We start from the raw sequence: 46,488 nt of genomic DNA on the forward strand, positions 1-46,488 counted from the left end.
AATGGAGAAAACCTCACCGCACTCGCGGTTGTTCGGCTCCTGGCCCTGACCGGCTTCCGGCGAGAGGAAGGCCAGGCAATGAAGCGTGCATGGGTCCATGCCGAAGGCGGCTTCATTGCATTTCCGGACACCAAGACCGATGCCCAGGTGCGTGCGATCGGGCCGGAAGCCCTGCGGGTGGTACTTGCGCAGGCCGAGATCGCCGGCAATCCGCATGTCTTTCCATCGCTGTCCGGTACTGGACCCTATCAGGCCTCCAGCGCATGCTTCATCCGCGTCTGCCGGTTGGCCGGGATAGAGGGCGCGACGCTGCACACCCTGCGCCACACCTTCGCCAGCATCGCTGGCGAACTGGGGTTCACCGAACTCACCATCCGCGCCATGCTCGGCCACGCCTCGCAGAATGTGACGCAGGACTACATCCATATCGACGAGGCGCTGAAACTCGCCGTGCGGCGCACCTCGGACGAGATTGCGCGCCTGCTCGATGAGGGGGCGAGCGGGCTGCGCCGCCCCGCCCTTGCTGCCTGATGATGGCGTCATCAAATCATTCGACGGAAGGTAACGAATATGTTACCCTTTACGGTGCAATGTGATTGTTGAGGAGTATGTTCGCGAGGATGGCAGCTCCCCGTTCCGGGGCTGGTTCGATGATCTCGATGTCTATGCCGCAGCCAAAGTGGCGACCGCCATCGTCCGGATGGAACTAGGCAACCTGTCGAACGTCAAATGGATCGGCGCCGGGCTTGGCGAGTATCGAATTGATTGGGGCCCGGGATACCGGCTCTATCTGACACAGGACGGCGACCAACTGATAATCCTCTTCGTGGGCGGGACCAAGAAGCGGCAACAGTCGGATGTCAGGCAGGCCGGTGCATTGCTCGAAGAGTACAGGGGCCGGAAGGCCAAGGTGAAGAAGGCAAGGAGTTAGGCAAGTTGGCACTGACACGCGATTTCAAGGAAACGGTGAAGGACCGCGCCGCGCGCGATCCCGCCTTCGCCAAGGCCATGCTCGATGAAGCCGCCACCGCCTTTCTCAACGGCGAGCCGCATGTGGCGCGTCTGATTCTGCGCGACCTGGTCAATGCCTCCGTAGGATTCGAGAGCCTTGCCGCTGAGACCAATCGGCCCAGCAAGAGCCTGCACCGGATGCTCTCGGAAAAGGGCAATCCGAGCATGGATAATCTTGCGGCCATTTTTGGCGTAGTGCGCAGGCGCCTTGGCGTCGCTTTAGAGGCTAACAGCGTCGAGCCGGCGTGAGCCAGGATTATCTGGCCGTCGAATTCGGACGCAAAGGCGGATAGATTGAGAGGCGCTCAAAACCTGCTATTGGAGCAATCGTCAGGAACGAAACCGCGCTCAAGCGGCTCGTCGGATACCCTTTTGCAGTTCCGACTTCCACTTCATCAACGCTCGGACCAGTTTTTCCGATGTAGGGATAAACTCGCCTTCAAGTCGCTCCTCTGCTTCGCGCTGGCGGCCGCCAAGCGCCGATGACATCACATGGCCAGCAGACCGGTGAAAATCGGCGTGAACACGTTTGACAACCTTGTACGGCACGTCTGCCTTGACCTCAGGAGAAAGCGCCGTGGAATCGAGCCATTGGCCGAACTTGCAGTTGCCATCGCAACTGGCGTCATGCGCCGAAATGTCAGACTTGCCCGTGCGCATTGCCGCACGTAGCCGCATCTTCCACATGCCGTGTGCGCCGATCGCTTCGTCGATCTGAGAAATGAGATTGGCGTTTGTCATGGGGCCGGCTCCGTTAGTTTGCGACAAGGCTTGAACTCGCCGGCACCTTAATATCAGAATATGATAATATATAATGGGCGCTCTACGGGTTAACGCTTAGTCCTGCCAATCTCCGGACGCTGAGCGCGAATTCTACCTGATAGACCGAACGCTACGCGGCGGCAGGCGTACTGCACGATGCAGGTTGAGTTTGACGAGGTCTCACCTGCCACCTGATAGGCCAATTCGCCAACCTCAACGTCTGTCAAAGTGGCTTTCCGTCACGATCCAACAGCTCAATCCGGTATGAGCAACCGTAGAGGGTCTTTCCCGGATGGCTGGAGACGTTGGAGATGGAGCGGGCGATGACGGTGTGTGTGCCAAATCCGCCTGGCTCGTTCGCGGGTTTGGTCACGTCGACGAGGATGCGCTGGCCGAGGAATTTGCGAAACGGCGACTCCGCTTCGACTTCGTCACGGGTGGCAACACCAGCAGCTTGCGCGGCCATGGCGATTTCCGCGATGGCGGCATCGCTGTCCAGTGCGTTGACGATGCCTTCCTCCCTGGCGATCCGTGCAGGATCGGCAAGATCCAATAGTGCCATGACCCCGCTGGAGCTGAACGCGATCCGACGCGTCGACCACGTGCCAGTAACCAATGCCGGCTGCGGCAACTCATATTCGGCGAGGAACGGATTGGGGCTCTCGATCTTTCGCCAGCCGAAGCGCTCAGCAAGCTTCTCCTCGCCGCTCAGGGCCCAGGCGAAGGCATTGTAGCTCGGGGCGTCGAGGTGGCAGTTGATGGCATCGGCAATATCGACCTTGGCCGGATCGAAGTCAGCCCCGTCCGAAGCGTGCGCAGGGGATGCTGTGAGCAATAACAAGACGAAGGCTTGGCGCAGCATTCCCGACGGCTAACCGATCACGACGTCCCTAACAAGCACTGGCGCTCATCCGCTGGTTGCGCGATGGCCGGTTTATGACACTATTCGCGCGCTTTAGTTTTCCTGTCCTCGTCATGATCGCGGGCAGCATGGTGGCACCTGTTGCCGTGGCTGCCGAGCTCTCGCCCACGCTGGAAAGTGGCGAGTTCGGTGACGAACGGCTGATCCTTGCCGCCGACCGGGAAACCGGCACCCTGTCAGGGTACTTGCATGACGGCGATTGCCGGGTGTTCTTCACCGGGGCGTCAAGGCCGGTCACCCAGTACCAGCGTCCTGAACTGGGCGAGAGCTATGAGCTCGAGTCCCGGGACCCGCAGCGCCCTGCCGCCACCTTCACCACCACGCTCTATTCGCGGGCGCGCGGCGGCTTCAACGATCAGATCACGCTGGAACCCGGCCCCGATGATGCGAATCGCCCGGCCGCTTGCCGCTGGCGGATCAGCCTCGACCGGGCCGGCCATGTCGGCAATAGCCTCATCGGTGTCGCCGTCGTCGCGCGGTCCCGCCCGCGGCTGTTCGAGCTGACAGAGACCAAGGAGGGGCTTCGCCTGGGGCCGGAGGGCCGGGCCGCGCTGTCCCGCAGTTCCGGCGTGTGGATCACCAAGACCTATGGCGCAGCCTGGTCGCTACCGGGCATGGTTCGGATCACCTGGTACGATCCGCCCGGCACCCCGCGTGGCGGCTATGTGCGCGCGCGCGACCTTTATCCCGTGCGCGCAGCCGAGAACGCCGAAAGCAAAGCCTTGCCCTGCACGATGCTCAAGGATGGTACTTTCGAGTCGCTGGGCGACTGCGCCACCCCGAACTCCGATGGCAGTTATGCCGTCGGGCCAGACGCGCTGCGGCAACTGCAATTCGACCGCCACGGACTCGCCACCTTTGCCATCCGCGCAGCAGGCTATGGCTATGTGCGGCGCGATGGCCACGCGCTGCTTGTTCCGACCTTCGACAATGCGCCAGATGAGTTTGCGAGCGGCCTGGTCCGGGCGCGCATGGGCGACAAGCTGGGTTATGCCGACCGCCGCCTTAACGTGGTTATCCCGGCGATATACGATGGGGCTCACCCGTTCATAAAGGGTCGCGCCTGGGCCTGCATTGGCTGTACTCTGGTCTCAGACGGCGAACACAGCTGGTATCGCGGCGGACAGGCCTCCTGCCTCAACCCGCGCGGCCACAAGCGACCGGAAGCGGAGTGCGGAACTGCGGGCTGGGTGCCCCCTCAATTGCGCGAGTAGCGCCCGCGTCCCATGTTTTCCGGGATGAGATCACGGCCCTGCACTTGAAGGCGCATCAAATCAAAGGGCAGCGCGACCAGTTGCTGCGTATCGACCGCGACTGTCTGGACGCCCTCGGTCAACGGCGGAATTGGCAAGCTTGCCGAGCGCCCGGAACCGTCCGGCAAGGTAAGGACAAGTTGCTCGACCGCCGCGCCGTTCCTTCGGGAAAGGAAGGCCCAGCCACCCCGGCTGGTTTCCGCTGTCTCGCGATGACCGTCGTTGAACACAAAGGTCACGCCGACACGCGACAGGCGCATTTCGCGGGCCGGATCGCCGACCACCACCGCCACGCCGCGCCGCCATTGCGAAGACGGGATCGGCGCATTGGCGGAGGCATCGTCGGGCACCGCCTGACATTCTCCCGGCACTACCGGGGCGCCAATATCCGGCAGCGGCACGTCGGCGGCGCGGTAGGCCTGCTCCATTTCATATTGCGCTTCGTACCAGGTCACCATCGCGGCTTCGGCGGCCGTGCGGTCGGCCTCGCTTGCGCCCGCAGCCGCGCCTTTCGCGGTCGCCCGGCTGGCATCGTCCCGGGCCGTTTCCGCGATCCGCCTCGCTTCTGCCGCCCGCGTCCGCTCGGCAAGGCCGGGAGCGGGGCGATCTTCGGGCAGCAGCAGCGGGGGAGAAGCCGCCACCCCAATGGTCCAGGGGCAGCGTTCGGCAATCGCTTCGGCTGCCCGCGCCCGCGTTGCATCGCGCAGACGTCGCTCGGCGGCTTCGTCCCACGGGAACGCCTGATCGACTCGAAACAACGGCGCATCTGCCGCGGGCAGATCGGCAGCAAGGATCACCGTCTGGTCAGCGCGGCCCCAGCGCCCCTTGGCCACCTGATCGACCGCGCCGTAGCTGATATACCACTCGAACCGGCCATCCGCCTTGAGCAGCAGTTCTGAGCCGGTCTCCATCACGCCCGACAGATAGTAATGACCCGCCAGTGCTCCATCAGGTTTGCCTATGTCGATCGGCGGTGCCGGCTGCACGCAGCGCATCCGGCGCCCTTCGCGCTCCAGCTGCTGCTCCATGTCATCGACAATCGGACCGACGTTCATGTCCCCTTCTGCCGATGGTGTTCGCCGGGCCTGATCAAGATAAGCCTTGCCCTTTGCCAGCGCAGCACAGGGATCACCTGTACCGGCAGCATTGGAGGCCCGGGCAATGTCGCGTTGCAGATCCGCCCTGACTACAAGCCCCATGCCGTCCTTCCCGGAAGGGTCCTCGGCCAGCAGGTCAGCCGTCTGATTATAGAATACGAGCGCCCCGGCATGATCGCCGACCGCTTTGGCTTCTGTCGCTTTTTCCAGCAGTTCCATCGCGGTTTGCGCCGGCTGTTGGGGTACCTGGGCGGAAAGCCGGGCACTGGCCAGCAATACTGAACCGGCGAGGATCAAGGACAGGCGACACACAGCTTTCATTGACCGCGCTTCCCGCTGGCGGTCGGAAGTGCGACATGATCCCCGTCCGCGCTCCGCCCATCCTCACAGCTTGCGGGCAACGCTTCGTCGATGTCGTCGAGCACGCGCAGCTCGACGTGGATGGGGCCATCGCTGGCCGTATAGGCGGTATCCCCGCTCGCATAGGTATAGCCCCGGAAGAAGCGCGGTGGGCTGGTGCAGGTGATCAGCGCATAAGGTGCGTTAAACAGGTCGTTGTCGTTATGGTCGGTCAGGTGAAACGTCTCGCCATAAGGACCGCTGCCAAAGCGTTCGCGCAGGTCGAAGGCGGCGTCGGGCAGGCGCACCGGCAGACGGAAGACGGGCGTTCGGCCTTCCCCGTCCGTCCGTCCCTGAAACACCTTCTTCTCGTCGGTCACGAAGGGCAATTCATAGTCCGTCGTCCGGCTGGCCGACAGGGCATAATCAGTATCAGCCGCCAGTTTGCCGGTTCGCGGGTGTCGCAGCACGAAGCGATAGGCATAGGCACCGCTGCCGATCACTTCCCCTCCGGCCGGGGCGGCAGCGCCGGCAGCGAGGGCGTCCCAGCGGTCTGCATCCGGGTTGTTCGCCTCCCCGGCCTCAGCCGCAGCAGCCGCAGCCTCCGGGCCAGCCTCGGCCGAAGCTTCAGCCTGCTCAAAGCTCTCGTCGATGGCGTCGAGCAGCTGACAGGTCTTGCCGAGCCGTACATTGTCGATCGCAGCCACGTCGAGAATATGCGCATCTCCGTCAGCCCGATAGCTGGCAATGACCTGCGCCTGTATCTTGCCAGTCTTGCCGCGCAGCTCGGCCAGCGGATCGCCTGCCCCCGCCGCCGGCAGCAGCCGATAACGCGTGCGCACGAGATTGCAGCGCTCCAGGACCAGGTTCTCGCCATCGGCGATGACCATGCCGATGAAGATGTCCAGCGGATTGGTCGCTGCTTTCTCTGCCTGGACCGCAGTGGATAGCAGCAGAAGACCGATCGCAGGCAGCAGCCAAAAGTTTCCCATGCGGTGATTGCAGGACGAAGCGGGCTTACTTAGGGCAGCAGTATGGATGTTCATATGTTCCGCAAAGTCTTGCAATTTCTTGCGCGCTATCAGGCACTCGCGCTGGTTGCCAGCCTCGTTCTGTTAACCGCTCCGCTGCGCGCCGCCAGCGATGACCGCCAAGTCAATACCGGGACGGTCGGGGCCGCGCGAGTCGTCTTGGAACTGGAGGGCAGCGACGAAGACGTGATGGGACGTTACTTCTATCGCAAGTATCGGCTCGATATCGGCCTAGGCGGCCGCTGGAGCGGCGACAGGCTCATCCTTGAGTCTCGCAGCAGTGGCGATCGACTGGTCCTGCGCCGTGAGGGTGCCCAGCTAGCTGGAGCGCTGACGACCAAGGCAGGGCGCACGCTGCCGGTTAGGCTGGCGCCAGCTCCGTTGGCGGCGGGTCTGTCTGCGGAAATGGGGGATCTTGCACCCTATGAGCGCCACCAGCTTGCCGAGCTGTCGCTGGTTCCAGGCACGATCCGTCACGACGGGGAGCGCACCTTGCGCGACTGGCGCGAACCCGTCAGCGGGATCACGCTGTTCCGCATCGAAAGCGGCTATCCGGCACCGGTTCTGGCTCGGATTAATGCCGCATTGGCACGCCAGCAGTGGGAGCGCGTGTCGCAATGGTTCGGCTGCGAAGGGTTTGACGGCCAATCGGGCATGGACGTCTCCGAAGCACGATCGCCATACTTGAGCGACGATTTCGTCAGCTATGCCTGGTTTTCCAGCTGGAGTTGCGCGGGCACGGCCCATCCCGATTTCGGGACACAAGGCGTGACCTTCGACGCCCGGACCGGCCGCGAACTCCAGCTGGAAGATCTGCTTTATTTCGGTAAGCCGCCAGCGCCCCAACCCGACACCTCCACCTTCTTTAACTATCGCGGTGACATCTTCGCGCCGCGTATCGTCTCCTTGCTCGGCCAGCTCTACCCGAACGAGATGCAGCCTGCCGATGGTGAGGCCGAAGAGGACCAATGCGACTATGCGGATACGTCCGTCTGGGATTTTCCAAGCTGGTACCTGACCGAGCACGGCCTCTATCTCGGCGCCTATTTCGCCCGGGCGCAGCGGCCGTGTGACGAACCGGACTGGTCCGTCATCCCTTGGCAACACCTGACCTGGCACAAGGGCGATGACACGCGGGCCCACCGTTCTGCAGTGCCGTCTGCCACCTTGCGTTTCGGACAGCGTGAATTCACCCGCGACGACATCGCGAATGTTGCTCTCGACTTCGATCACCGTAATTTCCCGGTTCTCGATATCGCCTTGCGTCCTGAGGCAGCAAAACATCTGGAAGCCGAAACAATCCGCCTGCTGAATACCGATGTCGCCATCACGGTGGGAGACAAGTCCCTCAGTTCCGCCCGGGTTATCGAGCCGATCGCGGAAGGACGCATACGGATCAGCGGCAGGTTCAGTCTGGTCGAGGTGCAAGGCATGGCCGGCCAGATCATCTGCGCCATGCATCTGAGCTCTGAACAATATGGCTCCCTAGCCCTCCTTGACAGACTGGCCTGCGAGCCGTCCGACCCACAAGGCGCGACACCATGACCCTCCCACGCATTTCCTTCGTGATCATGCTGTTGTCTCTGCTCGGGATAATGCCAGCCGCCGCACAGCAGGTTCGCACCCCGCCGCCTGGCACGAGCGAGCGCACCCAGATCCTTGATGCGCTGCGGCCATCCCCGGGTTCGAAAATCCGGTTCGTCGTTCACCAGATGAAGGTGATCAAAGGCAAGACAGCGACTTATGCCTATGCCGTGGTCGCGCCGTCGAAGCAGGAATACGACGGCGGCGAATACCTGTTGAAGCAGGATGGCGGATGGCGCGTGATCTGGTCGGTCACCGGAGGGGGCACCGATGATTGCCGCACGGCGGCCATATACTACCAGTCGGCCCTCCGCCTGTTCCAGGCTGAAGGGATCGACCCCGATGGGGTGAACCCCCAAATTCACGAGGAATATCTGCGCCTCGCCACCTTTTCGGCGGAAGACCCGGACTGCACCGCACTGGGCGATCTGGGCCCGGACCTCCCCGTCAGCGATGAGAAAGGGGATGATCGGGACGGTCCGCAACCCGGTAACCAGGCGCGCTCACGCATTGCCCCGCACCCACGGTTTCGCGCACCCGTCACGCAGGCGGACCTCGACGGCGATGGCAAGCCCGACGCGATCTCGGTCGTCCACATCCTGCCCGGCGGCGCGGGACGCGATTTGCCCCTTGGCATCGTCATCGCCAACCCCTGGGACAGCGACGCCTCAGCGCAGGGCCTGACCGACGAGGATCAGACAATGGCGCTGGTTGTCGAAAACTCCCGCACCAGCACCCGCTATCTCCTGCACAGCCCCTATGTGGAAATTTCCGCTAGGGTGGGCGCCGGTCCCCCGGTTGGAGTAGAGCGCGCGAATACGCGGCTGGCGCGGGGATTCCGCAAGGATTGCCCGGACTTGCGCCACGACTTCCTGCGGATGGCGACCGAGGCGGGCATCGACATTGCCCTGTTCTGGAACGCGGGAACTAGCCGCTATGACGTGTGCTGGCCCAACGAGATCCCGTGAAGACTTGCATGGCAACCTTTATACGGGGAATCGAAAGGCGATAAACCGACGGAAGCTGCCTTCCATCCGGCTGGTTCTGATTGGCGCCTGATCACTCCGTCGTCCGGCCGTCAAAATGCTCATGGTCTGCGGCCGCATCAGTGCAAGTCTTGTGAACGGTCCCGTCCAGATGTTCCGGCGGGCCATAGATGGTATAGAGGCGCAGCGGTTCCTTGCCGGTGCTGATCACATTGTGGCGTGCGCCCTGGGGCACGATGATTCCGTCGTCCGCCTTGACCTTGTTGCAGACACCATCGATCCAGATTTCGCCTTCGCCACCCTCGATGCGGAAGAACTGATCGCGGTCATCGTGGACTTCTTCGCCGATTTCGTCACCGGGCTGGATCGCCATCAAGACAAGCTGGAGGTTATGCCCGGTGTACAGCACGCGGCGGAAATCATTGTTTGCTTCCGTCAGTTCTTCGATGTTGTCGACGAAACCCTTCATCCTGCCTGCTCCTGTTATCTAACGCGGCCCTTATCTATCGTGAAGGGCAAGCGAATGTCACCCGGTTTGGGCTGACGATCCGCAGCGCCCAAGACCGTAAATCACACCCCCGAAAGTCGGGGCCGCAGCCAGAAGGGGGGCTTCCGGTGCGGCCCCTGTCCGCCAGCATGGGGGTGCCGGCAGAAACGCGATCAATTGGTAATCTCGATCCGGTAACTGTCGTGGCAAGCCACGCAGGCATTGAGCGCCTGGCCAAGCGCAGCGTTCGCAGCACTTCGATCACCTTTGGCAGCGGCAAGGTTCAGGGTATCGAATTGCTGGCGCATGCTGCTGCTCATCTGGCGAAAGCCGGGCGGCTGGCGTTCGCGCAGGCCTTCGGGCGGCCGTTTTCCGCGCCCGGTACCTTGCGCCTGCGCTGCGGCGCTGACGGCGTTCCAGTCGTCAGCAGCCATCGCCGTTTGGATGTCGCGGACCGAGGTCAAAATCCCCCGCATTTCCGTCAGGACATGATCAGCCTGTGCCGGACTGAGCGAGACGGCTTCACGTTGATCGGGCGGTGCGAACTGGACAGAACCGGAGGCACCTGCGCTGTTCTGCGTGCGCATGAGCAGGGCCAACAGGACGAAGACTGCCAGCAACAGGACAACGATCAGGCGGCCAGCAGTCTGGCCCATGCTATTTACCCTTCGCTGCGCCGACAGGCCAGGAAACCAGGATTGCCCCGCGCAGGTCGCCTGGCTTGAAACCGGTTGCCTTGTCGGCCGGATAGAGTTCGGCCAGCTTGTCCCTCACTTCTGTCCCAATCGACGTGCCGTGGCAGGCCGCGCACGGCTGCTCCTTCATCGGGATCGCGCGCATGTAATGCGCTCTCGCATCAGCGCCCGAACCGCTCGTCCATTGCATCACCGCGGGCTTGCCGGCTGATGTCAAGGGCGCGGCCGCCAATTGCTCAAGCCGTTCACGCAGATCGCCCTCTGGCGCTGCGGCGGGATTGCGCTCCCTGAGTGCGATTCGGCGCACCTCGGCCCCGCTTTCCTCAGACAGGCTGGCGGCGATGGCAGGGGCGGCCTGCTGGCAGACGCCAATGGCGCCGACCGGGCCGCCCGCTTTCATCGCCGCCTGAAGCTGGCCCTGAAGATCCGCCTGGAAGCGGTCCGCCAGCGCAGCTGACTTGGCCGAGACGTCAACCGGCTCAGGCGAGGGAGCGGCGCATCCAGCCACTGCCAGAATCACGCCAGCCAGCATCAGTCGCGTCACAGGTTGGGGTCCTCGTCCATGGGCGACTGGAATTCGTGCCACATGCCGTTGATGATGCCGAAGGCGAGCGCCAGCCCAAGCCCCAGGATCCATGCGAAATACCACATCGTTTTCGCTCCTTAATAGAAGTCGGGGTTGGTGCGCACGTCGCGCAGGGTCACCCGGCCGAACAGGACCTTCATCACCCAGGCGGTGTAGGTCAGGACCAGCGGCAGGAAGATCAGCGTCACCAGCAGCATGATCCACAGAGTCAGGTGGCTGGACGAGGCGTTCCACGCCGTCAGGCTCGATTGCGGATCGATCGAACTAGGCAGGATGAAGGGGAACATCGACAGGCCGACCGTGGCAATGATGCCCACGGTGGCCAGCGACGATCCGGCCAGGTGCAGAACATGGCTGTGGCGACGAATACCCAGCAGGGCAATCAGCGGCCCGGCCAACCCCAGCACCGGCGCAATCATCATCCAGGCATAGCGGCCGTAATTGTCGATCCAGGCGCCGGGTGCCGCCACCGTCTTCACGAAGAGCGGGTTCGAGGGGCCATTGGGATCGACCACGCCTTCCAGCCGGAAGCCCATGGCGCCATTGGCGACCCAAAATCCGCCGGCTGCGAACAGGACAAGACTGGCGATCGCCGCCACGCTGCCGATCCGGCGCGCGCGGTCCATCACCGCCCCACGCTCGATCTTGACCGCCAGGAAACCCGCCCCATGCATCACGACCATGGCGACCGAAAGCAGCCCTGTCATCAGCGCGAAAGGCGAAAACAGGCCGAGCAGCGAACCTTCGTAGAAGCTGCGCAGATCGCTATCGAGCCGGAAGGGTGCGCCTTGCAACACGTTACCCACCGCCACGCCGAACACCAGCGCGGGCACGAAGCCGCCGATGAACAGCGCCCAGTCCCAACGGCTGCGCCAGGCGGCGTCCGGGCGCTTGGAGCGATACTTGAAAGCAACGGGACGCAGGATCAGGGCCGACAGCACCAGGAACATGGCAAGGTAGAAGCCCGAAAAGCTCACCGCATAGACGAACGGCCAAGCGGCGAAGATCGCGCCGCCGCCAAGGATGAACCACACCTGGTGGCCTTCCCAGTGCGGCGCGATGGCGTTGATCGCCATGCGGCGTTCCTCGTCGGTCTTGCCGATGAAGGGCATCAGCGAGGCGACGCCCAGGTCATACCCATCGGTCAGGGCAAAGCCGATCAGGAGCGTGCCCATCAGGCCCCACCAGATGACCCGCAGGGTTTCATAATCGAGAGGGATTTCCATTGTCTCAGCCTCCCTTATTCCGCCGGCAGCGGAGCATAGCCCGCCTGGCCGCGTGACTGTTCGGGTTCATGGTGCTCCACCGGGCCTTTGCGGATCGTGGCGATCATCAGGCGCACCTCGATCACGGCCAGCGTGCCATACAGCAGCGTGAAACCGATGATCGTGGTCCAGATCTGGGTGACCGTCAGCGAGGATGCCGCGAGGAACGTGGGCAGCACGCCTTCAACTGCCCAGGGCTGGCGTCCGATCTCGGCCAGCATCCAGCCAAATTCGATGGCGATCCACGGCAGCGGCATGATGGCCACCGCAATCTTCAGGAACCAGCGCTTGCTGAACTTGCACGCCGAGGCGCAGTAGAAGGCCAGCGCGAAGAAACCGATGAAGAAGAAGCCCAGCCCCGCCATGATGCGGAACAGCCAGAACATCAGCGGCACGTTGGGGATCGTGTCCTTGGCGGCCAGCATGATCTGCTGGTCACTGGCGGCGCGCGGATCGGCCACATGCCGCTTCAGCAGCATGGCATAGCCAAGGTCGGCCTTGTGCCGCTCGAACTGCTCACGCGCGGCCATGTCGGTGCGGTTGACCTTCAGCTTTTCCACCGCGTCATAGGCGACAATGCCGCTGCGGATGCGTTCGTCCGCCTTGAGCACCAGTTCGTTGATACCCATGACCTCGCCCGTCAGGCTGCGGGTGGAGATGAGACCCAGGACGTAGGGCACCTTTACTTCGTAATGCGTTTCCTGCGCGTCCATGTCGGGGATACCGAACAGGGAAAGGCCAGCCGGCGCCTCCTCGGTGTGCCACATGGCTTCGATCGCGGCGAGCTTCATGCGCTGGTTGTCGGTCAGGGCGTAGCCGGATTCGTCCCCCAGCACGACCACCGACAGCGACGAAGCAAGGCCGAAAGCCGAGGCCACCATCATCGAGCGGCGCGCCACGTTGGTCCACTTGCCCTTGAGCAGGTAGTAGGCCGAGACCCCCATGACGAAGACCGATGCGGCGACATAGCCGGCGCTGACCGTGTGGACGAACTTGGCCTGCGCCACCGGGTTGAACAGCACCGAATAGAAATCGGTAACTTCCATGCGCATGGTTTCGGGATTGAACCGCGCGCCGACAGGGTTCTGCATCCAGCCATTGGCGATGAGGATCCACAGCGCCGAGAGGTTTGAGCCGAGCGCGACCAGAAATGTGACGGCAAGGTGGGCGATCTTCGACAGCTTGTCCCAGCCAAAGAACATCAGGCCGACGAAGGTCGCTTCGAGGAAGAAGGCCATCAGGCCCTCGATCGCCAGCGGCGCCCCGAAGATGTCGCCGACATAGTGCGAGTAATAGGCCCAGTTGGTGCCGAACTCGAACTCCATGGTGATGCCGGTTGCAACGCCGAGGACGAAGTTGATGCCGAACAGCTTGCCCCAGAAGCGCGTGATGGTCCGCCAGATTTCCCGGCCGGTCATCACATAGATGCTTTCCATGATGACCAGCAGGAACGACAGGCCAAGGGTCAGGGGAACAAACAGAAAGTGATACATCGCGGTAAGCGCGAACTGGAGCCGACTAAGCTCGACAACCGCCATATCCATATGCACGCTCCTTTACCGACCCCGATTGGCCGGATGGGACTCGACTCAGCGCATCCACTCACTTATTGAATTTGCGAATATGCTAATATGACTTGGCCGTCAATCGCGACCTGAAAGCAAAATGTCCTCTCATCAGTCCTCATCCGCCACCCCAAAGCTGCGTCGTCCGGCGAGCCATGCCGCTGCCCGAGCGACTGGATTTTGGTGGCTTGGCGACACGGCTGGCGCCATCCTCTTTGGCGGGTGCCTGGCAGCGTTCATCGCGTCGTGGACGGCTGAGGCGCTGCCCCCACAGGCATGGTGGCTGCTTGCAGGAATCGTCGTCAGCGGCCTGCTGCGTGCGGTCGCGCAAGCGATGGCGGGACTTAGCGGTCAACGGGCCACCACCCGGGCAAAGTCTGCGCTGCGGAACCGCGTGATGGCGGCGCTCCTGCCCAGCGGGCAGATGCGGGGGCGGTTGATCGGCGAAGATCTGCGCGTAGCCGTCGATGATGTGGAGGCGCACGAAGGACTGATCGCCCGATTCCAGCCGCTGCGGATGGCAGCCATGCTGTCCCCGCTGATCATCGCCGCGACAGTCACCTTCGCCAGCTGGTTTTCTGCCCTGATCCTGTTGGCGACGCTGATCCCCTTCGGTGCGGGCATGGCGCTCGCTGGCCTCGCCGGTAAGGCCGAGGCGGACCGGCAGTTCCTGGCCCTCTCGCGCTTGTCCGGCCTGTTTGTCGACCGGGTGGCCGCGCTGCCGGTAATCCTTGCTTTCGGCGCGGAGGATCGCATCACCCGCCAGATCGGTGGAGCCGCCCGCGAGGTCGCGGCTCGCACCATGCAAGTCCTCAAGATCGCGTTCGTGTCCAGCGCCATGCTGGAATTCTTCGCGGCCCTGTCCGTGGCACTGGTGGCGGTCTATTGCGGATTCTCGCTGCTGGGGTTGCTGCCGTTCCCGGCGCCGGAAGAGCTGAGCCTTGGCGAAGCCTTCTTCGCCCTGGCGCTCGCCCCGGAATTCTATCTCGGCATGCGGCGGCTCGCTGCGGCCTATCATGACAAGCAGCAAGGCCAGGCCGCTGAGCGCAGCGTGGCCGCCGCGTTGGCACAGGCGCAAACCACTCCCCGGCCGTCCGCAGCCGCCTTGCCCGATGACATCCGGCAGCTCTGCGTTGAAGACCTGACAATCCGCTATGATGACGGCAACTGCATCGGCCCGATCCCCGCGTGCTGGCGGGGGCCAGGCCTGCATGTCGTGACGGGACCAACCGGCACGGGCAAATCATCGCTGCTTCATGCCCTGATCGGGTTGGCACCGGTATCGACCGGCCGGATCATCCTGAACGATGCGCCAATTGCCGCTGGCGCGCTGATGGTCCTGACGGGATGGGCCGGGCAGCGCCCGTTGCTGCTACCGGGCACCCTGGCCGACAACCTCAAACTCGGCAGCAATGACCTCGCACCGCAGGATCTGGCGCATCTGATCGCAGCAAGCGGACTTTCCGATCTGATCGCCGCGCGGGGCGAAGACCTGACGATCGACCCGCGCGGCTCCGGCCTGTCCGGCGGCGAGCGTCGTCGGATCGGGCTGGTGCGCGCGATTGCCAGCGGGCGGCCGCTGCTGCTGCTCGACGAGCCGACCGCCGATCTCGACCCCGCAACCGCCGCTAAGATCATCGAGCTGCTACAGGACGTGGCCCGCACCCGTCTGGTGATCGCGGCGACGCATGATCCGGCGCTGATGGCCGGTGCCACAAGCCGCGTGGTGATGGCATGATCGAGCGCCTCCTTCGCGATGCGACGCGCCGACAGCGCCGCAGTACGGCGATTGCCATCGGCCTTGTCATGGTCGCGGCACTGGCGGGCGTGGCGCTGCTGGCGCTGTCGGGCTGGTTCCTGACGGGCGCGGCCATCGCGGGTGCGGGCGGCATGGCCAGCGTGCGCGCCTTCAATTACCTGCTGCCCAGCGCCGGAATCCGGGGCCTGGCCATCGCCCGCACGCTCAGCCGTTATGGTGAGCGCCTGTTCAGCCACCGGGCCGCGCTCCTTGCCCTAGCGGATTTGCGGCCCGCCCTGTTCGCACGGCTTGCAGCAACCGACCCGTCACGCTCTTTGACCCAGTCCAGCGGAGACATGGCAGCGCGGCTTGGCTCGGATGTCGATGCGCTGGAAGACAGCGTGGTGCGCAAGGTCACCGTCCCAGGCGCCCTGGCCGGAGCGGCAGCTGGCCTGATCGCGGCGAGCCTTGCCGGATGGCCGGCGGCGCTGGCGCTGCTGGCCGGACTTGCGGCCATGCGGCTATGCTCGCGAATGCTCGCGCCGCACCTGCTGACGCAGCCCCGACAGGACCATGCCGCGGCTCTCAATCGGCTCAAGGCCGATTATGCCAGCTACGCTGCCTGTTCCGGCGAGATCGCGGTCTATGGTCTAGGTGCACAGGTTATCGCGGCGCTCGATCCGCACGCCCGAGCGCTGGACGGGGCGCGTGCCGCCATTGTCCGGGGCGAAGTGCTTATCCAGGGCGCGCAGCTGGTGCTGGCCGCGCTCACCGTGATGGGCGTCCTGGCTTTGGCCGATGGAGGGGCAGCACTGGTTGCTCTGGCAGCTCTTGCGGCAGCGGCCACGGCAGATATCTGGTCGGCGCTGGCACGTACCGACATGGAACACTTGCGGGTTTGCGATGCCATCGAGCGCCTCGAAACCCTTGCCACACTGCCTGCGCGCCAGGCTGATGCCACTTTTGCCTCAGAGATAGAGGGCATAACGTTCATCATCGATGGCAGGCCTCATGTGCTGCAACGGGGCGAACGCCTGCTGATCGCCGGACCGTCCGGCTCCGGCAAGTCGCGCCTGCTGGGCACGCTCATCGGCCTGCGCCGGGACGCGCCGGAGGGCTTGGTAGCGGGCGGGCAGGACGTTGGCGCGCTGGGGCTGGAACGCTTGCGTCCGCTGTTCGCCTACGCTCCGCAGGATGCCGGGTTGATTGCTGGCACAGTGGCCGACAACCTGCGCCTCGCCCGTCCCGGCATCACTGAAGCCGAGATGTGGGAAGCGCTGGAAACCGCTTGCCTCGCCGAAACCGTCCGCAGTCTCCCCCAAGGCCTTGCCGAATGGCTGGGCGATAATGGAGCCCGGCTGTCTGGCGGTCAGCGCAAGCGGTTGGCGCTGGCCCGCGCCTTGCTGGCACAGAAACCCTGGCTGGTGCTCGATGAACCGAGCGAAGGACTGGATCCGGAAACGGAACGCGCGCTGTGTCAGCGCCTGTCAGCCTGGCTGGATAGGACCGGAACCGGACTGATGCTAGTCAGCCACCGCAATGGCCTCCACTCGCTCGCTCGTCAGATGGTTACGCTGGATCCTGTCAGCGCGTGATGCGGCTGACCCGGGCAAACATGGCCGCGCCCAGTCGAGAATCGGGAATGGGAGAACCAGCGGCGCGGGTATCCTGCATTGCACCGCTGCTATCGCCCTCGGGGACCAGCGCATCCAGGATGGACCGGGCCGCCTTCATCTGATCGGCGTCAATCGTGTAGAAGACCTGCTTGGCTTCGCGCCGCGAGGAGACCAGCGCAGCCTTGCGCAGGATCGCCAGCTGCTGGCTGAGCACTGACAGACCAAGGCCGGTGCGCTCAGCAACGTCACCCACCGATCGCTCACCTCCGGTCAATTCCTTGAGGATCGCAAGGCGCATTGGATGGCCGAGCACGCGCAGCAGTTCAGCCTGCTCCTCGGTGCTGGCCACGGGTTGGGCGGGTGCAGGCGCCATCATGCCTTCTTGTCCTTACCCGACTTATTCTTGACCGGCTCATCTTTGACCGGACGATAAAACCATTCCATCGCCTTGCCAGCTGCCAGGGCCTCCTGCTTGCTGAATCCCGGCTGAGCCAGCAGCGGATCGCCCGGCTGCCAGCCTTCAGGCGCCAGGCATTGTCCGTCTTCCGTGCGCTGGAGCGCGGTAACAATCCTAAGGATTTCATCAACCGAGCGCCCGACGGCGAGCGGATACCAGTTCATCGCGCGAACGATACCGGCCGGATCAATGAAATAGGCGGCGCGTACCGAGGCTGCGTTGTGAGCTTCCGCCGAAACCATGCCAAAGGCACGCGCAATCTCGAGGTTCGGATCCTCGACGATCGGAAAGGGCACCGTCACGCCCAGATCGTCATGCAAGCCTCGGATCCAGGCCAGATGGGAAAACAGGCTGTCGACCGAATGGCCCAGAAGGCTACAACCCAGCGCCTCGAAGCGGTCAAAGGCGCGGGCAAACGCCACGAATTCACTGGTGCAAACCGGGGTGAAGTCGCCAGGGTGCGAAAAGAACACCAGCCAGCGGCCGCGATAGTCTGACAGGCGGACCATGCCTTCGGTCGAGCGGGCCACGAAATCCGGTGCCGCTTCGCCAATGCGCACCGGTGCGTACTGGGCGTTGCCGTCACTATCGTCCATATGCCCCTCCTATTTAGCCCCGGTTTGATCGTTTTAAATAAATGTTGCATTCATGGCAATGTTCCCGCCCTGGATGATCGGGGAAGCTTTCCTGCTAGGCGCGGCATCATCGGCGTCATTGATATTGGTCATGATCGGCAAGGCACCTTGAACCCGGACGACATCATTCAGATTGGTCCACTGGCACTGGCGCTCGACCGGCTCGTCGCGGTTGGCTTGATCCTGGCCTTCCTGACTGCGCTCGACTGGATCATCCGCCGTTACCGGGTGACGGCATGGCAACCGGCCGTTCTTGCTGTCCTGGCAGGCCTCTTGGCGGCACGCGCTGGCCATGTCTGGCTTTACCGGGAAAGCTATGCGCTGGAACCTGTGGCTGGCCTGCAGGTCTGGCTGGGCGGATGGGACTGGCGCTTTGGGGTCGCTGCGGCAGGTCTCGTCTTGGCTCTCGCTTTGCGCCAGCCAAGGCCGGTCGCTGCCGGACTTGCCGCGCTGGGCGCGTTGTCCCTGATCTGGGCTGGCTTCCTAGGCCTGGGGGTAGACAGGCCAGCACTGCGTTTGCCGCAGGGCATGGTACTGGAGGGACTGGCGGCAGAAGCCGGGCCCGCCCCCACATGGCGCATCGGCCAATTGCGGGGACGCCCCGCAGTGATCAACCTCTGGGCCACCTGGTGCCCGCCTTGCCGGCGGGAGATGCCCATGCTGACGCAGGCCGCAAAAGCAGAGCGCCGGGCAACGATCCTGCTGGTGAACCAGAGTGAACGACCCGCGCAGATTTCAGCCTTCCTGCGCGCGCAAGGACTTGATCCCGCGCATGTTGCACTCGATCCTTCAGGTCTGCTTGGCGAAATGACCGGCGCTGCGGCACTGCCGACAACCCTGTTCATCGACAGCGATGGCACGGTCCGTCAGGTTCACACCGGCGAGATCACCCGGGTTCAGCTCGACATCGCCATTCGGGCACTGGAATAGCAGCGTTAACCAGCAGCCAGATTATGACCGGCAGCCTCTGCCTCTGCCCCGTCCATGCCCGCCCCGCCCAGTCTGGGCTACGCCACTTCTACCGCCGCTTTCCTCCCGTTCGAGGCAGCGGCGGAATGCCGGCAAGTGATTGTCGCGCGACGCATCCTGAAGGTTCTGCAGGACCTGCCGGACAACATCGTCTGGAATTGCGGGCAGCAGCCGATCGTACAGGGCAATGTTCTCAATCTCGGCTTCGATGGCTATTCGGCAAGCCTCAGCCAGCGTGGCGGGGGCTGAGCCCTTGCCTTCCCAGGGATTGGCCGGGATCGCGAAGCCCAGGCGTGTCATCTGCCGCTCGATCGCAGCCGAATGCCGCCGCTCGGCAGCGATGATGTTAATGAAGGGTCGAACTTCGCCAAATTTCCCGATCACAGTGGCATAGGTCGCCTCAGCCTTGCGCTCGTCGTCAAGGGCCTCCAGCAGGACAGCTTCCAGATCGATGTCAGTCATGCTGATCTCCTTGCAGGCCGGAGTGGGCAGTCCGTTCAACCTTGATCATGGTCTATCCTGCGCTTCGGCCTGGGACCATGCTGCGTCCAGAATTCCTGCATGACAAGATAAGTGAAGGACACCGACCAGCCAATCAGGCCAAAGCCAGTCAGGGATTCAAAGCCGACCACGATGCGATAGGCGCCATGCGGGAACAGGTCGCCAATCCCGAGCGTCGTGAAGCTTGTGATCGAGAAGTAGAAATAGTCGACTGCGCTACGGGAAAAGTGGCCCGCGATCTCACCCAATTGGGGGAAAGGCTGCATCAACCGGTACGTTACCGCAAATATGACGACTTCGAACAGGTGGGCAAGAAAGACTGCCGTGATCACCACGAGAACCTTGGGTCGCGGCGGGATGGTCAGCCTGGGAGTGAGCAGAGACGTGAGGCGCAGCGCCTCGTAGTGAACGATGACGCACAGACCTACGGTCGCAAAGGCAATGAGCAAGGCCCAGAACAGGATCATGGCAACACATGCCTTTCGTCAAAGGAACGATCAGGGGATCTGAATTTCGATCCGCCCCAATCCCGAACTTCCGGTGACCGTGTTTCGCGCGAACAGGACCAGCGTGTAGCGCCCGGCCGGCGGCTGCGGCAGGCTCCCAGCGAAGCCGCCGGGGGCAGACGCGAATGCAAGTCCCTCCTTCCGATCCTGGCGGCCGTCCTGCCACAGGCTTGCTTCCACCTGGTAATCGGCTGCATCCCAGAGACCGCCTGGGGTCAGTGGGCAGCCGCACATCGGTTCAACCTTCGCCGTAACATGCAAGCCTTCCGGCGTGATACGAATCGCAGGCGTCACAGCAAGGCCCGGCAATTCGATGCTCCAGCCATCGCCCGCAGTCACCGGCACGCCAGGCATCATCCAGCGCTGCGCGGTGACCCGGACGGCGGAACCCGGGCGGCCAAGCGCGCCCTTGACCTCCAGTTCCACCAAGGTTGGCTGGACAATGTCGAGCGTGGCGTGAAAGGCGGCGGCATCAGGCGTCGCGCGCAGCGGGCTTCGGCCGGCGGACTGCATGATCCGATCGGTGTTGCCGGTGCCGCCTTTCGTAATTCCTTCGGCAAGAATGCGCCCGCTTTCCGCATCGCGCAGGATGACTTGCGCACCGCCGGTGCTGTCGCCGACAAACTTGGCGTCCTGGCTGATGACGCGCACCGTAACCGGTGTGGGTTCGGCAAACGCCGGTGCGGCCAGCAGCGTGGCGGCCGAGAGGAACGCGCCTGCAAGGCGCAGGACAAAGCACCGATTATCAGGCATCGGCGCTGACCAGCCAGATGGCATAGCCCATCATCACCCCTTCGCCGGGGCGGTAGTGCCTGGCGTAGAGCGCCGTCAGTTCGGCCGCTGCTGCCTCCTGGACCTCCGGCGGATAATCGAGCAGCGCCTGCCCGAAGGCGAGGGCATGGCGGACGAAGGCCTGCGCCTGTTCCGCCGTGGAGCCCGGGCCACCCACGGGCAGTTCGCCCTTGGCAGCGACGATATTCACATTGCTGAAGCCTGCCGCGATGAGCGTTTCTTCCATGTATTCGCGCTCTTCGAAGGCAAACGGCCCCGGTGCGCGCGGCACGGGCGCGGGCATTTCGACATGGCGCCTGGCCACCGCCATGCCATCAAGCATCCACGGGTTCTGCTGCGGCGGCCCCCAGACGGCCAGATCGAGGCGCCCGCCCGGTTTGAGCAGACCGCGCAGGTTTGTGAAGGCTGCCACAGGCTCGGCAAAGAACATCGAGCCGAAGCGCGAACAGAGCCGGTCGAACGGTGCGTCGGGCACCGAAACCGTGGCCGCATCGGCGCAGATGAAGCGGGCATTGGCAATCCCGGCCGCCGCCGCGCGGCGCGTGGTTGCAGCGGCAAGATCAGGGGAAATGTCGATCCCGACAACTTCGCCATCCGGGGCTACGGCCTGAGCAATGGCAAGGCTGGTCGCCCCGCCGCCGAAACCGATATCCACGACACGTTCACCGGGCCGGTAGGCCGCATGCGCCAGCAGCGCCTCGCCTGCCGGGGCGATGGTGTTCTCAAAACCGGTGAGGTTGGCAAGCCAGCGCGCGCCCATCTCGCCCGCCCAGTCTTCATATTTGAGAGCATCGGCATGGTGGTGGTGGGCGTCAGTCATCGCGGGTCTCCTGTGGTGCTTGGCGCACCATAATCGCGCAGGCCAAAAAGAAAAGTGACCAGTCGCTTTCTTTATGGCAGGGTGTCTGCATGAACCGTCCTTATCTCTCCGCCGACTTGCGCCGGGCCGAGACCGTGGTGACCGTGATCGGACTGGCTGCCAGCCATGATCCGGCCGTGATGACCACCGGGCAGATAGCAGCGGCCATGGGCGTGTCACAGGGCGCGCTGTTCCGCCATTTTCCGGACAAGATGGCGATCTGGACCGCCGTGCTCGAATGGACCTGCGCTGAACTGAACCACCGCTTCGACACCTTGTCGGAAGGCCCGCCGCTCGCCCGGCTGGAGGCGATGCTGGCCGCGCATGTCGATTTCGTCATCGAGCGGCCGGGCGTGCCGCGCATCCTGTTCGGCGAACTGCAGCGCGCCGGCGACACCCCGACCAAGGCCATCGCCCGCCAGCTGATGGCCGGATACCGGGCGCGGGTGGCGCATAAACTGCTTGCTGCGCGCGAGATCGGCGAGATCGCCGACGCTACCGATGTGGAGGCCGCGACCGTCATGTTCCTTGCGATGGTGCAGGGCATGGTCATGCAGGGGCTGGCAATCGACGATTTCTCGGCCATGCCAGTGCTCGCCCGCCGGCTGTTCGGCCTGTTCCGGCAAAGCCTGGGAGCCGCGCCATGCGCATAGTCCTTCCGCAAAGCCGACGCGCCCTGCTGCTGTTGGCGGTGCTCGCCACCTTGGTGCTCCTGCTGGGCTTCGTAGCTGTTCGGTCCGGCCCGCTGGCCCCGGTGAAGGTCACGGTTGCCAGCATCGAGGAGCGCGCGATTACCCCAGCCCTGTTCGGGATCGGTACTGTCGAAGCACGCTACATTCACCGTATTGGCCCGACCGCGCCTGGTCGCGTCGCCAGCTTGGCCGTCGACGTGGGTGACCGGGTGGAAGCCGGGCAGGTGCTGGCTCTGATCGATCCGATCGATCTTGACCAGCGCATCGCCGCCGCAACCGGCAGTGCCGGTCGTTCTGCCGCGCTGGAGCAAGCGGCGGCCTCGCAGGTGGCGGATGCCAGCGCGCGTCTGGCCCTGGCCCGCAGCGAAGCGATCCGAGGCGAGGAACTGTTCAGGGGCGGCTGGCTGACGCGTACCGCACTCGACCAACGGCGCCAGGCGCTGGCGGCTGCCGAAGCCGGACTGGCTGCGGCGCAGGCGAATCGAACGGCGGCCACTCAGGATCGCGGCCGTACGGGGGCGGAACGTGCCGCCCTGCAGGAGCAGAAGGCCAACCTGCGCCTCGTCGCCCCTAAGGCCGGGCTGGTCGTGCGCCGCCTCGCTGAACCGGGGACGACCGTGGTGGCCGGCCAAGCCGTCGTTGAAATCGTCGACCCGGGAGAGCTGTGGATCAATGCCCGGTTCGACCAGACCCGCGCGGGCGGCATCGCGGCAGGCCTGTCAGCGCGCATCGTCCTGCGTTCGCGGATCGATGCGCCGCTGCGCGGCTCTGTATTAAGGGTGGAGCCGGTGGCCGATGCCGTGACCGAAGAGGTACTAGCCAAAGTGACCTTCGATGCCGGCGCGGGGCTTCCGCCGATCGGGGAACTCGCCGAAGTGACCATCGACCTTCCGGCACGAGGGCGCACGCTCGCAATGCCCAATGCCGCCATCCACCGCATCGGCAGCGACGTAGGTGCCTGGGTCTTGCGGGATGGCGATCTGGAGTTTGCGGTCCTGAAGCTCGGCACGGAAGATGCCGAGGGTTGGGTGCAGGTGCTGGATGGCCTTGGCAAGGGCGATCAGGTGATCCTGCACAGCGCCCGGCCGCTGACGGCATCGAGCCGCATCACGGTGGTCGACAAGCTGCCATGATCAGCCTTGCCGGCCGCGACATACTGCATGGCTGGGGCAAGTTCGTGCTCACCGGCGTGGGGCTCGGCCTGCTGATCGGCGTCACCTTGTCGATGGCCGGGGTCTATCGCGGCATGATCGATGATGCTGAGGCCCTGCTCGACAACAGTGGGGCCGACCTGTGGGTGGTGCAGAAGGATACGCTTGGCCCCTATGCTGAGCCATCGAGCCTCAACGAGGATACCGAGCGCCCCATTCGCGCCATGGCAGGCGTCGACCGTGCGGCGGGAGTTACCTATCTGACCATGCAGATCGCGCACCAGGGCAAGGATGTGCGGGTGATGGTGGTGGGCGCCGAAGTTGCCCAGCCGGGCGAACCAGGTCAGCCCCCACACCTGACTGCCGGGCGCCGGATCGTCCAGGGCCACTACGAGGCCGTGGCCGATGTGAAGACCGGCTTTGCAATTGGCGATCAGGTGAAGGTACGCCGCAACACCTACCGGATTGTCGGCCTGACCAGCCGCATGGTTTCCTCCGGCGGCGATCCCATGCTGTTTCTTTCGCTCAGGGATGCGCAGGAAGCCCAGTTCGAGAAGGACAGCGACGCGATCATCCGTCAGCGGGCGCGTACGGCTTCAAGTCCGGCACTGAACCCGCCTGGTAATCCGGCGGTGGCCGAAGCGGTCAATGCCGCGCAAGTCAGCAGCACCAATGTCAACGCGGTGCTGGTGACCGTGGCCGCAGGGGCCGATCCCGATACCGTCGCCGCCGCGATCCGGCGCTGGCAGCGCGTGACGGTCTATTCCCGCGCGCAGATGGAAGAGATCCTGGTCGACAAGATGATCGCCAATTCGGCGCGGCAGATCGGGATGTTCCTTGTCATCCTGGCCATCGTCAGCGCCGCGATCGTTGCTTTCATCATCTACACCATGACCATCGGCAAGATCCGTGAGATTGCTGTGCTCAAGCTGATCGGCACGCGCAACCGCACGATTGCGGGAATGATCCTGCAACAGGCGCTGGGACTGGGCCTCATCGGCTTTGCCGTGGGCAAGATTGCCGCCACCTTCTGGGCGCCGTTCTTTCCCAAATACGTGCTGCTGCTGCCGGCCGATTCCGTGCGCGGATTTTTCGCGGTCATGGCGATCTGTTCGCTGGCCAGCCTGCTGGCGATCCATGCGGCCCTAAAGGTCGATCCGGCGGAGGCGATCGGTGGCTGAAGGCATCCGCATCGAGAACCTGGTCAAGACCTATGGTCAGGGCGATACCGCCGTCCACGCCTTGCGCGGCGTCGACATGTCGGTCGCCAAGGGTGAAGTCGTCGGCCTGATCGGCCCGTCAGGTTCGGGCAAAAGCACCCTGCTCAAGTGTCTGGGTGCGGTGATCGAGCCGACATCTGGCCGCATGACCATTGGCGAGACAGTGATCTACGACGATGGCTGGAAAGCGGGCGATCTGCGCGCCCTGCGCCGCGATCTGATCGGCTTCATCTTCCAAGCGCCCTACCTGATCCCGTTCCTTGACGTGACGGACAATGTTGCGCTGCTCCCCATGCTGGCCGGCAAGCCGAATGCCGAGGCCCGCAAAGAGGCACGCGACCTGCTCGAGGCACTTGATGTGGCGCACCGCGCAGCAGCCATGCCGTCACAGCTCTCCGGCGGCGAACAACAGCGCGTCGCCATCGCCCGCGCGCTGGTCAACCGCCCGCCGGTGATCCTGGCGGACGAACCGACCGCACCGCTCGACAGCGTGCGCGCTCTGGCCGTTGTCGACCTGCTCAACACCATGGCCCGACAGTTCGAGACAGCGATCATCGTGGTCACCCATGATGAAAAGATCATTCCCACCTTCCGCCACCTCTACAACATCCGCGACGGCGTCACGGTCGAGGAAGCTCCGGCAGGCAAGCCAGATGCGGGCCAGAACTGCGATAATGCGGGAAAATCATAAAATGATGCGCGGCTTCCAGATCAGCCATCGCAGCTCAGTGCGGCATTTCAGGCGATTCTCGGGTCACTCCGCCATCAAATCGACTGTGCCGATTACTCTGTGTCAAATATTCCAATTCTCTAATTTATTAAATCGAGATAGTTATGTCCTCAGCCAACAAGGAGGCCATCATGACTGACACGTTCACTGCTCCCGCCATGCCGCGCATCAATGAGGCGGCACCTGACTTCAGCGCCAAGACCACGCATGGCCAGCGATCGCTGGCCGACTATCGGGGCAAGTGGCTCGTCCTCTTCTCCCACCCGGCCGACTTCACCCCGGTCTGCACAACCGAGTTCATGGGCTTTGCCCGCCATGCCGATGAATTCAAGGCGATGAACACCGAGCTGCTCGGCCTCTCGATCGACTCCAACTATGCCCACATCGCCTGGGTGCGCTCGATCAAGGAGAAGTTCGGCGTCGAGATCCCGTTCCCGATCATCGAAGACATCTCGATGAAGGTGGCAACCGCTTACGGCATGGTCCACCCGGGTGCGTCCGACACCCAGGCCGTGCGCGCCACATTCTTCATCGACCCTGAAGGCACGCTGCGCGCCATGGTCTATTACCCCATGTCGAACGGCCGCTCGATCGCCGAGTTCGTTCGCCTCATGCAGGCCCTGCAGACGGCCGACGCCAACAAGGTGGCCACACCCGAAGGCTGGCAACCCGGTCAGGACGTGATTGTATCGCCGCCGCAGACCGCAGCGGCTGCCGAAGCCCGCGCTGGCGAAGGCTACAACTACGTCGACTGGTATTTCAGCACCAAGACCCTCTGAACAAGGCCAGGCAACCGGCGGCGCGCAAGCGCCGCCGGGAACCAGCCAGGAAAGGAATGAGCATGTCAGACCCCGTCATTGCCGCCGCAGCAGAGATCGTGCAGCAGGCCGATCCGGCGGCGGTCCAGGTTCGCAGCTTCTTCGATGAAGCGACCTTCACTGTAACCCACGTTCTGTCCGATCCTGCGACCGGAAAGGCCGCGATCATCGACAGCGTGCTCGATTTCGATCCGGCATCGGGGCGCACGTCCACCACGTCTGCCGATGCCGTGATCGCCTATGTCCGCGAACAGGGGCTGGAAGTCGAATGGCTGCTGGAAACGCACGCCCATGCCGATCATCTCTCGGCCGCACCCTATCTACAGGAGCAACTGGGCGGCAGGCTGGCGATCGGTCGCCACATCCTCACCGTGCAGAACGTCTTCGGCAAGATCTTCAACGAGGGCACCCGCTTTGCCCGCGACGGTTCGCAGTTCGACCATCTGTTCGACGAGGGCGACCGTTTCTCGGTCGGCTCCATTCCAGCCATCGCGCTGCATGTACCCGGCCACACTCCGGCCGACATGGCCTATGTCATCGGCGATGCCGTCTTCATCGGGGATACCCTGTTCATGCCGGACTATGGCTCGGCCCGCGCCGACTTTCCGGGCGGGGATGCTCACGTCCTCTACCGGTCTGTGCGGCGGCTGCTGAGCCTGCCCGAAGCCAGTCGCCTGTTCCTGTGCCATGACTACAAGGCACCAGGCCGCGACACCTATGCCTGGGAAACCACGGTTGCCGAGCAGCGCCGCAGCAACGTGCATCTTCACGACGGCGTCAACGAAGACGACTTCGTAGCCATGCGCAAGGCACGCGACGCCACGCTCGACATGCCGCGCCTGATCCTGCCATCGATCCAGGTCAACATGCGCGGCGGGCATTTCCCGGAGCCGGAAGAAAACGGGGTCAGCTACCTCAAGCTGCCGCTCAACCAGCTCTAAGCCGATGGCGCTCGAAACCATCCAGTACCTGCTCGGGGCAGGGTCCGGCGGCCTCGTCGGTTTCACTCTCGGCCTGGTCGGAGGGGGCGGCTCGATCCTGGCCGTCCCGCTCATGGTCTATCTGGTGGGCGTGCCGCAGCCCCATGTCGCGATCGGCACCAGCGCTCTCGCTGTTGCTGCCAATGCGGCAGCTAATCTCGTTCCGCACGCCCGGGCCGGGACGATCAAATGGCGGTGCGCCGGAATGTTTGCTGCGGCAGGGGTTGCGGGAGCCTACGCCGGTTCGACCCTGGGCAAGGCGATGGACGGGCAGCGTCTGTTATTCCTGTTTGCCTTGCTCATGCTGGTGGTCGGCGCGCTGATGATCCGCAACCGCAAGGATCCCGGCAATCCTGATGCCCAATGCCGCCGCGAGAATGCGCCCAAGGTGATGGGCTATGGCCTTGGCACCGGGCTTTTTTCCGGCTTTTTCGGGATTGGCGGCGGGTTTCTCATCGTTCCGGCCCTGATGGCATCGACCGCCATGCCGATGCGCAACGCGGTCGGCTCGTCCCTTGTCGCCGTCACCGCTTTCGGACTGACGGCAGCGGTCAACTACGCTTTGTCCGGGCTCGTGGACTGGACCCTGGCAGGTGCCTTCATCGCGGGCGGGGTTGCTGGTGGTGTGGCAGGGACCCTGTTGTCACAGCGACTGTCGGCAATGAAAGGAGCGCTCAACACTCTGTTCGCAGGGCTGATCTTCGTCGTCGCGATCTATACGCTGTGGCGAAGTGCGTTCGGATAACGCCGACGCAGAACTCCAATAAATCGTAATGTTCCCCGCAATAGAGTGTTATAAATATCTATTTTACAATCAATTTTTCCGTCAGGTCTAAAAATTATTTCTTAGGACTTCTGACGTCAAAAGGAGAGAGATGAACAAGCGTGTCCGTCGAAATTCGTCAGCTTCGTTTCGCGGTCATGTCCGCAGACCTTCGCAGCTTCTCGAGAGCGGCCTCCCGGCTTAATGTGAAGCAGGCAACGCTCAGCCGAAGCGTCCTGCAACTTGAAGACCGGCTTGGCGTCAAATTGTTCGAGCGGACGACACGCGGCGCGGAGCCTACCGAAGCCGGCAAGGTCTTTCTCGAGTCCGCACGTCGCATCATCACCGACCTCGACAATCTCCAGACCACGGCGCGGGCAATCGGCTATGGCGAGCAAGGCCGCTTCGCAGTGGGTTATTGCTCCTCGCTCATGGCCGGGCACCTCAAGGCCGCCTTCTCGGATTATCTGACCCGGTTTCCCGATGTGCAGTTCGACGGAGTCGAAGGCGATCCGGACAAGCTGTGCAGCGATCTGCGCGCCGGGACGATCGACGTTGCGATCGCGCCGCTCGGCAGCGAAGAACAGGGGATTGCATCGCGCCCGGTATGGTCGGAACGGCTCGTCGCGGCCCTCTACCCCGAGCATCCCTTGCTCGAGGCAAGCCGGATCTACTGGGGCGATCTTCGCCGCGAGGTCTTTGTTGTCCCGCGCCAGGGCATTGGCCAGATCATCCGGAACCTGATCACGGCGCGCCTCACCGGGCAGGGCTATCGCCCCAATATCATCACCCAGGAAACCAGCCTCGAGAGCGTGCTCAGCATGGTTCCGGTCGGCCGCTTCATCGCCATTGCCACCGAAGCGTCGATGGGCGTTACGTGGCCGGAGCTGCAGTTCCGGGACATCTATGACAATGGCGGCACGGCGCGGATCGATTTTGCGCTCTACTGGCGTCAGGACAACGAGAACCCGGCGCTGCAGCGCTTCTTCACGATGATCAACGAGCGTTACCCCGCCTGACCGCGCTTCGCCTTGGCAAAGGCGCGGTCGCTGGCGATGAACCGCTCCAGCATGGGCGGGATCAGGCGTTCGACCGTTGGCGCGCCCGCTGCGGCCCCGCCATTGACCGCCGCCGCATAAGCCAGAAGCTCGCGGTGCAGCCGCGCCGGCAGCTCGATGGTCAGCCGCACCGGCTTTTCATCGGCAATGTCCGATAGCTTCAGGCGCGTCATTGCCCCGCTCCCAGAACGAGGTCGCGGGTGACCAGCACCCGCACCGGAAAACCCGGACGGATGGTCAGCGTCGGCCGGACGTTGAGTTCGCGGCTGACGATCTGCTCGCCGGCGCGATTGATGCTGTCCTGCGTCCCGCGACGGAAGGCACGGGCCAGATTGCCCTCATCGCCGGAACCCAGTTCCGCGCCGGCGCCGAGCAGGGTCGAGACCAGCGCGGCCTTGAGCACCCCGCCCCAGTGATAGTCGGTGCCGTCCTGCAGCCCGGCAAAGCCCTGAGTGTCGGAAGCCGGCTGCCGCTCGAGCACGATCGAGCGGCCATCAGGCAGGATCAGCCGGTTCCAGGCGAGCAGGACCCGGCTCTGACCGAAAGCGACATCGGCGTCATAGTCGCCAATCAGCCGCGAGCCCTGCGGGATCAGCAGAATGCGCCCCGTCGGGCTGTCATAGACGTTCTGGGTCACCTGGGCGGTCACCAGGCCCGGCAGGTCCGAACGGATCCCGGTGATCAGCGCAGCCGGGATAACCGAACCTGCCTGGAGGATAGCAGGGGCGGCCAGCCCCACTAGCCGTTCGCCCGAAACCGTCCGCCGATCACTGGCGCGCTCGAGGAAGGCCTGCCGACGCGCCGCATCGGATGAAGGGGGCCCATCAAGTGCAACTGTCGGCGCATCGCCTCCCACAGGCAGACTGGGCAGACTGCCTGCGGCAGAACCCGCGCTCCCGCCTCCGAAGAACAGGCGACTGCCGCGGGCGGCTTCTCGCTCCTGCTCGGCGCGCTGCCGGGCGGCGGCGGCCGCGTCTGCAGCGGGATTGGTCGCAGGCCCGGTCCCGGCTGGTGGCAGGGCGGCCACATCGCCGCGCTGCCGGGCATCGAATATCGGCTTGCCGAGATCGCCGGGAAGCGGCGGGCCGAGCTTGGGCACCTGACCATAGTCCTTGGGCGCCCCGGCGAGATTGTCGGCCACGGCGACGCCATCGGTGTTGTAGAGTTCCTCGGCGCCCTTTCGCCCCTCGGGCTGGAGGGCATAGATCAGGGCGCCGCCGATCAGCGCACAGGGGAAGGCGTTCCCCTTCCGGCAATTCCGACAGCTTATCATGGTCGGCTCCGGCATCAGCGAACGCACATCAAATCGTAGTTCTTCATCCGATGGGGGCGTTTCCGCCGCCAAGGGAAATCCTGCCGCTACCGGTCATCGACGAATTCTTTTGCCCGTTGTTCACTGGTTGTGATTATAGAGCGGACATGGACAGCGTGGATTATGGTATTGGGGCCTATTCGGCACTCGAGGCCGCCCGGATGGTCGGGATGAGCCAATCCACGCTCCGTCGCTGGTTGCTGGGCTATGAGCATGACAGCAAGCCGGAACCCGCGCTCTGGCACCCCCAGTATGAGCCTGACGAAGACGGCGTCCTGCTGGGCTTTCGCGATCTGGTCGAAGCCCGGATCGTCAATGCATTGCGCAAGCAGCGGATCGGCCTTCCAACGATCAGAAAATGCATTGAACGGGCGCGAGAGATTGTTGGTGACGAGCGGCCTTTCTCGACGCAGGCTTTCAGGACCGATGGGAAGACCATCTTTCTCGAGATAACCCGGGACCTAGATGAGCCGGAGTTCATCGATCTCAGGAAGAGCCAGGGTGTCTTCAAGCGGGTCGTGGAACCAAGCCTGCATGATCTCGATTTTGGTCCGGCCGGGGCCGAACGCTGGTGGCTCCTTCACGGCAAGAAAACCGTCGTTGCCGATCCCACCAGATCTTTCGGTCAACCGATATTGGCCCAATGTGGCATATCAACCGCCCGCATGGTCGACGCCGTCGCAGCCGAAGGTTCGGTCGAGCAAGCGGCGCGGGTCTACGAAATCAAGCCGCGGCTGATTCGTGATGCTCTTGCCTATGAGGCGAGCATCGGCAACCGAAAGGCGGCATGAAGCTACTCGTCGACAACAATCTGCCGCCAAGGCTCGGCAGGGGCCTTGGGGCGTTTTTCGACGACATGCATACGGTGGTCCACATCAGGGACAAGTTCGGCACGGGTAGCCTCAAGGACGAGGAGTGGATTGAACTTCTTGGCCGGGAGGGACGCTGGTGCGTGCTGACTGCGGATCGCAATATCGCCAAGAAGCGACCATCCCGACATATATTCTCACATGCAGGCCTGATCGGCTTCTTCCCGGCACCTGCCGTGGCCAAATGGCCAATCGAACGGCAATGTGCCCGGGTGCTGACATTGTGGCCCAAGCTGGTCAGCATCTCTGAGACAGTAGCCAGTGGCTTTTACGAGATCAGCGCGACCGGCGACCGCCTACGCGCCATGTGACTCGCCGACAGAGGCATCGCACTCGGCACGGGCAGGCCGAAAATTCTGCCCGAGTCATCTTTCGCTACGCTTCGACGAGATCGGTCAGCGAACCGGAGATTGATCCGCCTACGCTACAAAAGCCGAACCTACGCGCAAGCTTCCGGAAAATTGGAGACAATGTGGAGACAGCGGCTCTGCGGGAGAGCTCTGTCTCCAGACCAAGGCCGGTCGGCCTTGGCTTCAAAACGTTGGTTTTCTGGGAGAAAACTGGAGCGGGCGAAGGGATTCGAACCCTCGACCCCAACCTTGGCAAAATGCCAGATTGCTTCCGTCGAGACTACGCCAACGCCCGCCAACGAACTCTATCGTCCTGAATATCCGCACAAATATCGAATCGGGACTACGCCAGAACAACCCAATTCTGACCTGTCGTTTCTTCCCGCTCGCTTACATTGTGCGTACATTGCCAAGGACTCCGGCTTGTGTAAGCAAAATGCCCGAAAGGACAAGCCGGCATGGGAAAGCTCACCAAATTAGCGATCGACGCGCTTGCGATCCCTGCGAAGGGACAGGCGTTTCTGTGGGATTCTGAGCTGCGCGGATTTGGCGTCCGCGTCATCCCGTCGGGCCTCAAGGCATTCGTGCTTCAATACCGGAACGAAGAAGGACGCAGCCGCAGAATCGTGATTGGGCGGTACGGCGTTCTCACCGTTGATCAGGCGCGCAAGCAGGCGATCCTGAAACTGGCGGCGGTTGTCGGTGGCGCCGACCCGGCTGAGGAGCGCGCGCAGTCCCGGGCTGCCATTACGATCCGCGAAGTCTGTACTTGGTATCTTGAAAACGCCGAAGCCGGCACAATCCTTGGGCGCAAGCACCGGCCGATCAAGGCGTCGACCCTCGCGATGGATCGCAGCCGGATCGAGACTCACATTGTCCCGCTGATCGGCGCTCGGCAGGTTCGTGCCTTGCGCATCGCGGACATCGAGAAGATGCAGATGGACATCGTTGTCGGGAAGACCGCCAAGCCGAGAAAGGAAGGCGGGCGCGGCGGCAAGGCCGCCGGCGGGCCCGGTGTTGCCGGCCGCGCGGTCTCAACGCTTCAAAGCCTCCTGTCCCATGCGCTCCGCTATGACATTGTGGAGAACAATCCCGCTGCGGGCGTTCGGAAGATTGCCGGCAAAGCACGCACTCGGCGGCTTACCGCCGCCGAAATTCGGGCGCTTGGTGAAGCCATCGAGATTGCCGAGCGCAATGAAGAGAACCCCACTGGCATCGCCGCCGTTCGCGCCTTGTTGCTCACCGGCTATCGCATTTCCGAGGTCATCGGGATGGAGCGCTCGTGGCTCCACGCTGATCGTGGCTATGTCCACTTCCCCGATACCAAGACCGACGGGCAGGTGCGACCAATCGGGCAGGCCGCGATCCAGTTGTTGAAATCCTTGCCCGAAAAGCGCGGACTATCGCTTTTCTTCGCTTCGGATTTCGTGGACCGGCCTTACTCCGGTGTGCCCGAGACCCTTCGAGCCCTGTGCGCGATCGCTGGGATCAAGGGTGTCACGCCGCATGTTCTGCGGCACACCTTTGGCAGCGTCGCGGGCGACATGGGCTTCTCCGAACTGACCATCAAGGCGCTGCTCGGCCACGGGGCACGAGGCTCGACCCAGAATTACGTCCACATCGACGAAGCGCTGCGCCTCGCCGTTGAACGAGTCTCGATGAAAATCGCGAACCTCCTGGACGGGCGTGAGTCGACCATTCTCCGGCTTGCGGCATAGCGGGAAACCGCAGTTTCCCTAGCCTGCGCAGAGAACAAAAACAGACTCGACAAACTCACAACACAATTATATTATTGTGTCTATGATACCGGACTTAATCGAGCTGGGCTCGCCTTGCCCCTGGGCCGTGCTGCCACCCGGCATTCACGATACGACCCTTGATGAGGTTGAGGCGCGCTTTGCGACAACACCGCATCGCAAGTGGCTGTTCAGCGGTTTCGTTCGCATGGTGGAGGCGCTGGCTGTTGCCGGATGCCGCTATGTCTACCTCGATGGGAGCTTCGTGACCGCGAAACCGCACCCTGGCGACTACGACGGCTGCTGGGACCATGTCGGGGTCGATCACACCAAGCTCGATCCGGTCCTTCTCGATTTCGACAACAAGAGAGCAGCGCAAAAAGCAAAATACCTGGGCGAGATGTTCATCGCCGGGATGCCTAACGGGCCGGGCGCCCCCTTCCTCGACTTCTTCCAAGTCGAGAAGTCCTCTGGCCAGACCAAGGGCATCCTCCGCATCTCGCTCGCGCCGCCGAAAGGAGCGACGCCATGATCACCAACGAAAAGCAGTACAGGTCCACCAAGGCCTCGATCGAGAAGCTGGCCGGAGCCTTTGCGGCGCTTGAAGCACCCACGGGCGATTTCCCCGAAGTGTTCGCCAAGGCGCAGCGTTCCGCGCTGCGCAGCCAGATTGACGAACTCGAGGAAGACGTGCGCTTCTATGAGGACCTGCGCGCAGGCAAGATTTCGGAGTTCTCAGCCGAGAGCCTGCACGACCTGCCCGACATCCTCATTCAGGCGCGCATCGCGCGCGGCATGAGCCAGAAGGATCTCGGTGACTTCCTGGGAGTCGCTGAGCAGCAGATCCAGCGCTATGAATCTGACCGCTACCGCATGGCTAGCCTCGACCGCCTGACCGAAGTTGCCGATGCCCTCAACGTGCGCATCGTCGAACGCGCTCAGCTGGTCGGCAGTCCGAAGCTCGATAGCGTCGATCCTTCGGTCTGGCAGGCATTCCCGCTCGCCGAAATGTACAAGCGCGGATGGTTTGAGGACTTCTCGGGCACGCTCTCTCAGGCGAAGAAGTCCGCAGGCGCTCTAATTCCGGCGTTCTTGCATGGTGCTCATTCGCAGTTTGTGCCGATGGCCTTGCACCGCAAGTCGGTGCGTTCCAGCGGGCAAGTACATGAGGCAGCTATCGCGGCTTGGGAAGCGCGCGTTCGAACCCTTGCGGATCGCAATCCACCCGAACGGAATTTCGACCGAGATCGACTTACTGCCGATTGGGTACGCGGCCTGGTTGCTCTCAGCCTCGACGACAATGGACCACGCATCGCGGTCGATTATCTGCGCGATGCGGGCATATCGCTGGTAATCGAACGTCATCTGCCGGGCACACTTCTCGACGGTGCCGCGCTGGCGTCAGCCGATCATCATGCGATTGTCGCGATGACGCTGCGCCACGACCGGCTCGACAATTTCTGGTTCACGCTTCTCCACGAGATCGGGCATCTCAAGCTGCACATCCGGTTGGGCGAGTACGCGGCAATCTTTGACGACAATGATTCGCCCGCCGCCGATAAGGTTGAGCAGGATGCCGATTATTTTGCGCAGGAAGCGCTGATTCCGGAGGCGAACTGGAACCTCGCGGTTTCGCGCTTTACCCGAAACGAGAAGTCCGTTCTCGCCGATGCCAAGCGCTTTGAAGTCGCGCCAGCGGTGATCGCGGGGCGGATCCGGCGGGATGCGAATGATTACACCCTGTTTCGCTCGCTTGTTGGCAACGGCGAGGTTCGCCGCCAGTTCGATCTTTGAGAGGCGACGCTATGCCGATCACGCACACCGATTATGTCCCGATCCTCAAATGGCGGCAGGGCGAATACCAGGCGCTCTGGCGGCTAGCCGACACCACCAAGGACCGAACGGTTCCCCTGATCGAGATCACGCCGCCCGATTTCGACTTCGAGACGTGGACACCGGCCAAGACGATCGACGAACACCTGGCTCCTTTTGCAACCCGCCTACACAAAAAGTGGGGCTCCCGACTGGCGCTGCTGGACTGCGGCCTGCTGGATGCGACAGCCACGATGCTTGGCGGCAAGCACCCGATGTTGTACTTGTGTGAGCAGGCTTTCGCACAGAACGCAGTGATCGTGCCGGTCGTCAGGCTTACCAGTGACGGTGCTTACCGGGCAGCGGTCGGGACTGCCCGGGCTCTGATGCAAACGGGAATCGCACTCAGATGCTCGCTCGATGAAGCCATGGATACTGCGGCGTTCGACGCCGGTGTCGGCGCCCTATTGTACCAGCTTGGCGTTGCGCTTGAAGACTGTGACATAGTCCTCGATCTGGAGGCGCCCACTTGGGAGCCTCAGAATGTCCTTGTCGGGATCGTCTCAGGCGCCCTCAGCGGATCGAGTGCCATGGCAGGAGCACGAAGTGTAACCATGGCGGGCACATCGTTTCCGGCATCGATGGCTGACGTGACCGGGCCGCTCCAGTTTTGGCCGAGACGCGAATGGACCTTTTACCAGGCTGTTTTGGCATCCTTGAGCGGGGATGATCGCATTCCCGGCTTCGGCGACTACGCGATTGCCGGGCATGGATTTGCTCAGGGGGACATGCGCCTTCTCAAGCCCGCTGCCACCATCCGCTACACGTGCGATGATGGCTGGATCATCGCGAAGGGGTCGAATGTCCGCGACAACGGGTTTGGTCAGTACCGCGGCTGCAGTGGCAACGTCACCAGTTCACCGCGCTACTTGGGCGCGGCTTACTCGCCGGGAAGCACCTACATCGATGCCTGTCGCAACGGAACCGCAAGCACAGGCAATCTGAGCACCTGGCGATGGGTTGGCTCAAACCATCACATCACAAAAGTGGTGAACGATCTCGCCACGTTGTTCGGGCCTTGAGCGTCTGGCGCACCGTCTGCGCCAACCGGCGCAACGGCAGCCGATCAACCAGCAACTTGTATAGCGTTGCCCGCGGAGCCCTGAGCTCCCGCTCCGAAACGCCAAGACCTCTCAAGATCGCCTGTGCTTCAGGGCGCCACAGCAGTCGGGCCAGGACAAGCGGATCGATGTGCTTGTTTGCCCGTTCCGCTCGGACGCGGCGGAACCGAACTCCCTGAGTGGAACTTCGCTCGGCAACCATGACGCCCCACCAGTCAGGGACAATCGCCATGGCCGGTTCGAGATGCTTCGGCGCCACGATTAGCAGGGCCTTGTCCACAACCTCACCGTAGGCTGCCACCTGTCGAGGCAGGCGCTCCAGGGTATCGGCTTCTGCCTTGATCTCGACGCCTCGGATGTGACCGTTGATCACGGCGATATCGATCCGGCAGCTGCCATGATCGAGGCCGAGTTCGTCGATAACCAAGGTGTCTGGACAGGCTTGGGCGTGCGTGAGCAGCCGCCGATAGGCGGCTTGCCTGACATCACTGTCCCGAAGCGGTCTCGAAGCCATGAAGAATCGATAGCCGCGGCGATAGGCTCCGCGCAACGACCAATGTTACGCCGGGCTTGCCATGACCTATCCGCGCGCTGGCATGTCGCTGGCATCGAGACGGCGATGGATCAGCGAAACCAGCGTCAGAAGATCCTGCGCGTCGCCCTTGGACATCGGCCAGTGAATGCGGGGCTCATGCGCCGTCGGGTTGCGGAACATGCCGAAAGTTCCTTTCACGAGATTGGCGAAGCCGCGCTGTTCACCCCTTTCGCTTTCGCTCGAAAGCGGGTTGATCGCGATCATTGGAGGAGTCCCGCTCAAGGCGCGATCCACCAGCGTCGCGCCATCGTCGGTCAAGCCGGTCTTCGTTCGCATCTTTGCGGCGACGCTCTTCACGGCCTCCTGGACCGCATGGAAATAGTCGTCCGCCACCAGTTCGGCGCGGCAGAAAACGAGCACATCTGCATGGACACCTCGCGTTTCAAGGTCGCACCGCAATTCGTTTGCCCGGCGCTGGGCTTCGGTCAGTGTCGTTGCGACAGGGACGGATTCGAGTGCGCCGGCCTCGGTTACGACCAGCCCGGCAAACGCCAATGCGAAGTTCAATTTTGTCCGTATCGGCTCAAAGCGCTCGGGTTCGCGAATATAGCGCGCCGGCTTCATGGCATGCCGAATGAAGCCGAGAATCCGGGTGCGATCCCGCCTCTGGTTCTGGCTGTCCGCAAATGCGTTGTAGATTCTTGTGCGCTTGGTGATCGGTCCAGGATCCGTCATACCGCACGTGGCAATCAGCAGTTCGATCTCCGCGCCCTTCAAACCGGTATCGGTATCGCCGAGCGCACCGGCAATCGCTTCGAGTCCCGCCTGCGAGAACAGCGGCTTCATTGCGCGGCCGCCAAGTCGGCGATCGGCACTTTGGGGCTTGGAGATGCCCAACATGGCAACTGCCCCAGATCGTCAAGCTCCGCCCTGACCAGGCCATCCAGCACTTCCGGGAACAGGCGTGCCATGGCTCGCCACAGCGGATGGTCCTCATTGACCTGAACGTCCGTCGCCTGAGCTTCTGCGATTATCCGCTTGAGCGAGGACTTTTCGAGCAAATCCGACAATGCCGTTGCTCGAACGAAGGTCTCGATCAGGCTGGCGCAGTGTTTGAAATCCGCCCCGCTGAGCTTGCTGTTCAGCATCGACAACACGGCGCTGTCGCCGGAGAACTTGGTGATATGGAGGATCGGCCGCCCGGCTTCGGCACTGTGCGCGATCGAGCACAAGATCGCGTAGAGCACAGCGGTATGGGCTCGGGCACGGTGAGATCGCTCCGCCCAGAAATCCATCTCCCACTGCCACAGGCCGGGAACAGCCGCCTTCATGTCGGCCCAGCCATCTTCATGGTGTTCGCTGTATTCCGGCGAGTTCGGCCGTTCCTTGCCAGCCTTTTTCATGGCATCCCACCAACGCGACCGATGCTCCTTGCACCGCTGTTTCAAAGCCTCCGACCGACAGTCCTCCACAAAGGCCGACCGTCCCGCGCCAATCTGCAACTCATCCAGTCCGATCATTCTCGGCTCACGCCAGCCGCCCCGACCATCTTCCAGGAAGCATTTCAGGACCAGTGTCCCACGCTCGATCGATGCCGCCTCTGCCTCGTCATCGAAAACGAAAGCATTGCCGCGCTGCATGGCCACGACATCATGGAAGCCTTGTGGCATAGGGTCTTCAAGGGAGTTGAAGATCCATACCAGGGCGACGCCTTCAGCATCATAATGGACGTGGCGGGCCGCGATCTCCGGTGCAAACGGCTTCGACAGCTGCACTTCAAGCGCAAAGCGCCCAACGTCGCCCAGGTCAGCATAGACATCCGGCCAGCGACCACGCTTGTGGATTTCGGGTCGCAAGTAGGTGTTCACGGCGGTGTGCGTGCAACGCGGATCGGCTTTGACCAGTTGCTCGATTGTTGAGCAGAGTCGGCGGTGCAGCGCGGATTCTTGATGACCCTGGTATTGTGCCGCCCGAGCGTCGTCGGGACGTAGACTATTACCTTCGTACCAGGGGCACTCCCTGTCCGCTTCCGGGTAGTGCGCGTACATTGGAATGTGTCCGTCCCTGGTCGCTTGCACCCTGATGAAAACGCCACCCTCGCAGATCCTGCACCGAGCTAACGGTCTGGAACGTTCCTCGCGTCGCCGCACGTTGATCTGTGATCGCAGGTGTCCCCATCCGGCGCGGGGCATCGCCATCAACTGCTCGATCGTGACCGAACCTCGAGGCAGTTCGAAATCGGCGATCAGGATGGTGCGCTGATGACGGCTCACGATCACATCATTCCGGGAGTTCGGGCTTGGCAATCCAGTCCAAGGCCTCGAGACCGGATGCGACTTCGCCCCCAAATCGCCGAATTCGAACCACGCGGTAAGTGTCAACCTGCTCCAGTCGAACCAACCCGTCCTTTTCCAAGCGATCCAGTAGATCGGTCATGGCGCGGCTCGATGCCGTGAGGCCGATCGTGGCAAGCCATGTCTCCAGCAACCGGCTGTTCGCACAGCCTTCTTTGGCAAGCACGTCGAGAATCGCCCTAGCCTGTAGACTTATTCGTATGGATTCGAGCGACGAGGGAAGATTAGGCCGACTTGTCATTGGGCAACCATAATTGAATGACACAAGAAGGCAAACATAACAGGAACGAAATCCCCCGAACGGAGGGGAAAGCTTTCCCCTGAGCCGGAGCCGCTGCGCGATCTCCGCCTACCCCTTCTGCGGGGACACCCCGCAACGCCCCGTGAAGCGGAGCGGGGCAGTTGACGCGCTCGGTCCCGCACGCCCTTCCGGCGCGCTCCTGCGGGCGCGGCGTTTAATGGGGCAGGCCCCGCACGGACACTGAACCGGCGGTCATGGTTTCATGCGCAGGCTCGGAAAGCCGACAAGCCCCGTCTTTCCGCCTGCATGCGCAACGTCAAGAATCCCCGCCTCACTTCAGGGTGCGATTTCTGGTCGTGACAAATTCGCTGGCCGCTCGTGCGACCGGTAGCGGGAGCAGGTGAGAGTGAGAGGCTGGCGGGCTTCGCCGTGACGGTATTAGGGTCGAGAGAGAGGCTCCCGGCTGCCCGTCATGGAGGTTTTCCCATGAACATGCAGGTTCTCGATGCCCGCCGCGATGCGAGCGGCGGCTACAAGGTCGATGTCTCGCGCGGCTCCCGCGTTGGCCGAGTCTCGTCGGAGTGGTTCTCGCGGCCCGACGATGAGCGATTTCTCTCGCTCGGCGATCTGGCCCGCTCGGTGCGTGGCCGGTCGGAGCGCAGCCGGACCCGCGTCGTCGAAAGCGCGCTGATCCACGTCGAAGCAAACCGCAACGATCCCGAGCGCCTGGCGCTGATGCTGCCGGGCGCCGATGCGCCTGTCACGCCGACGCACTGGAGCTTCGGTCAGCTGGCGAGCCAGGTTGGCGCGCCTGCGGCTTACCTCCGCCAGCTTCCAGCGCCGCTGGCGGCGATCAATCTGCAGTACGGCCTGAGCTCGAACCGGACCGAGCAGATCAAGACGCTCGAAACCGACAATGGCCGTGTCGAACTGCGCGCGGTCACCGGTCCCGACTATGGCCGGATCTACGACCATGAACTCGTCGAGGCGGTGCAGAAGATCGCCGGCAATGGCACCGGCGACACGCGCTGGAAGGTGCCGGGCGTGCTCGACTGGTCGACCGGGATCTACAATCCCCGTGTCGACATCACCCGTGACACGACCACGCTTTATGCCTCGGACCGGGATGTGTTCCTGTTCCTGGTCGACGATCTCAACCCGATCGAAGCCGGCCGCCTGCCCGACGGATCGCCCGATCTCTACTTCCGGGGCTTTTACTGCTGGAACTCCGAGGTCGGGGCCAAGACGCTCGGCATGGCGAGCTTCTACTTGCGCGCGGTTTGCCAGAACCGGAACCTATGGGGCGTCGAAGACTTCGAAGAAATCTCCATCCGGCATAGCAAGTATGCCGCGAACCGTTTCGCGCACGAAGCCGCACCGGCCCTGGAAGGCTTTGCCAACTCCTCTCCGCTGCCCTTTGTCAACGGCGTCAAGGCGGCGCGCGAACGCATCGTTGCCCGGACCGAAGAGGATCGCAGCGACTTCCTGCGGGCGCGCGGGTTCTCCAAGGCCGAGACTGGCAAGATCATCGAACGGGTGCTCGCCGAAGAAGGCCGCCCACCCGAATCGATCTTCGACTTCGTGCAGGGGATCACCGCGCTGGCCCGCGACAAGGCGCACCAGGATGCCCGGCTCGACATGGAGGGCAAGGCCAAGAAGCTGCTTTACCGGGTCCACTGAGCCCGAACCATCCCGGTGTTTCTCAAGCGTGGCGCTGCCTTCTCCTAAAGTGAGAGGGCGGCGCTTCGCTTCGTGACGGGTCGAGGCCGAGAGAAAGGCTCCCGGCGCCCGTCATGGAGAATTGCCATGACCAAGTCTGTTCCCAAGCTCGTGCTCAGTTCCTCGCGCGACATCCCGTTCTCGCAGCTGGTGCTGAGCCAGAAAAACGTCCGGCGCGTGAAGGCGGGCCTCTCGATCGAGGACCTTGCCGAAGACATCTATCGCCGCACACTGCTCCAGAGCCTCAACGTCCGCGCCATACTCGACGACGATGGCCAGGAAACCGGTCAGTTCGAGGTTCCGGCCGGTGGCCGCCGCTTTCGCGCTCTCGAACTGCTGGTGAAGTCCAAGCGGATGGCCAAGGACCAACCCGTCCCCTGCGTAGTGCGCGAGGGCGGCATCGCCGAGGAAGACTCACTCGCCGAAAACGTCATGCGCGAAGGGCTTCACCCGCTCGACCAGTTCCGTGCCTTTAGCGCGCTGGTCGAGGCAGGGCTGTCCGAAGTGGACATCGCGGCGCGGTTCTTCGTCTCGGTTTCGACCGTGCGCCAGCGCCTGCGGCTTGCTTCGGTCTCGCCCAGCCTGCTCGACGTCTACGGCGAAGACGGCATGTCGCTCGAACAGCTCATGGCCTTCTCGGTCACCGACAACCATGCCCGCCAGGAACAGGTCTGGGAACAGGTCAACCAAGGCCAACACGTTCCCGCCTATCACATCCGTCGTCTGCTGACCGAACAGGCCATGGCCGCCAGCGACCGCCGCGTGCGATTCATCGGCATCGACGCCTATACCGAGGCGGGCGGCTATGTGATGCGCGACCTGTTTTCGGCCGAAGAGGATGGCTGGCTACAGGACCCGGCGCTGGTCGAACTGCTGGTGAACGAAAAGCTCAACGAGGCGGCGCAGGAAATCGGCACCGAGGGCTGGAAATGGGTCGAGGCCGCCATCGACCTTCCTTTCGGCTGCGAGCGCGGCAAGCGCCGGATCACCGGCACGACCGTTCCCCTGACCGATGAAGAGCAGGCGCGACTCGATGCACTGGTCGAGGAATACGATGCCATCGGCGAGGAATATCGCGATGGCTGCGACCTGCCCGATGAGGTCGATGCCCGGCTGACTGAGATCGATGCTGAACTGACGCCGCTCACCTCTCGCCCGGTGGTCTACGAGCCTGATGAGATGGCACTCGCGGGCGTGTTCGTTTCGCTTGCGCACGATGGACGGCTGCGGATCGACCGGGGCTATGTCCGGCCCGAGGACGAACCGGTGGCAGAGGATCAGGGCACGTCGGTCGATGCCGAAGCTGGCCAGCAGGCATCCGGTCCTGCGATCAGCGTTGGCGGGCAGGTCCAGGCTGAGCACCAGGGCGACGACGAGGACGACACGATCCGTCCGCTCCCCGACCGGCTCATCTCCGAACTGACGGCGGTGCGAACCGTGGCGCTGCGCAACGCTCTCGCCCAGGATTCGCAGGCGGCATTCATCGCCGTTCTCCACGCACTCACCTTGTCGGTGTTCCGCTCGCACGGCACCTACGGCTGCGTGCAGATCGGCGTCACCCAAGCCTGGCTCGGCAACGTCGCACCGGACCTGCGCGAAACGCCGTGGAGCCTCGCGATCCAGGAACGGCACGAGCGGTGGGCTTCGCGCCTGCCCGACGAGCCTGGTGCGCTGTGGGATACGCTGGCGGCGCTGGCGCATGACGAGCAGATGGCGCTGCTCGCCCACTGCGTCTCACTGGGCGTCAACGCGCTGTTCGAACCGGTCAAGGGCTACGGGGGACAGATTTCGGCACACGGCATTGCTTGCCGGATCGCTGCGGCTGATGCCCTGGCGTCGGTGGTCGGGCTCGACATGGCCAACGCAGGCTGGACGCCAACGGTCGATAACTACCTCGGCCGCGTCACCAAGCCCCGCATCATCGAAGCCGTGCGCGAAGCCAAAGGCGATGCGACCGCTGTGCTGATCGAGCATCTCAAGAAGGGCGACATGGCGCGCGAGGCCGAACGGCTGCTTGAAGGTACGGGCTGGCTACCCGAACCGCTGCGTCTGCCGGTTATCGAAGCTGCCGAGCAGGAAGCGCCCGACACTGACCTGCCCGACTTCCTCAATGATGAGGATGGCGAGTTCGATCCGATGGCGATCGCCGCCGAATGATTGGGCGCGCGGGGCGGCTCCGGTCGCCCCTCTTGCCATCCCCCAAGCTTTCAAAGGAGCCATGCAATGGCTGACTATTTCACGCCCACGGTGATCGATCCCGTGATTCCGCTTTCGGCGATGTTGCCGATCGAGCGAATGTTTCTTGCTCAGGTATTCAGCGAAGAGCTCGTCGGCGACGCCGCATATTATTTCAGCGAAGAAGGCGCGAGCGATCTGATCTCATTGCCAGCCGCTGAAGTCCGCTCCGCCCTCGATGCGGCCACCCCCGAAACCAGCCGCCTGGCGCAGAAGCTGATCGATGAGCAGCCCGATGCCATCCTGGGAGAGGATGATATCGAACTCGACATGGCCGGCGACCTCTGGCCCGACGTGCTGCAGGACATCGTGCGCCGTTCGCCCGAACTTCAGGAACTGGCGGTCACCATGGCGTTCACCTGCTCCAAGATGCGCCCCGATGGCTTCGGCGGCCTCGCCATGCTGATCACCGCCGACACCATCCGGTCGGAATCGACCCACTCACTGTTCGACCGCTTCTACAGGGAAGCCACCGCCAACGGGGAGATCCGCCATGGCGATTCCTGACTATGCCCGCACCAATTTCAACACTCTGCTCAGGGCTGCCAAGGACGGCAACCTGGCGCTGATGGAATGCACCGAGGTCGGCAGCGGCGAGACCCGCTATGTCCTGTGCGCCGTTGGCCGCGATGATGGTGATTACGTGATGACGCCGTTCGGTCATCTCGCTCCCGGCAACCCTTACGAGGCCTACATTCCGCCCGCTTGAGCGCGGGCAGGCCTCACCACACCTCAATCGAAGGATCATGACATGACCAACTCGCCACTGGCGGGTGCCGCCGTGCGCCCGCTTGCTTCCGCTCGTTCGGACCAGACTGCCCGTTCCATCATCGAAGCTGCCCAGGACCTGCTCGGCCACCTGGCCGCAGGTCGCCGGATCGAAGCTCCCGCCATTCGCACCGCCATGCAATCGGCCTTTGGTGCAAGCGATGCCAGCGGGGCCTGGAACTGGAAGACCGCCTACGAAGCGGTCGAAATCGCCCAGTTGCTGTTCCTGCGCCGCTATGGCCCTGCCATCCACGCCAAGACCGCCGACCCGTTCGAACGGCTGAAACTTGTCGAACGGATTCCTCGCCTCACCCCCAACCATACGCGGCGCAGCGAGGACATGGTGCAATACCAGCAGTTCTCGACGCCGCTCGGACTTGCCTGGATCGCCGGGTTTGCCGCGAACCTCCAGCCGGGCGAATTGGTACTGGAACCATCGGCGGGCACCGGGTTGCTGGCGGTACAGGCCGAACTTGCCGGCGCAGGCTTGGCGCTCAACGAGGTTGCCGACACGCGGCTTGAACTGCTGCGGCATCTGTTCGAGCGCGCAAGCGTGTCCGGGCACGATGCGGCGCAGATCCACGATCGGCTCGATGAGGGCGTGGTGCCGACGTGCATCGTCATGAACCCGCCGTTCTCGGCCTCGCTCGGCGTCGAGACCCGCGTCGCCGATGCCGCATTCCGCCACATCGTCTCGGCGCTGGCCCGACTTGCCGTAGGCGGGCGGCTCGTCGCGATCACGGGGAGCCATTGTACGCCGGATCATGCGGCCTGGCGCGACAGCTTCGTGAGGTTGCAGGAAAAGGCGCACGTTGTGTTCACCGCGCCGATCGCAGGCAGCATCTACGCGAGCCACGGCACGACTTTCGAGACCCGGCTGACGGTGATCGACAAGGTGCCTGCGGACGATCCCGGCGTCTTTCCGCCATCGCACGTGACGGCCGCCGATCTGCCAAGCCTGCTGCGAATGCTGGTCGATGCACTGCCAGCGCGGGCGCCGGTTGCGGTCTTGCCTGCCATCCCGTCGACGGGAAAGATCGCTAGCGCTAGCCGCCGCGCCGCCGCTCCCAAACCTCGCCTTGTCGCCGTGCCGCCGGTTGAACCTGCCGGAGCCGTACTCGACTATGAAACCGTCGATTGGGCAGCGACCTGTGGAGGCCGCCTGACCGACGCCCTCTATGAGCCTTATGTGCTGCAATCGATCCGGATCGGGGGCGCGCAACCGCACCCGACCCGGCTCGTCCAGTCCGCCGCCATGGCATCGGTCGCACCGCCCAAGCCCAGCTACCGGCCCCACTTGCCCGAGGGACTGGTCGAACGGGGTCTCCTCTCCGACGCCCAGCTCGAATCCGTGATCTATGCGGGTGAGGCGCACAGCGGGCATCTCGCCGGGAGATGGACCGTCGATGCCACATTCGACAAGATCGAAGCCGCGCCCGACGATTGCGAAACCGCTGTCCAGTTCCGCAAGGGCTGGTTCCTCGGCGACGGAACGGGCGCGGGCAAAGGGCGACAGGTGGCAGGGGTGTTACTCGACAACTGGCTCAAGGGCCGCCGCCGCGCGGTGTGGATTTCGAAGTCCGACAAGCTGCTCGAAGACGCCCAGCGCGACTGGCGCGCGCTTGGTCAGGAGCCGCTGCTGATCCAGCCGCTCGCCCGATTCCGCCAAGGCACATCCATCCGGCTTGATCAGGGCATCCTTTTTACGACCTATGCCACGCTACGCTCCGATGCGCGCGAGAACCGGGTTTCGCGGGTGCAGCAGATCGTCGATTGGCTGGGAACCGATTTCGACGGGGTCATTGTCTTCGACGAAAGCCATGCCATGCAAAATGCCGGTGGCGGTAAGTCAGACCGCGGCGATTCCGCTCCCTCGCAGCAGGGACGCGCGGGATTGCGCCTGCAGCACGCGCTGCCCGATGCCCGCGTGCTCTACGTTTCGGCAACCGGCGCGACTACGGTCGAGAACCTCGCCTATGCCCAGCGACTTGGCCTCTGGGGCGGCGCGGATTTCCCATTCGACAAGCGCACAGATTTCGTCGCGGCCATCGAAGCGGGCGGCGTTGCGGCGATGGAGGTGCTGGCCCGCGATCTGAAGGCACTTGGCCTCTATGCCGCCCGCTCGCTGTCCTACGAAGGCGTCGAATACGAGCTGGTCGAGCACCAGCTGACCCCCGACCAGGTGCGGATCTACGACGCCTATGCTGGGGCCTTCACGATCTTATGCGCAGCTGCGCATAAGATCGCTTATCGCGAGGAAGCGGTAATGCGAAGGAACGCGGCGTAGTCCTGCAAAGCTGCGGCATATTTCACCACGTCCTTCGCATTATTTCACAGGGTGTCGAGCCACTCCATCAGACTGGCATCT

Annotated in this window: 49 protein-coding genes and 1 pseudogene; 28 read left to right on the forward strand and 22 right to left on the reverse strand. The window is 63.4% G+C overall.

Translation table 11 applies throughout. From position 1 onward, the window contains the following. The 3 genes from ACE3SN_RS03815 to ACE3SN_RS03825 all read left to right on the forward strand — a co-directional run. Nucleotides 1-531, forward strand: a 531-nt coding sequence (locus tag ACE3SN_RS03815) for a tyrosine-type recombinase/integrase (RefSeq protein ID WP_374527627.1), incomplete at its 5' end; no start/stop codon positions are given. A gap of 61 nt (nucleotides 532-592) precedes the next feature. After that, nucleotides 593-931: a type II toxin-antitoxin system RelE/ParE family toxin gene (locus tag ACE3SN_RS03820; protein ID WP_374527629.1), complete on the forward strand. Its 339-nt coding sequence runs from the start codon at nucleotides 593-595 to the stop codon at nucleotides 929-931. A 5-nt stretch (nucleotides 932-936) separates the two neighbouring features. Continuing rightward, nucleotides 937-1,260: a DNA-binding protein gene (locus tag ACE3SN_RS03825; protein ID WP_374527631.1), complete on the forward strand. Its 324-nt coding sequence runs from the start codon at nucleotides 937-939 to the stop codon at nucleotides 1,258-1,260. Between the two features lie 99 nt (nucleotides 1,261-1,359). Here ACE3SN_RS03825 and ACE3SN_RS03830 read toward each other — a convergent pair whose 3' ends face one another. Then, the gene (locus ACE3SN_RS03830; protein ID WP_374527633.1) at nucleotides 1,360-1,752 is read right to left on the reverse strand and encodes a CZB domain-containing protein; all 393 of its coding nucleotides are present in this window, start codon (nucleotides 1,750-1,752) and stop codon (nucleotides 1,360-1,362) included. Nucleotides 1,753-1,996: 244 nt separating this feature from the next. Then, nucleotides 1,997-2,635, reverse strand: coding sequence for a hypothetical protein (locus ACE3SN_RS03835; RefSeq protein WP_374527635.1), 639 nt, complete (start codon nucleotides 2,633-2,635; stop codon nucleotides 1,997-1,999). 128 nt (nucleotides 2,636-2,763) lie between these two features. Here ACE3SN_RS03835 and ACE3SN_RS03840 point away from each other — a divergent pair, with 128 nt between their 5' ends. Next, a complete protein-coding gene (locus ACE3SN_RS03840; RefSeq protein WP_374527637.1) occupies nucleotides 2,764-3,909 on the forward strand; it encodes a WG repeat-containing protein in 1,146 nt (381 codons plus the stop codon). On the opposite strand, the gene ACE3SN_RS03845 is transcribed toward ACE3SN_RS03840, so the two are convergent. Together ACE3SN_RS03845 and ACE3SN_RS03850 are read right to left on the reverse strand one after the other, a co-directional pair. Continuing rightward, nucleotides 3,894-5,366 (reverse strand): hypothetical protein, encoded by a 1,473-nt coding sequence (locus ACE3SN_RS03845; protein ID WP_374527639.1) that lies wholly within the window; start codon nucleotides 5,364-5,366, stop codon nucleotides 3,894-3,896. The two genes, ACE3SN_RS03840 and ACE3SN_RS03845, sit on opposite strands and share 16 nt — an antisense overlap. Then, nucleotides 5,363-6,430 (reverse strand): hypothetical protein, encoded by a 1,068-nt coding sequence (locus ACE3SN_RS03850; RefSeq protein ID WP_374527641.1) that lies wholly within the window; start codon nucleotides 6,428-6,430, stop codon nucleotides 5,363-5,365. The genes ACE3SN_RS03845 and ACE3SN_RS03850 overlap by 4 nt, the downstream gene beginning before the upstream one ends. Here ACE3SN_RS03850 and ACE3SN_RS03855 point away from each other — a divergent pair, their 5' ends adjacent. Both ACE3SN_RS03855 and ACE3SN_RS03860 read left to right on the forward strand, forming a co-directional pair. Further along, nucleotides 6,431-7,960: a hypothetical protein gene (locus ACE3SN_RS03855; RefSeq protein ID WP_374527643.1), complete on the forward strand. Its 1,530-nt coding sequence runs from the start codon at nucleotides 6,431-6,433 to the stop codon at nucleotides 7,958-7,960. It begins immediately after the preceding gene. Then, on the forward strand, nucleotides 7,957-8,967 hold the full coding sequence (locus tag ACE3SN_RS03860; RefSeq protein ID WP_374527645.1) for a hypothetical protein: 1,011 nt from the start codon (nucleotides 7,957-7,959) through the stop codon (nucleotides 8,965-8,967). Before ACE3SN_RS03855 ends, ACE3SN_RS03860 begins: the two co-directional genes overlap by 4 nt. A gap of 91 nt (nucleotides 8,968-9,058) precedes the next feature. Here the strand turns inward: ACE3SN_RS03860 and ACE3SN_RS03865 are convergent, their stop codons facing one another. From ACE3SN_RS03865 to ACE3SN_RS03890, 6 genes are all read right to left on the reverse strand, one after another. After that, nucleotides 9,059-9,454: a cupin domain-containing protein gene (locus ACE3SN_RS03865; protein ID WP_374527647.1), complete on the reverse strand. Its 396-nt coding sequence runs from the start codon at nucleotides 9,452-9,454 to the stop codon at nucleotides 9,059-9,061. A 191-nt stretch (nucleotides 9,455-9,645) separates the two neighbouring features. Further along, nucleotides 9,646-10,128 (reverse strand): cytochrome c, encoded by a 483-nt coding sequence (locus ACE3SN_RS03870; RefSeq protein WP_374527649.1) that lies wholly within the window; start codon nucleotides 10,126-10,128, stop codon nucleotides 9,646-9,648. Nucleotide 10,129: 1 nt separating this feature from the next. Beyond that, nucleotides 10,130-10,711, reverse strand: coding sequence for a DUF3365 domain-containing protein (locus ACE3SN_RS03875; RefSeq protein ID WP_374527651.1), 582 nt, complete (start codon nucleotides 10,709-10,711; stop codon nucleotides 10,130-10,132). After that, nucleotides 10,708-10,818, reverse strand: coding sequence for a cytochrome bd-I oxidase subunit CydX (gene cydX, locus ACE3SN_RS03880; protein ID WP_374409753.1), 111 nt, complete (start codon nucleotides 10,816-10,818; stop codon nucleotides 10,708-10,710). The genes ACE3SN_RS03875 and cydX overlap by 4 nt, the downstream gene beginning before the upstream one ends. Before the next feature lie 12 nt (nucleotides 10,819-10,830). After that, nucleotides 10,831-11,979 (reverse strand): cytochrome d ubiquinol oxidase subunit II, encoded by a 1,149-nt coding sequence (gene cydB / locus ACE3SN_RS03885; protein WP_374527653.1) that lies wholly within the window; start codon nucleotides 11,977-11,979, stop codon nucleotides 10,831-10,833. Between the two features lie 14 nt (nucleotides 11,980-11,993). Beyond that, the gene (locus ACE3SN_RS03890; RefSeq protein WP_374527655.1) at nucleotides 11,994-13,562 is read right to left on the reverse strand and encodes a cytochrome ubiquinol oxidase subunit I; all 1,569 of its coding nucleotides are present in this window, start codon (nucleotides 13,560-13,562) and stop codon (nucleotides 11,994-11,996) included. Between the two features lie 229 nt (nucleotides 13,563-13,791). Here ACE3SN_RS03890 and ACE3SN_RS03895 point away from each other — a divergent pair, with 229 nt between their 5' ends. Both ACE3SN_RS03895 and ACE3SN_RS03900 read left to right on the forward strand, forming a co-directional pair. Continuing rightward, nucleotides 13,792-15,321, forward strand: a complete 1,530-nt coding sequence (locus tag ACE3SN_RS03895; protein ID WP_374527718.1) for an ABC transporter ATP-binding protein/permease — start codon at nucleotides 13,792-13,794, stop codon at nucleotides 15,319-15,321. Continuing rightward, on the forward strand, nucleotides 15,318-16,916 hold the full coding sequence (locus ACE3SN_RS03900; protein ID WP_374527657.1) for an ATP-binding cassette domain-containing protein: 1,599 nt from the start codon (nucleotides 15,318-15,320) through the stop codon (nucleotides 16,914-16,916). Before ACE3SN_RS03895 ends, ACE3SN_RS03900 begins: the two co-directional genes overlap by 4 nt. Here ACE3SN_RS03900 and ACE3SN_RS03905 read toward each other — a convergent pair. Further along, entirely contained in the window at nucleotides 16,906-17,313 is a 408-nt protein-coding gene (locus tag ACE3SN_RS03905; protein WP_374527659.1) for an ArsR/SmtB family transcription factor, read from the reverse strand. The two genes, ACE3SN_RS03900 and ACE3SN_RS03905, sit on opposite strands and share 11 nt — an antisense overlap. Then, nucleotides 17,310-17,990, reverse strand: coding sequence for a peroxiredoxin (locus tag ACE3SN_RS03910; RefSeq protein ID WP_374527661.1), 681 nt, complete (start codon nucleotides 17,988-17,990; stop codon nucleotides 17,310-17,312). Before ACE3SN_RS03910 ends, ACE3SN_RS03905 begins: the two co-directional genes overlap by 4 nt. On the opposite strand from ACE3SN_RS03910, the gene ACE3SN_RS03915 reads away from it, so the two are divergent. Next, a complete protein-coding gene (locus ACE3SN_RS03915; RefSeq protein WP_374527663.1) occupies nucleotides 17,991-18,959 on the forward strand; it encodes a TlpA family protein disulfide reductase in 969 nt (322 codons plus the stop codon). Nucleotides 18,960-18,980: 21 nt separating this feature from the next. On the opposite strand, the gene ACE3SN_RS03920 is transcribed toward ACE3SN_RS03915, so the two are convergent. From ACE3SN_RS03920 to ACE3SN_RS03935, 4 genes are read right to left on the reverse strand one after another with little or no spacing between them, the layout of a single operon-like run. Next, complete coding sequence (locus ACE3SN_RS03920; RefSeq protein WP_374527664.1) at nucleotides 18,981-19,460, reverse strand: DUF2202 domain-containing protein; 480 nt, start codon at nucleotides 19,458-19,460, stop codon at nucleotides 18,981-18,983. 35 nt (nucleotides 19,461-19,495) lie between these two features. Beyond that, nucleotides 19,496-19,966 carry an ion channel gene (locus tag ACE3SN_RS03925; protein WP_374527666.1) on the reverse strand — a complete coding sequence of 157 codons (471 nt, stop codon included), beginning with the start codon at nucleotides 19,964-19,966 and terminating at the stop codon, nucleotides 19,496-19,498. 30 nt (nucleotides 19,967-19,996) lie between these two features. After that, a complete protein-coding gene (locus tag ACE3SN_RS03930; RefSeq protein WP_374527668.1) occupies nucleotides 19,997-20,758 on the reverse strand; it encodes a hypothetical protein in 762 nt (253 codons plus the stop codon). Then, a complete protein-coding gene (locus tag ACE3SN_RS03935; RefSeq protein WP_374527670.1) occupies nucleotides 20,751-21,617 on the reverse strand; it encodes a class I SAM-dependent methyltransferase in 867 nt (288 codons plus the stop codon). Before ACE3SN_RS03935 ends, ACE3SN_RS03930 begins: the two co-directional genes overlap by 8 nt. An 89-nt stretch (nucleotides 21,618-21,706) precedes the next feature. Between ACE3SN_RS03935 and ACE3SN_RS03940 the strand changes: the two genes are divergently transcribed. The 8 genes from ACE3SN_RS03940 to ACE3SN_RS03975 all read left to right on the forward strand — a co-directional run bounded on the left by ACE3SN_RS03940 (nucleotide 21,707) and on the right by ACE3SN_RS03975 (nucleotide 29,029). Beyond that, nucleotides 21,707-22,309 carry a TetR/AcrR family transcriptional regulator gene (locus tag ACE3SN_RS03940; RefSeq protein WP_374527672.1) on the forward strand — a complete coding sequence of 201 codons (603 nt, stop codon included), beginning with the start codon at nucleotides 21,707-21,709 and terminating at the stop codon, nucleotides 22,307-22,309. After that, nucleotides 22,300-23,481 (forward strand): efflux RND transporter periplasmic adaptor subunit, encoded by a 1,182-nt coding sequence (locus ACE3SN_RS03945; protein WP_374527673.1) that lies wholly within the window; start codon nucleotides 22,300-22,302, stop codon nucleotides 23,479-23,481. Before ACE3SN_RS03940 ends, ACE3SN_RS03945 begins: the two co-directional genes overlap by 10 nt. Beyond that, nucleotides 23,478-24,680 (forward strand): ABC transporter permease, encoded by a 1,203-nt coding sequence (locus ACE3SN_RS03950; protein ID WP_374527675.1) that lies wholly within the window; start codon nucleotides 23,478-23,480, stop codon nucleotides 24,678-24,680. The genes ACE3SN_RS03945 and ACE3SN_RS03950 overlap by 4 nt, the downstream gene beginning before the upstream one ends. Further along, entirely contained in the window at nucleotides 24,673-25,410 is a 738-nt protein-coding gene (locus ACE3SN_RS03955) for an ABC transporter ATP-binding protein (RefSeq protein WP_374527677.1), read from the forward strand. The genes ACE3SN_RS03950 and ACE3SN_RS03955 overlap by 8 nt, the downstream gene beginning before the upstream one ends. A 170-nt stretch (nucleotides 25,411-25,580) precedes the next feature. Then, a complete protein-coding gene (locus tag ACE3SN_RS03960; RefSeq protein WP_374527679.1) occupies nucleotides 25,581-26,228 on the forward strand; it encodes a peroxiredoxin in 648 nt (215 codons plus the stop codon). 62 nt (nucleotides 26,229-26,290) lie between these two features. After that, nucleotides 26,291-27,208, forward strand: coding sequence for an MBL fold metallo-hydrolase (locus ACE3SN_RS03965; RefSeq protein ID WP_374527681.1), 918 nt, complete (start codon nucleotides 26,291-26,293; stop codon nucleotides 27,206-27,208). Nucleotides 27,209-27,212: 4 nt separating this feature from the next. Further along, a complete protein-coding gene (locus ACE3SN_RS03970; protein ID WP_374527683.1) occupies nucleotides 27,213-27,992 on the forward strand; it encodes a sulfite exporter TauE/SafE family protein in 780 nt (259 codons plus the stop codon). Between the two features lie 140 nt (nucleotides 27,993-28,132). Beyond that, nucleotides 28,133-29,029, forward strand: a complete 897-nt coding sequence (locus ACE3SN_RS03975; protein WP_374527685.1) for a LysR family transcriptional regulator — start codon at nucleotides 28,133-28,135, stop codon at nucleotides 29,027-29,029. Here the strand turns inward: ACE3SN_RS03975 and ACE3SN_RS03980 are convergent. Together ACE3SN_RS03980 and ACE3SN_RS03985 are read right to left on the reverse strand one after the other, a co-directional pair. Continuing rightward, nucleotides 29,017-29,241: a DUF2274 domain-containing protein gene (locus ACE3SN_RS03980; RefSeq protein WP_118072672.1), complete on the reverse strand. Its 225-nt coding sequence runs from the start codon at nucleotides 29,239-29,241 to the stop codon at nucleotides 29,017-29,019. The two genes, ACE3SN_RS03975 and ACE3SN_RS03980, sit on opposite strands and share 13 nt — an antisense overlap. Continuing rightward, nucleotides 29,238-30,341, reverse strand: a complete 1,104-nt coding sequence (locus ACE3SN_RS03985; protein WP_374527688.1) for a TrbI/VirB10 family protein — start codon at nucleotides 30,339-30,341, stop codon at nucleotides 29,238-29,240. Before ACE3SN_RS03985 ends, ACE3SN_RS03980 begins: the two co-directional genes overlap by 4 nt. A 146-nt stretch (nucleotides 30,342-30,487) precedes the next feature. On the opposite strand from ACE3SN_RS03985, the gene ACE3SN_RS03990 reads away from it, so the two are divergent. From ACE3SN_RS03990 to ACE3SN_RS04015, 6 genes are all read left to right on the forward strand, one after another. Then, nucleotides 30,488-31,171, forward strand: a complete 684-nt coding sequence (locus ACE3SN_RS03990) for a hypothetical protein (RefSeq protein WP_374527690.1) — start codon at nucleotides 30,488-30,490, stop codon at nucleotides 31,169-31,171. Further along, nucleotides 31,168-31,560, forward strand: a complete 393-nt coding sequence (locus ACE3SN_RS03995; RefSeq protein ID WP_374527692.1) for a hypothetical protein — start codon at nucleotides 31,168-31,170, stop codon at nucleotides 31,558-31,560. Before ACE3SN_RS03990 ends, ACE3SN_RS03995 begins: the two co-directional genes overlap by 4 nt. Before the next feature lie 497 nt (nucleotides 31,561-32,057). Then, the gene (locus ACE3SN_RS04000; RefSeq protein WP_374527694.1) at nucleotides 32,058-33,317 is read left to right on the forward strand and encodes a tyrosine-type recombinase/integrase; all 1,260 of its coding nucleotides are present in this window, start codon (nucleotides 32,058-32,060) and stop codon (nucleotides 33,315-33,317) included. A gap of 127 nt (nucleotides 33,318-33,444) precedes the next feature. Beyond that, entirely contained in the window at nucleotides 33,445-33,867 is a 423-nt protein-coding gene (locus ACE3SN_RS04005; protein WP_374527696.1) for a hypothetical protein, read from the forward strand. Then, complete coding sequence (locus ACE3SN_RS04010) at nucleotides 33,864-35,129, forward strand: helix-turn-helix domain-containing protein (protein ID WP_374527698.1); 1,266 nt, start codon at nucleotides 33,864-33,866, stop codon at nucleotides 35,127-35,129. Before ACE3SN_RS04005 ends, ACE3SN_RS04010 begins: the two co-directional genes overlap by 4 nt. Nucleotides 35,130-35,140: 11 nt before the next feature. Beyond that, entirely contained in the window at nucleotides 35,141-36,229 is a 1,089-nt protein-coding gene (locus ACE3SN_RS04015) for a beta family protein (RefSeq protein ID WP_374527700.1), read from the forward strand. On the opposite strand, the gene ACE3SN_RS04020 is transcribed toward ACE3SN_RS04015, so the two are convergent. From ACE3SN_RS04020 to ACE3SN_RS04035, 4 genes are all read right to left on the reverse strand, one after another. Further along, nucleotides 36,186-36,782: a sce7726 family protein gene (locus tag ACE3SN_RS04020; protein ID WP_374527702.1), complete on the reverse strand. Its 597-nt coding sequence runs from the start codon at nucleotides 36,780-36,782 to the stop codon at nucleotides 36,186-36,188. The two genes, ACE3SN_RS04015 and ACE3SN_RS04020, sit on opposite strands and share 44 nt — an antisense overlap. 66 nt (nucleotides 36,783-36,848) lie before the next feature. Continuing rightward, on the reverse strand, nucleotides 36,849-37,649 hold the full coding sequence (locus tag ACE3SN_RS04025) for a TIGR02391 family protein (protein WP_374527704.1): 801 nt from the start codon (nucleotides 37,647-37,649) through the stop codon (nucleotides 36,849-36,851). Beyond that, on the reverse strand, nucleotides 37,646-39,076 hold the full coding sequence (locus ACE3SN_RS04030; RefSeq protein WP_374527706.1) for a hypothetical protein: 1,431 nt from the start codon (nucleotides 39,074-39,076) through the stop codon (nucleotides 37,646-37,648). Before ACE3SN_RS04030 ends, ACE3SN_RS04025 begins: the two co-directional genes overlap by 4 nt. Nucleotides 39,077-39,083: 7 nt before the next feature. Continuing rightward, nucleotides 39,084-39,323, reverse strand: coding sequence for a hypothetical protein (locus ACE3SN_RS04035; RefSeq protein ID WP_374527708.1), 240 nt, complete (start codon nucleotides 39,321-39,323; stop codon nucleotides 39,084-39,086). Between the two features lie 561 nt (nucleotides 39,324-39,884). On the opposite strand from ACE3SN_RS04035, the gene ACE3SN_RS04040 reads away from it, so the two are divergent. The 5 genes and pseudogenes from ACE3SN_RS04040 to ACE3SN_RS04060 all read left to right on the forward strand — a co-directional run. Then, nucleotides 39,885-41,078 carry a DUF932 domain-containing protein gene (locus ACE3SN_RS04040; protein WP_374527710.1) on the forward strand — a complete coding sequence of 398 codons (1,194 nt, stop codon included), beginning with the start codon at nucleotides 39,885-39,887 and terminating at the stop codon, nucleotides 41,076-41,078. Nucleotides 41,079-41,204: 126 nt separating this feature from the next. Further along, nucleotides 41,205-43,274 carry a ParB/RepB/Spo0J family partition protein gene (locus ACE3SN_RS04045; RefSeq protein WP_374527712.1) on the forward strand — a complete coding sequence of 690 codons (2,070 nt, stop codon included), beginning with the start codon at nucleotides 41,205-41,207 and terminating at the stop codon, nucleotides 43,272-43,274. A 66-nt stretch (nucleotides 43,275-43,340) separates the two neighbouring features. Further along, nucleotides 43,341-43,859: a hypothetical protein gene (locus ACE3SN_RS04050; protein ID WP_374527714.1), complete on the forward strand. Its 519-nt coding sequence runs from the start codon at nucleotides 43,341-43,343 to the stop codon at nucleotides 43,857-43,859. Continuing rightward, nucleotides 43,846-44,061 carry a DUF6117 family protein gene (locus ACE3SN_RS04055; RefSeq protein ID WP_374527716.1) on the forward strand — a complete coding sequence of 72 codons (216 nt, stop codon included), beginning with the start codon at nucleotides 43,846-43,848 and terminating at the stop codon, nucleotides 44,059-44,061. The genes ACE3SN_RS04050 and ACE3SN_RS04055 overlap by 14 nt, the downstream gene beginning before the upstream one ends. Before the next feature lie 42 nt (nucleotides 44,062-44,103). Continuing rightward, a pseudogene (locus ACE3SN_RS04060) lies at nucleotides 44,104-46,344 on the forward strand (strawberry notch-like NTP hydrolase domain-containing protein); the annotation flags it as partial. Nucleotides 46,345-46,488 lie beyond the last annotated feature (144 nt).

Source organism: Novosphingobium sp. (assembly GCF_041915465.1).
In the GTDB taxonomy this organism is placed as follows: Bacteria; Pseudomonadota; Alphaproteobacteria; order Sphingomonadales; family Sphingomonadaceae; genus Novosphingobium.

Coding starts and splice junctions, on each gene's coding strand:
- ACE3SN_RS03910 (WP_374527661.1), bottom strand. CDS start 17,990: ATGGACGATAGTGACGGCAACGCCCAGTACGCACCGGTGCGCATTGGC.
- ACE3SN_RS03915 (WP_374527663.1), top strand. CDS start 17,991: ATGCCCCTCCTATTTAGCCCCGGTTTGATCGTTTTAAATAAATGTTGC.
- ACE3SN_RS04050 (WP_374527714.1), top strand. CDS start 43,341: ATGGCTGACTATTTCACGCCCACGGTGATCGATCCCGTGATTCCGCTT.
- ACE3SN_RS03835 (WP_374527635.1), bottom strand. CDS start 2,635: ATGCTGCGCCAAGCCTTCGTCTTGTTATTGCTCACAGCATCCCCTGCG.
- ACE3SN_RS04000 (WP_374527694.1), top strand. CDS start 32,058: ATGGGAAAGCTCACCAAATTAGCGATCGACGCGCTTGCGATCCCTGCG.
- ACE3SN_RS03905 (WP_374527659.1), bottom strand. CDS start 17,313: ATGATGGCGCCTGCACCCGCCCAACCCGTGGCCAGCACCGAGGAGCAG.
- ACE3SN_RS04040 (WP_374527710.1), top strand. CDS start 39,885: ATGAACATGCAGGTTCTCGATGCCCGCCGCGATGCGAGCGGCGGCTAC.
- ACE3SN_RS03995 (WP_374527692.1), top strand. CDS start 31,168: ATGAAGCTACTCGTCGACAACAATCTGCCGCCAAGGCTCGGCAGGGGC.
- ACE3SN_RS03855 (WP_374527643.1), top strand. CDS start 6,431: ATGTTCCGCAAAGTCTTGCAATTTCTTGCGCGCTATCAGGCACTCGCG.
- ACE3SN_RS03935 (WP_374527670.1), bottom strand. CDS start 21,617: ATGACTGACGCCCACCACCACCATGCCGATGCTCTCAAATATGAAGAC.
- ACE3SN_RS04020 (WP_374527702.1), bottom strand. CDS start 36,782: ATGGCTTCGAGACCGCTTCGGGACAGTGATGTCAGGCAAGCCGCCTAT.
- ACE3SN_RS04055 (WP_374527716.1), top strand. CDS start 43,846: ATGGCGATTCCTGACTATGCCCGCACCAATTTCAACACTCTGCTCAGG.
- ACE3SN_RS04010 (WP_374527698.1), top strand. CDS start 33,864: ATGATCACCAACGAAAAGCAGTACAGGTCCACCAAGGCCTCGATCGAG.
- ACE3SN_RS03900 (WP_374527657.1), top strand. CDS start 15,318: ATGATCGAGCGCCTCCTTCGCGATGCGACGCGCCGACAGCGCCGCAGT.
- ACE3SN_RS03950 (WP_374527675.1), top strand. CDS start 23,478: ATGATCAGCCTTGCCGGCCGCGACATACTGCATGGCTGGGGCAAGTTC.
- ACE3SN_RS03965 (WP_374527681.1), top strand. CDS start 26,291: ATGTCAGACCCCGTCATTGCCGCCGCAGCAGAGATCGTGCAGCAGGCC.
- ACE3SN_RS03970 (WP_374527683.1), top strand. CDS start 27,213: ATGGCGCTCGAAACCATCCAGTACCTGCTCGGGGCAGGGTCCGGCGGC.
- ACE3SN_RS03865 (WP_374527647.1), bottom strand. CDS start 9,454: ATGAAGGGTTTCGTCGACAACATCGAAGAACTGACGGAAGCAAACAAT.
- ACE3SN_RS03830 (WP_374527633.1), bottom strand. CDS start 1,752: ATGACAAACGCCAATCTCATTTCTCAGATCGACGAAGCGATCGGCGCA.
- ACE3SN_RS03920 (WP_374527664.1), bottom strand. CDS start 19,460: ATGACTGACATCGATCTGGAAGCTGTCCTGCTGGAGGCCCTTGACGAC.
- ACE3SN_RS03960 (WP_374527679.1), top strand. CDS start 25,581: ATGACTGACACGTTCACTGCTCCCGCCATGCCGCGCATCAATGAGGCG.
- ACE3SN_RS03845 (WP_374527639.1), bottom strand. CDS start 5,366: ATGAAAGCTGTGTGTCGCCTGTCCTTGATCCTCGCCGGTTCAGTATTG.
- ACE3SN_RS03945 (WP_374527673.1), top strand. CDS start 22,300: ATGCGCATAGTCCTTCCGCAAAGCCGACGCGCCCTGCTGCTGTTGGCG.
- ACE3SN_RS03925 (WP_374527666.1), bottom strand. CDS start 19,966: ATGATCCTGTTCTGGGCCTTGCTCATTGCCTTTGCGACCGTAGGTCTG.
- ACE3SN_RS03840 (WP_374527637.1), top strand. CDS start 2,764: ATGGTGGCACCTGTTGCCGTGGCTGCCGAGCTCTCGCCCACGCTGGAA.
- cydB (WP_374527653.1), bottom strand. CDS start 11,979: ATGGAAATCCCTCTCGATTATGAAACCCTGCGGGTCATCTGGTGGGGC.
- ACE3SN_RS03980 (WP_118072672.1), bottom strand. CDS start 29,241: ATGACGCGCCTGAAGCTATCGGACATTGCCGATGAAAAGCCGGTGCGG.
- ACE3SN_RS03890 (WP_374527655.1), bottom strand. CDS start 13,562: ATGGATATGGCGGTTGTCGAGCTTAGTCGGCTCCAGTTCGCGCTTACC.
- ACE3SN_RS03860 (WP_374527645.1), top strand. CDS start 7,957: ATGACCCTCCCACGCATTTCCTTCGTGATCATGCTGTTGTCTCTGCTC.
- ACE3SN_RS03930 (WP_374527668.1), bottom strand. CDS start 20,758: ATGCCTGATAATCGGTGCTTTGTCCTGCGCCTTGCAGGCGCGTTCCTC.
- ACE3SN_RS03985 (WP_374527688.1), bottom strand. CDS start 30,341: ATGATAAGCTGTCGGAATTGCCGGAAGGGGAACGCCTTCCCCTGTGCG.
- cydX (WP_374409753.1), bottom strand. CDS start 10,818: ATGTGGTATTTCGCATGGATCCTGGGGCTTGGGCTGGCGCTCGCCTTC.
- ACE3SN_RS03850 (WP_374527641.1), bottom strand. CDS start 6,430: ATGAACATCCATACTGCTGCCCTAAGTAAGCCCGCTTCGTCCTGCAAT.
- ACE3SN_RS03990 (WP_374527690.1), top strand. CDS start 30,488: ATGGACAGCGTGGATTATGGTATTGGGGCCTATTCGGCACTCGAGGCC.
- ACE3SN_RS03870 (WP_374527649.1), bottom strand. CDS start 10,128: ATGGGCCAGACTGCTGGCCGCCTGATCGTTGTCCTGTTGCTGGCAGTC.
- ACE3SN_RS04025 (WP_374527704.1), bottom strand. CDS start 37,649: ATGAAGCCGCTGTTCTCGCAGGCGGGACTCGAAGCGATTGCCGGTGCG.
- ACE3SN_RS04045 (WP_374527712.1), top strand. CDS start 41,205: ATGACCAAGTCTGTTCCCAAGCTCGTGCTCAGTTCCTCGCGCGACATC.
- ACE3SN_RS03940 (WP_374527672.1), top strand. CDS start 21,707: ATGAACCGTCCTTATCTCTCCGCCGACTTGCGCCGGGCCGAGACCGTG.
- ACE3SN_RS04015 (WP_374527700.1), top strand. CDS start 35,141: ATGCCGATCACGCACACCGATTATGTCCCGATCCTCAAATGGCGGCAG.